This window comes from Amycolatopsis tolypomycina, assembly GCF_900105945.1.
GTDB classification, from domain to species: domain Bacteria; phylum Actinomycetota; class Actinomycetes; order Mycobacteriales; family Pseudonocardiaceae; genus Amycolatopsis; species Amycolatopsis tolypomycina.
Genome location: NZ_FNSO01000004.1, coordinates 2,043,773 through 2,100,734 on the forward strand (window position 1 = coordinate 2,043,773; position 56,962 = coordinate 2,100,734).

Genomic DNA, 56,962 nt, shown 5'->3' on the forward strand with positions numbered 1-56,962 from the left:
CCGCCCGGCCCAGCAGTTCGAGCACCTCGTCGAGCGGCCAGCCGGCGGCGGCACAGCCGTTGCCCATGGTCCGCGCCGCGGCGATCCGGCGCTCGTCCCACTCGGTGCGGGTGCCGGCTTCGATGTCCTCGCACAGCAAGGAGATGGCCATGGTGGCGAGGTCGTGCGCCTTCTTCCGCCGCGCGGGCGGTCCCTGCTCGATTTCGACGGCCAGCCGGCTCCAGATTTCGGCGCGGAGGCCGTTCACCTGACTGCTCTTTGAGCGGACATCGAGCGTGGAGTCCCTTTCCCGGCCGAGGATGCGCATCGGACGGCGACGATCGCCGCCGCGGTCAGTGTAAGCGTTGCACCGGCGTGGCCGGGCTTTCCTGCGCGGAATTCGGGAAGATGCGCGGAGAAGGCCCGGTGCCGTCCGAAATACGCGGACGGCCGCCGCGTTCACCTCGCCGCGGGTGCCGGTCCGGTGCTGCCCCGCCGGACCAGTTCCGTGCCGAGCACCACATCCGTGGCCGGTGGCCGGTCGTGCAGCTGGTCGAGCAGCAGCAGGGCCGCGCGTTCCCCCTGTGCGGTCACCGGTTGCGCGATCGTCGTGAGGTCGAGCGCGCCCGCGAGTTCGTGGTCGTCGAAGCCGATCACCGACACCTCCGCCGGGATTCCGACCCGGGCGCGGCGGAGGGTCTTCAACGCGCCGAAGGCCATTTCGTCGGACATCGCGAACACCGCGGTCGGCGGGGACGGCAGGGCGAGCAGGCGCGCCATGGCCGTTTCGCCGGCGGCGGCGGTGAAGCCGCCGGCCGCCTCCAGGGCGGGCTCCGGCTCGATCCCGGCTTCCGCCAGCGCGCGCAGGTAGCCGTTCCGGCGCCGGCCGGGGGTGGTGAACCCGTGGGGCGGGGGATCGGTCTCCCCGAGCAGGCCGATCCGGCGGTGCCCGAGCCCGGTCAGGTGCCGCACCGCCTGTGCCGCCGCGGCGAGATCGTCGATGCGGACCGAGGGGATGCCGTCGGCGGTGCTGCCGACCAGGACCACCGGGACCCGCAACGCCCGCAGCGCCTCGGCTTCCGCGGCCGTCAGCGGCAGGGACAGGACCAGCACCGCGTCGACCCGGCGGCGCACCGGCAGCCGGTCGAAGAAGCGGGCTCGGGCCGCCGCGTCGGGCACGCCGTAGACGACCAGGTCCAGGCCGGCTTCGCGCAGCACCGCCTCGGCACCGGCGATCACCGTGCCGAAGAACCACCGTGACACGTACGGCACCACGATCCCGACCGAGTTGGTCCGCCCCGACGCCAGGCTGGAGGCGTTGAACGGGATCACGTAGTCGAGTTCGGCCGCCGCCCGCTCGACCCGCGCCCGGGTCTGGGCGGTGACCGAAGGCAGCCCGCGCAGCGCACGCGACGCGGTGGCCGTGGACACCTGCGCCTGCCGGGCGACGTCACGGATCGAGGGCATGCTCACCTCCTCCGGGCGCACGGTACCCGGTGGCCGCGCGCGTTACGCGGGGACGCGGGAATTCCGCGAGACGCGGACGGGTCTGCGAAGGAAACGCAACCCGCACCGCAGTTCCGTGCTTCTCGGACGCCGGGCCGGCCGCGGCCGGCGCGCTCGCCGTGGCGGCCTCGGCGGCGGCGCGCAGGTCGAGCACAACTGCACGATGTCGGCCGCGGGTGCGTTCGGTGGCACGTACGAGTTCGGGTGCCCACCAACGCCGCCACCACGCGCTTCACCGCCGCCGCGAGCTGGAACGGCCGGATTCAGGGCACGGTCACCCGTGCCGCCCGTGATCCCCGGGGCAGCTGCCCGGTGAACCGGCACCGCTCGGTTTTCGGCCACGCGCGAAAGCCGGGCCGGCCGCGGCCGGCCCGGCTTGGGGCGCGGGTGTCAGGAAACGCGCTGGGTGCGGGTCTCGAGCAGGTCCTCCAGGGAGAACTTCGCGGCCCCGGCTTCGCCGAAGTCGACGGGGTCGGGGTGCTGGTGGATCACGCCGTCCTGGCCGCCGGTGATGTTGACCCAGGCGTCGACGGCCTTGTGCGCGAAGGCGTGGAACCAGGCCTTGTCGGTCTGCGGGAGCCCCATTTCGAGCGGGGCGATCTCCTCGAGCGCGGGAACGCGGGATTCGATGGTGGCTGACGTGCTCACAGTACCTCCAGGGAGTCGACGGGATGTCGCCGTGTGCCGGAAACGGTAGAGCGCATTCGGCGTCCGGCACATCCACCGATTGACGGGGAAGGGCTATTTCCCGATCCGCGAAGTGCGGTGACCGACCGCACACGGCAATCACGGTGAACACTTCTTGAACTCGCTTGGCCGCGTCGCGCGGTCCGTGTCATCGTGGCGAAAGCGGCCGGTGAATCGAATTCCCGCTGCCGCACGAAAGAGAAACCGAATGTTTCCAGGAAAGGGAATCATGTCCGTGGCCACACCGTCCCGGGTCGTCACCGTCGCCGATGCCACCGAGTTCGACGCGAGCGCCAACTACCTCACCCCCGCGGTCGCGCCGACGCTGTGCGAAACGGCCGTGCTGGTCGCCGCCGTCGGCGCCGGTGCCGCGGTCGCGGCCTGCGCGGGGTACGTCGCCAACGCCTGGGCCAACAACTTCGGCCACCACCGCGGGCACCACGGGCACCACGGTGACGCCGACGCGCCGCGCGGCCTCGAGGTCGCCGGTGGCTCGGTGGCCGACCTGATCGACGCGCGCGGCGGGCAGTTCGGATTCGCCGCCGAACAGCCCGTCCAGCCCGTTTCCTGCTATGCCGTGGCGGCGACGGTGGCGGCGGGTGTCGCGACGGCTTTCGCGACCGGTGCGGTGCTCGTCACGGCCGCGCACCATTTCGGCGGCCACGGTCATTTCGGCGACGACCCGGAATGCACCGTCCCCGAAATCGGCTCCGGTTCCGTGCGCGGCCTGATCGACGCCCGGCTGGCGGCGATCCCGGCGTGAGCCCGCGGGCGGAACCCGCGTTTTCCGGATTCCCCGCTGCGCGATCGCGGTTCGCTCGATCCGAGGAAGTTTTTCCCGCCTTCGCGCAGTGAACGCCGCTCGGCGGTGGCCCTAGCGTGATGGCGCTCTCTTCGCCGCTTCGAGAACAGGGGAATCCTGATGGCACCACCGAAGGAGGACGGGCCCGGCCTGTCCCGGACGCTGAGCTCCCGGCACCTGTCGATGATCGCCGTCGGCGGGGTGATCGGCGCCGGCCTGTTCGTCGGTTCCGGCCAGGCCATCGCGGACGCCGGCCCCGCCGTGCTGATCACCTACGCGCTCGCCGGGGTGCTCGTGATCCTCGTCATGCGCATGCTGGGGGAGATGGCGACCGCCGACCCGCGGACGGGCTCCTTCTCGGCCTACGCCGAGGAGGGCATCGGCCGCTGGGCGGGCTTTTCGGTGGGGTGGCTCTACTGGTGGTTCTGGGTGACCACCATCGGGGTCGAGGCCACCGCGGGCGCCGCCATCGTGCACCGCTGGATCCCCCTGCTGCCGCAGTGGGCGTGGGTCCTGGTGCTGATGGCGGTGCTCACGGTGACCAACCTGTTCTCGGTGAAGTCCTACGGCGAGTTCGAGTTCTGGTTCGCCTCGATCAAGGTCGCCGCGATCGTCGTGTTCGTCCTGCTCGGCCTCGCGGCGGTGGCGGGCCTGCTGCCCGGGGTCGAGGCGCCGGGGCTGCGCAACCTCACCGGCCACGGCGGGTTCGCCCCGCACGGCGCCGGACCGGTGTTCGCGGCGATCTTCGTGGTCGTCTTCTCCTTCTTCGGCGCGGAAATCGCCACGATCGCGGCGTCGGAGTCGCCGGACCCGGTCGGCGCCGCCCGCCGCGCCGTGCGCTCGATCATGTGGCGCATCCTGGTGTTCTACTTGGGTTCCATCGCGGTCGTGGTGACGCTGCTGCCCTACGACGACGCCAGTGTCGGCAAGAGCCCGTACGTCGCCGTGCTCGACCTGATCGGGCTGCCGGCCGCGGGGACGGTGATGGACGTGATCGTGCTGACGGCCGTCCTGTCGTGCCTGAACTCCGGGCTGTACACCGCGTCCCGGATGGCCTTCTCGCTGTCGGGCCGCGGCGACGCGCCCCGCTCGTGGGGGCGGATCTCCGCCGGCGGCGTCCCGCGGGTCGCGGTGCTGGTCTCGACGGTCGTCGGGTTCGCCACGGTGGTGCTCAACTACTTCGTGCCCGAGGAGGTGTTCAGCTTCCTGCTCAACACCTCCGGCGCGCTGGCGGTGTTCATCTGGCTCGCCATCTCCGTGACACAGCTGCGGATGCGGCGACGGCTGGAGGCCGCGCACCCGGCAGGCCTGCCGCTGCGGATGTGGGGCTACCCGTACCTGACGTGGCTGTCGATCGCGGCGATGGCGGCCCTGCTCGTGGCGATGCTCTTCTCGCCGTCCGGCCGGCCGCAGCTGCTGGCCAGCCTCGCCTTGACCGTGATCGTGGTGACCGTCGGCATCACCCGGCAGATCCGGGCGAACCGGGACGTTCCGGCCGAAGTCGGTGCCGAATGACCGCCGATGCGGGAAAAAACCTTCGGCGATCGCCATTCCCGTTTCGTTGTTTCGGTGGATGTCACGGGGGATCCGGCAATTTAATCTCGGTGCCATGAGCGAAATCAACTCTTCCGACACCGCCGTTGCCCGTTACCTGACCGCCGCGCCGTCGCAGCTCGGCCCGCTCGAGTTCACCACCGCGGAGGACCCCACCAGCTGCTGCATCAACCTCCTGCGGGCCTTGCACGCCGCCGAGGAGGCGACCCAGACGGCGCGGGCCGCCAACCTGGCGGACCAGGCGTACCGCCGGGCCTTCGGCCACGGCTACCACGCCGACGTGCCGGCCGTCGAGATCACCTCGCCGGGTGACATGTCCGCCCGGCAGCTGATCGACGCGATCGTCAACCGCTGACCACCGGGAATTTTCCCGCAATCGAAATGGATGAAGTGAACGTGACCCGCATCGAAGAATTCGCGAACGGCCAGGGCTCGATCGCCGCGCTGGAGGTGCCGTCGGTCGTTCAGCCGATCGGCTGCACCCTCGACGCCGCATTCCACGCGGCCATGGCCGCATTCAACGCGACGAAGGCCGTCGACTACCAGGTCGCGGCCAAGTTCGCGCGGGTGGCCGTCCACCACGGCGGCTTCGCGAACGCCGACCGGAACCTGTCCGCGGCGATCGGCGAAGACCTGTCGAGCGAGCAGCTGCTCGCGGTCCGGGGCGACCTGGGCTGAGTACGCACGGAGAAGCCGCACCGGGGACTGTCCTCGGTGCGGCTTCTTCGCGCGGGGGATCAGCTGCCGGCGGGCAGGCCGGTCAGCGCCTCGGTCAGGCTCAGCGGGCGCAGCGACAGCGTGTACTCGTACGTGGCGTCGGCCGCCACCTGGCTCTTCTCCCGCACCGGGTTCGGGGTGTCGCCCACGCCGGTGGCCGCGTGGTCGGCGTGCAGCGTGAACCAGCCCTTGTTCCGCTGGAGCTGGAACGGGTAGGCCGCCCGGTCGAGGTCGTCGTACGGCGTGACGCTGACGTCCTTCATCCCGCTGACCAGCAGCCCGGACAGCCGTCCGTCGGTGAGCAGCGCCCAGCGGGTGTCGGTGTGGTTGCCGTGGTCCTGCGGGCGGTGGTAGTCGACGTACTGCTCGTCCACTGTGGACTTGTTGACCGCGATGGGCGTGCCGTCCGTGCGGTCGACGTAGCTCTCGGCGGTCCGGCCGTACCAGGAGAACCGCGTGAAGCTGTCCGGGACGCCCAGCGACACCCCGATGCGCGGCAGGTAGTTCAGGGTGCGCACCGCGCCCTGCGGCGTCACCTTGTGGCCCAGGCGCAGCACACCCGTCGAGTCCACTGTGTACGTCATGGTCTGGTCGAACCACGCGTTCGCCACGTCCGGCGCGGCCACCCGGCTGTCCACCACGACGCTGACGCTGCCGCTCGCGCGGTCGACGCGGACTCCGGTGACGGTGGTCCGCAGCCGGTCGAGGCCGAGCTTGCGCCAGTCCTCGCCCTCGGCCCGGCCCCAGGCGAACGTCTCGTTGCTGATCGGCGCGCGCCAGGCGTCGAGCTTCGGTCCGCCGGCGAGGAGCTCCTTGCCCCAGGACTGCATCGACGTCAGCGTGCCGGTGCGCTTGTCCACCCGGTAGGCGACCGGGCCGGCCTGTGCGGTGACGGTGTCCGCCGTCTCCCGGGCCGTCACCAGGCCCCAGTCGAGCGGGGCCCGGTCGAGGCCCGGCACCCGGGTGCCGCCGAGCGAGAACTGGTCGTGCGCCAGGACGTGCCCCGCGGGCAGGGTCGGCCCGGCGTGCTTGACGACCGCCTCGACCGTGAGGAAGCGCTCGCGGTCGCCCGCCTTGACCGGCAGCGGGATCCGCCCGGTCGTGGCCGCCGCGACACGCAGGGGCTGCTCGCCGCTCTTGACCGTCTTCGCGCCTTCGGTGACACGCCACCTGAGGCCGACGTCGCCGGTGTCGCTGAACTGGCGTTCGTTGGTCACCGACAGCACGCCGTCGGCGTAGGCGAACCGGAGGGGCTGGTGGGCCCACGCCATCTGCGTGGTTTCCGGCTGGGGCTTGCGGTCGGCGCCGATCAGTCCGTCCACTCCGGACAGGCTGGAGCCGTAGGACAGGTACGTGCCCCGCTCGGTCACGCTGTCGAAGTCCAGCGCCAGCAGCGCCCCCTGCGCCGGCTCCGGCCCGGCGAGCTCGGCCGCGGTGAGGGCGCGGTCGTGGATGCGGACGTCGTCCACCAGGCCCCGCCCCAGCCAGCCGATGGTCGAGGGGTCGTTCCAGGACGTTTCGAAGTCGCGCCCGATGTTCACCTCGGCCGACGAGGAGTCGATCGGACCGGTGAACGCCTTCTGCGCGACCTCGCGGCCGTCGATGTACAGCCGCAGCATCGCACCGTCGTAGGTGCCGGTGACGCGGTGCCAGTTGCCGTAGAAGTCGGCGGGCACCGGCGCCTGCACCGGGATCCACGTACCACTGTGGACGAAGAACTCCAGTGTCTGCTCGTTCTTCATCTTCAGCGAGTACTGGTGGTCGCCCTTGGTGATGATCCCGAACTCGCCGGTCCACTTGCCCGGCTTGATCCAGGCGTCCAGGGTCAGCGCGGTGCCGGTGAGGTCGAGCCTGCGGTCGCGGTAGACCTCGGCGAAGTCGTCCAGACCGGACAGTTCCAGTGCCTTCCCGCGGTGGCCGTCGACGAGCCTCGACAATCCCGAGAGGTGGGTGGCGATGCCGTTGCCCGACACGTCCGGGACGGTGCGGACCCGCTGCCGGATGTTCTGCTCGGCCCAGTCCCAGATGAACCCGCCCTGGGTCTGCGGGTTCGCGCAGATGGTGTCCCAGAACTCGCGGAAGTTGCCGAGGCTGTTGCCCATGGCGTGCGCGTACTCGCCGAAGATCAGCGGCTTCGTCGTGTTCTTCGCCTGCTCGGCGAACTTCTCCGGCGACGGGTACCGCGGGCCCCAGACGTCCGCGAAGGGCGCGTCCCCGTCGGGATTGTTGGACTGGTGGTAGATCGGGCGCGTCGGGTCGTTGGCCCGCAGCCAGTCGGCCATCGCGTAGTGGTGGGCGCCGAGGCCGGCTTCGTTGCCGGTGTCCCAGAGGAAGACGCTGGGGTGGTTCTTGTCGCGTTCCACCATGCCGATCAGCCGGTCGAGGAAGGCGTCCCGCCACTCGGGCTGGTTCGCCTGGCACCACCGGGCGCAGTTCTCGTGGTTGTGCGTCTCGATGTCGACCTCGTCGTCGATCCACAGGCCGTGCTGGTCCGCGAGCCGGTAGAAGTACGGGTCCGAGGGGTAGTGCGAGGTGCGGACGGCGTTGACGTTGAGCTGTTCCAGCAGCGCGACATCGCGTTCCTGCGCCGTGCGCGGCACGTGGCGGCCGTGCTCGGGGTCGGTTTCGGCGCGGTTGACGCCCTTGAACAGCACGCGCTTGCCGTTGACCAGCAGCTGCCGGTCCCGGATCTCGATCTCGCGGAAACCGGTGGTTTCGCGGGTGACGTGGGTGGTCCGGCCGTCCGGGCCGGTGAGCGTCAGGACGGCGGTGTACAGGTTCGGGGTCTCGTCGGTCCACTTGGCCGGGTTCCGCACGGGCACGGTCAGGGTCACCGCGGCACCGGCGTCGGTGACCTCGACGTCCTGGGCGACGGCGGCGACCTCCTTGCCTGCCTTGTCGCGCAGGCTGAGCGCGGCGGTGTGCTTGCCGGTCGCGCCGCCGGGCTTGCGCGCGACCTCGACGGCGGCGGTCAGCACGGCGTCGGTGTAGGTCGCGTCGAGGTCGGTCCGCAGCGTGACGTCCCGGATGTGGGTGGCGGGCGTGGACGTCAGCGTGACCGAGCGGAAGATGCCCGCGTACCGCCACTGGTCGAAGTCCTCGAGGTAGGCGCCGGCACTCCAGCGGTGCACCTGGACGGCCAGCCGGTTGGGGCCGGGCTTCAGCGCGGCGGAGATGTCGAACTCCGCCGGGGTGTAGCCGCCCTGGTCGTAGCCGATGTACTGGCCGTTGACCCAGACGAAGTACGCCGACGTGACGCCGTCGAAGCGCAGCGTCGTGCGCCGCTGGTCCCAGCCGGCGGGCAGGTCGAAGTCCCGGGTGTAGGCCCCGGTGGGGTTGACGTCCCGGGGCACCTTCGGCGGCGCGTCCGGCTGGATTTCGGTGGCGATGTTGCGGAAGACGGGGTGGTCGAGGCCGTCGGTCTGCCAGGTGTGCGGCACGGAGACCTCGCGCCAGGCGGACGTGTCGTACCCGGCGGCGTGGAAGCCGGCGGGCACCTGGGCGGGGTTGTCCGCCATGGCGATCCGCCACTTCCCGTCCAGCGTCCGGGTGAACGGCGTCTGTTCCCGCCCCCGCACGGCGGACTCGACATCGGTGTAGGGAGCGAGGAACGCATGCGGCGGCTCCTGGCCTTCGCCGACCTTCCGCGGGTCTTCGAGGTAGGAGTAGACGTCGTCGGTTGCCGCGTCGCCGGACCCGGCGGGCACGAGGGTTCCCGCGAGAGCCAACAGAACCACACTCAGAACGCGCAGCCGCACGGGAGGAACCTCCATGTTCCGACAAGATGCGGACAGAACCCAACAAAATGGAACAGGATGGGCGTGGGGAGGTCAATAGGACATTCGTAGGGGAAAGCGGCATCACGCGTGTCTGGAGGGACGACACGCGTGTCTGGAGGGACGACACACGTGTCTGGAGGGACGACACGCGGTGGCGCCCGGCCCGCGCCGTGTCGACCCTTCAATCACGCGAGTTGACCCCCTGATCACGCGAGTTGACCTTCTGATCACGGGTGTTGCTCCGCGAAGGCGGGCAAGGCGACCTCGGCGGTGAGGCCGTCGGGCCAGGCCAGCGTGACAGTGCGGCCGTCTCCGGCGATCGTCAGCGACGGATCGGGATCGTCCGGGCCGCCGCGGTCCAGGACCACCACGGCGGCGTACACGGCTCCCGGCTCCGGCGGCCCGTCGGTGGCGACGAACGGGATCGCCGTCCACTCGCCCAGCGGGGACGTGCCGGACTCGACCGTCACCTCCGCCGTGGCGAAGCCGCGCAGGGGACGCACCGCCGACCGCAGGTCCGGTGTCCGCGCGGCGGCCACCCCCGGGCCGGTCGACGGCCGGGTCGCCGCCGACACCGGCCAGCCGCTCAGCCGCAGGGGACCGGCCGGAGCGGCGTCGAGGCGCGCGAGGCGTACCTCCACGCCGTTGCGGACCACCGAAACCACCGTCAGCACCGGCCCGGGCACCACCGGCCCGCTCCGGCCGGAGCCGTGGTCGGGCGAGTCGTCGGCGGACGTGTCGACCCAGCGGACCCGGCCCTGGGACGCCGCCGCCAGTACGCCGCCCGGCAGTTCCGTCGCGTAGCACGTCGAGAAGCCCGCCCGGTGGCTGGCGCGGCCGTCCGGATCCAGCACGTACACCGCGTTGTCGGGCAAGGAACCGAGTGTCGGGAACGTCGCCGTCGAATAGCCGAGGCGGGCGTAGAGCGGCGAATCGGACCGGGGGTCACCCGGGCGGGCGTGGTCCGTGCCGTGGTTGAGCACCAGCGCGATGCCGTCGCGACGCCGTCCCGAAACCAGCCAGCCGGGTGCGGTGACGACGCGGGCGACGTCGCCGGTCTCGATCGGCAGGGGCTCCTCGACGTCCGTCCACACGGGATGGTGCGCGGGCATCGCCAGGCCCAGCAGGCCTTTGGCCGCCCAGTACGGCGAACCCGGCCCGGAGTACGCCTGGCGCATGGCCGGCCAGGCGTGGTGCCAGCCGAGGGTGAGCACGTCGCCGTCCGCCGGGAAGTGCCGGACCATCCCGCCCGCCACCCGGCGGGTCAGGCCCGGGGACAGCCGGGACGTCCCGGTCAGCGCCCCCACCCAGAACGGCGCCGCCGCCGCGAACCGGTAGACCAGGCTGCGGCCCTGCAGCAGCGGCGAGCCGTCGCTGCCGACCAGCCGCACGGCGTCGTCGAGGTAGTCGCGCAGGTCCGCCGCCCACCGGTGCCGCAGGGAGCCGGGGCACAGGGTGCCGGTGACGTCGAAGAAGTGCGTCCACAGCAGCGGGTACAGGTGCAGGGCCCAGCCCGTGTAGTGGTCGTAGGCGCGTTCGTCGCCGTCGCTGAGCCAGCCGCCGGGCCGCCGCAGCGACGCGTGCACGGCGAGGTCCTCCTCGACGTCCGCCGCCGACCACGGCCCGCCGGCCTCGCGCAGGAACGACTCCACGACGATCCGGAACCACACCCAGTTGATCGGCGGGTAGGGCTGCCCGATCACCGTCGCGAGCCAGGCGACGACCCGGTCGCGGACGGCGTCGTCCAGGCGGTCCCACAGCCACGGCCGGGTCAGCTGGAGCACCAGCGCGATCGACGCGGCCTCCACTTTGGACTGACCGAGCTCGGCGGGCCGCGGCCACGCCTCGGGCGACGCCGGATCGGTGCCGGCGGCCAGCCCGCGCGCGTAGTGCTCGAGGAACCCGCCCGGATCCGCGCCGCCCTCGCCGGCGACGCGGAAGCCGGCGATGAGGAATGTCCGGGCGAACCCTTCGAGACCGTCCGAGACGCGGCCGTTGCGGCTGGCCGGGCCGGGCAGGTCGATCCGGGCGCCGGCGGGCGAGCGGTACCGGCCGGCCGCGGTGAGCAGCCGATCCGCCAGCGCCGCGTAGTGCGCCCGGGTCCAGCCGGTGTACGGCGACAGCCGCCGGTCCTCGACGGCGCTCATGTGCGGGCGGCCGGGGGTGTGGGGGCCGCGGCCGGTGTCATGAAAGAGTCGTTCATGGCGTCAGACGTCATGAACGACTCTTTCATGACGTGCTGGTCGGCCGCCGTCATGCCTGCACCGCCAGCGAATGCCGGGTCACCGGCGCCCGGGCCGGCAGGCCCGCGGCGTACCGCTCCAGCTCGCCGAGCGCCTCCGCGCTCATCCGGCGGGTCTCCGACCCCAGCGAACCCGCCACGTGCGGGGTCAGCACCACGTTCGGCAGGTCGTAGAGCGGCGAGCCGGCCGGGAGCGGCTCCGGCTCGGTGACGTCGAGGACGGCGTGCAGGCCGTCGATGCAGGCCTGCTCGAGGGCCGTGGTGTCGACGAGCGCTCCGCGCGCGGTGTTGACCAGCACCGCGCCGGGCGGCAGGGCGGCCAGCTCGGCCGCGCCGATCATGTGCCGGGTCTCCGGCAGCGAGGGCGCGTGCAGGCTCAGCACGTCCGCCTGGGGCAGGGCTTCCGCCAGGGAGACCGGTTCGGCGCCGGCCGCCCGGATCTCGGCCGGGTCGGCCACCGGGTCGACGACGACCACCCGGGCCAGGTCCAGCAGTCGCAGCAGGGCCGCGACCCGGCGGCCGACGCGGGAGAAGCCCACCAGGACCACCGTGCGGTCGCGGCCGGACAGCTCGCCCCGCCGGTCGCGGTAGCCCCAGTCCTCGCGGGCCGTCCGGGCGTCGGCGGCCAGGAACGGCACCTTCTTGAACGCCCACAGGATCGCGCCCAGGGTGTACTGGGCGACCGGCTCGGCGTTGGCGTCGGCGGCCGTGGTGACCAGCAGGCCGCGGTCGAAGACCGCCGCGCCGACGTGGTCGCGGACGCTGCCCGCCGCGTGCAGCACCGCCCGCAGGTTCGGGGCGGCGCGCAGGACCTCCTCGTCGAGCGGGGGACATCCCCACGACGTGATCAGCACCTCGACCTCCGCGAGCCGCGCGCGCACCGCCGCCGACGTGAGCTCGTCGGTGCACAGCGGCTCGCCCAGCCGGGCCGTGGCGCGCAGCCGGGCCAGCTCCGCGGCGCCGAACTGCACCTCCATCGTGTCCCGTGCCATCACCAGCAGGGTCTCGGGGCGCCGCGTCACTTGACGCTGCCCGCCGCCAGCCCGGACCGCCATTGCCGGTGCAGCAGCACGAACGCCACCACCAGCGGCAGCACGGCCAGCAGCGAGCCGGTGATGACGAGCGGGTTGTACTGCGGGAACTGGGTCACGCGCGTGCTCCACTGGTAGAGGCCGAGGCTCATCGGGAACAGCTTCGGGTCGGTCAGCATCACCAGCGGCAGGAAGAAGTTGTTCCAGATCCCGACGAACTGGAACAGGAAGATCGTTACCAGGCCGGGCCGCATCATCGGCAGCCCGATGGTGAAGAACGTCCGCAGCTCGCCGGCGCCGTCGGTGCGGGCCGCCTCCAGGACCTCGCCGGGCACCGCGGCTTCGGCGTAGACGCGGGCGAGGTAGACGCCGAAGGGGTTGGTGAGCAACGGGATGAACACCGCCCAGAACGTCCCGACCACGTGCAGCTGCGAAGCCAGCAGGTACAGCGGCAGGGCCAGCGCGGTCGTCGGCACGAGGACCCCGGCGAGCGTCACGGCGAACAGCGCGCGGCGGCCCGGGAAGTCGAGCTTCGCGATCGCGTACCCGCACGCCGCGCAGATGAACGAGCCGAGCACCGCGCCGAGGCCGGCGTAGAGCAATGAATTGCCGATCCAGTTCAGGAAGATGCCGTTCTCCTGGGTGAACAGCGCCTGGATGTTGGTGCCCAGGTTGAACTGCCCGAGTTCGAACGCGCCGGTCGTGGAGAAGTCGCCGACGGACTTGGTCGCCGAGGTGACCAGCCAGACCAGCGGGAGGACCGCGTAGAGCGAGGCCAGCACCAGCACGACGTGCACGACTGTGCGTGACGTCCACCGCGAAGCGGCGGGGGAGACGGTCACCGGGACCTCCGGTTGGACAGGCGCATGACCAGCGCCGAGAGCAGGGCGGAAACGAGGGCCAGCAACACGGACGCGGCGGCCGCGCGGCCGTAGTCGTTGGCGATGAACGCGGCTTCGTACACATACAGGCTCGGGGACCAGGTGCTCGTCACCGATCCGGTGAACCCGCGCAGCACTAGCGGTTCGGTGAACAGCTGCAGGGAGCCGATCACGGTGAACACGAGGGCGACGAACATCGTCGGCCGGATCATCGGGACCTTGATCGACACCGCCGTCCGGAAGCCCCCGGCGCCGTCGGCGCGCGCGGCCTCGAGGACGTCTCGCGGGACCGCCTGCAGCGCCGTGTAGAAGATGATCATGTTGTAGCCGACCCACTGCCAGGTCGCGATGTTCACGATCGAGGGCAGGATGCCGGTCTTGCCCAGCGGGTCGAACGGCAGCAGCGCGGTCAGCCCGGAGTTCGGGCTGTATAGGTAGGCCCAGATGAGCCCGGTGATCACGGTCGGGACCGCGTAGGGCAGGAAGACGGCCAGCGACCACAGCCGCCGCAGCCGCACGACGGCGGAGTCGACCAGCAGGGCCAGCACGAGCGCGAGGCCGAGCATGATCGGGATGTGCACCAGCACGAACAGCGCCACGTTGCCGAGGCTGGCGTGGAACGCGCTGTCGGTGACCACGTCGGCGTAGTTGCCGAGCGCGATGAACGCCTGCGCCGGGCCGGAGAACCCCAGGCCGGACAGCCGGTCGGTGAACAGGCTGAGGTAGAGCGCGTAGCCGATCGGGACGAGCACCGTGGCGGTCAGCAGGACCGCGAACGGCGCCGCCAGCACCAGGCCGGCGCGGCCACGGCGGCGTGGCGCCGGCGTGCCGGTCCTCGCCGGGGCCGGCACGCTCGCGGCGCGTTCGGGGGTGAGGACGGTCATCACGCTTTCCCTTCCAGCACGGTCAGCCCGCGCTCGCGCAGCGCGGCGACGGCGTCGGCCTGCGTCTGCCGGACGGCGGTGGCCAGTGTCGACCCGCCCGTCTTCACCCCGCTCATCCGGTCGACGACGGTGGAGAAGATCCGCAGCGCGTTGGGGCCCCACGTCCAGTCCGGGACCCGCAGGGCGGCTTCGTCGAGCACGTCGTACACCGGGGCGCCGAGGAAGTAGCCGCCCTTGTACGCCTGCCGGGCGACGTCGCGGCTCGGCAGGTAGCCGGGGAACGGCGTGGTGAACGTGGTGCCGATCTTCGCGACGGCCGGGTCGGTGCTCAGCCAGCGCAGGAACTGCACGGCGGCGTCCGGCACCTTGCTCTCGGCGGAGACGGCGAACGCGCTGCCGCCCTGGACGCCGTTGGCCGGGACGCCGTCCCAGGTCGGCATGGTGGTGACCGCCCACCGGCCCTTGTCCTGCGGGATGGACTTCACCAGCGAACCGACGCTCCACGACGCGCCCAGCAGGCCCCAGAGCCGGCCGGTGTGCATGGCGCCGATCCAGTCCTGGTCGCCGGTCGGGGCCGTGGCGACCAGGCCGTCGCGGATCATCCCCTGCCAGTAGTCGGCGGTGCGGAGCGTGCCTTCGCCGCTGATGTTCACCCGCCACGAGCCGCCGTCGACCCGCCACCACGGATCGCCCGCCTGCCAGCACATCCCGGCGAAGAAGGAGCCGTCGTTGAGCGGGAACGTCGTCACGCGCGCCGCCGCGTCGGCCTGCTTCACGGCCTGAGCGGCGGCGCGGAACTCGGCCCACGTGCGCGGCACCGCGATGCCGTGCTTGTCGAACAGGTCCTTGCGGTAGTAGAGCACCATCGGGGCGAGGTCCATCGGCACGGCCCAGGTGCGCCCACCCGGCCGGACGCCCTGCCAGGCGGCGGGGGAGTAGCCGCGCTCGAGGTCCGCCAGGTCGTCGGTCAGGTCGCGCAGGCCGCCGGTGGTGAGCAGCTGCGGCAGGCCCTGGTACTCGGCGTGCAGGATGTCCGGGGCGTTGTGGGCGCGCAGCGCGTTCGTCTGCTGGGCGTACCCGCCCTTGAGGCCGGACGCGATCACGTTGAGCTCCACGGCGATGTCCGGGTGGGCGGCGTTGAACGCGGCGACGTACTTGTCCATGCCGGTGAGCCAGGACCAGATCCGCACCCGGGTGGCACCCGATGCGGTGGTCGTCGACGACGCGCAGCCGCCGAGCAGCCCGCCGGCCGCGAGCCCGGCCGTGGCCGTGGCCGTGGCCGTGGCCGTGAGGAATGTCCGGCGGGTGAGGCCCGCCGATCGCGGAAGCATCATTGCTCCTCCGTCGGAAGTGATGGCTGTCACTGTCGGGCTGTGTCATAGTTCGAGTCAACATTTGAGGTCAAAAGCGATCACAAACGATCAGGATCGAAGGATGGTGGTTCCGTGGCCCTGCGGCCACCGGTCCCGGACGTGCGCGACCGCACGGTCTGGGACGCCGTGGACGGCGCGGCGATCCTCGCCGAAGCCGAGGCCGTGCTCGCCCGTCCGGCGCCGGTCCTGACGGCGACGGCGTGGGCCAGGACCTTCCGCGACGGCGTCCGGACGGACTACGAAGACGCGGCCCGAGCCCTGCGCGAACGCGTGACGCTGCTGGTGCTGGCCGCGGTGCTGACCGGCGAGGTGCCGCCGAAGCCGGTGCGGTTCCTGGACGGCGCGATCGACGGGCTGGTCGCGCTCGCCGAGGCGACCACGTGGTGCTGGGCACCCCACGACCGGCACGCGGCCGGGCGCGGGGAAGTGCTGGCCGATCCCGGCGACCCGTTCCTCGACCTGGGCGCGGCCGAGGTCGCCTCGCTGTTCGCCTGGGCCGATCACGTGCTGGGCCCGCACCTCGAACTCCGGGCGCCGGGACTGCGCAGACGCTTGCGGCGGGAGGTGGACGTCCGCGTCCTGACGCCGTTCGAACGCGTCCGCGACTGGCACTGGCTCGGTCTCGACGGCGACGCGCACAACTGGAACCCGTGGATCCACAGTGGCGTTCTCGCGGCTGCCGTGCTGCTCGTCGACGACGAAGAGCGGCGCGAGCGGCTGGTGCGGCTGGTGGCCGAAGGGCTCGAGCACTACGTCGCGGTCCTGCCCGACGACGGCGGCGTCGACGAAGGCGTCGCCTACTGGTGGCACGGCGCCTGCCGCCTGCTGGAGTGCCTCGATCTGCTCGGCGAGACGGGGGATCTCCCCCTGCCGGCCGAGCTGATCCGCTTCCCACACCGGATGCACCTGGGTGGCGACGCGTACGTCAACGCCGGAGACGCCCCGGCCCGCCTGCCCCTGGCCCAGCCGTGGCACGTCCTGTACCGGTGGGGCCGGCGCCTGTCCGACGACGAGGTCTGCGCGCACGCGGTGAGCCGGGCGCGGGAAGGTGGCCGGCTCGTGTGGCCGGAGGCCGGTCTCGGCCGTGCCCTGACCGGGCTGACCGACCCGGACTGGCGGACGGCGGAACCGGGTGGCACCTGGCTGGCCCGCGAGGAATGGCTGCCGCGGGTGCAGGTGCTCGTCGCCCGGGAGACGGCGGGCACGGCGCGCGGGCTGACGCTCGCGGTCAAGGCCGGGCACAACGGGGAGCGGCACAACCACCTCGACGTGGGGTCCTACTGGGTGGCGGTCGACGGCGTGCCGCTGGTGGCCGACGTCGGGCAGCCGACCTACACCGCGGCCAGCTTCGGCCCGGACCGCTACCGAGCCTGGCCGCTGCGCAGCGAGTGGCACAACGTCCCCGAACCGGGTGTCACGCAGGAGCCGGGGGAGGCGTCCGGAGCGCGGGACGTCCGGGTGGAGCTCACCGCCTCCGCGGCCACGCTCACCGCGGACCTCGCCGGCGCCTACCCCGGCGTGCCGCGCTGGATCCGCTCGGTGCGGCTGGTCCGCGCCCCGCACCCGCACGTCCTGGTGACCGACGACGACAGCGTCCGGCCGGTCCGGCTCCGGCACGTGCTCGCCGGCGACGTCGAGCTGGGCGACGGCGAGGCGGTCGTGGCGGGGAAGCTGCGGCTGAGCTGGGACCCGCGGCACACCACCGCGGAGCTCGAACGCCGCCCGCTGGCCGACCCGCTGCTGCGGGCCTCCTGGGGCGAGCACCTCGACCGGCTCACCCTGGTGGTGCACGACGGCCCGGCGCGGGTCCGGCTGGAGCGGGTCCGGTGATGCTCGCCTCGGAACGGCACCAGCTGATCCTTTCCCTGGTGCGCGAACACGGCGCGGTCCGGCTCACCGAACTGGTCGAGCGGCTGGGCGTCACCGCGGTCACCGTCCGCCGGGACGTCACCGAGCTGGCCGACCGCGGGCTGCTGACGCGCGTGCACGGCGGGGTCACGCTGACCCGGCCCCGCGGCAGCCACCCCGAGCCCGGGCGCGTCGCGTCGGTGTTCGGGCCGACCGCGCCCGGCGCGCTGGTCGGCATGGTCGCGCCGTCGGTGGAGTACTACTGGCCGACGGTGGTCCAGGGCGCGCAGTCCACCGTGGCCGCGGCGGGCGGGCGGCTCGTGCTGCGCGCGTCCAGCTACGACGCGGCGGAGGACCGCCGCCAGATCACCAAGCTCCTCGAACGCGGCGTCCAGACGCTGCTGGTCGCGCCGGCCACCAGCGGGCGCGGCGCGCTGGACCTGCTGCGCTGGCTGGGGTCGCTGAACGTCCCGGCGGTCCTCGTCGAGCGCGTCCCGCCGCCGGAGCTGCCCACCCTGGCCCTGGACGCGGCCACGACCGCGCACGCGCTCGGTGCCGGGCTGGCCGTCCGGCACCTGGTTTCGCTGGGCCACCGCGGGGTCGGGCTCGTGACATCGCGGTCCAGCCCGACCAGCCGCGCGCTGCGCACCGGCTGGCGCGAGACGATCGATTCCCTGGGCCTGGACACGGCGCTCGACCTCGACGTCCCGGTCTACGGTTCCGCGGGCTGGGCGGGGGAGTACGACGCGTTGCTGGCGCGCTGCCGCCGGGCGGGGGTGCGCGCCCTGCTGGTGCACGCCGACCGCGAGGCCATCGGCCTGATCGAACGGGCCCGCGACGGCGGCATCGCGGTGCCGGGCGAGCTGGCGGTGGTCTCCTACGACGACGAGGTCGCGGCGGCGTCCGACCCGCCGCTGACCGCGGTGTGCCCGCAGAAGCACCGGCTCGGCGCGGTGGCCGCCGAACTCGCGCTGGCCCGCCTCGCCGACCCGACCGGCCGGCCCGTGCACCGGCTGCAGCTGTGGCCGACGCTCGTGGTGCGCGAATCCTGCGGCGGGGTGGCGGAATCCGCCTCGCCGTGAAATCGTCGAATTCACCGGCGTGTCTTCCGTGCTACGGCCGGAATGCGAATCCGGTTGTTTCGAAGCGATAACGAGCGCATCGCAATCGTGGGATTTACAAGAAGTGGATCACCTCCTAGTCTCCGCGACGGGACATGCGAGAGTTCGCATGTGGGGATGTGGAGGTGGTTCGGTTGACGCGCCCGACGGCGCCTGCGGCCAGGCGGCAGATTTCGGTCCAGGAATTGATTCAGCGGTGCCAGGCGGAGAATTCCCCGGCGCCGGACTCCCGCGCTCGGGAGGCGGTGGTAACCGGTGCCCCGCGTCCCGACCGCCTCCCGCGGTGGCTGATCGCGGGCGCGGCGGGAGTGGCCGCGCTGAGCGCGTTCGCGCTGGTCTCGTTCGTGGTCCAGGGCGATCCGGAGCCGCCGTCGGTCCGGGTTCCGGCGGCCCCGGGCGCGATCACGTTCGCCGGAACCCGGACGGTGACGGAAACGGCGGCCCCGCCACCACCGACCGTATTCTCCCCGGCCTACGGCTCACCTTACGGCGGCTATTACACGCCGCCGAAGTAAGTCGCGGGCCGGCCGGTCGCGGGGCCGGAAGCGCCCCAATGAGGTTTTCTCAGTAGCGGTGTGGTGTGTGGATGAGGGGTGGGGCCCCTGGTAGGACTGGATTTGCGAAGATCAAGTCCGAGGTTCCAGAGGCCCCACATGATCCATTATGGTGCCACCCTCGATGTGGCGCGTGAACTGGTCTGGTTCGTTGCCCGTGTCCTGCACACCGAGCGCCGGCGGCGTGGCACCCGCCGGGGCCGGCGCGCGTTGACCCCGTACTGGCAGGCGGTGCTGGTGCTGCGCTGGTTCCGCGACGCCACCCCCCTGCACCGGCTGGCGGCCGACCATCGCATCAGCATCGCCACCGCCTACCGCTACCTACACGAAGCCATCACCGCCCTCGCCGCCCAGGCCCCGGACCTGCATCAGGTCCTGCGCGAGCGCCACACCGCCGGTGACACACACGTGATCCTGGACGGTTCGCTGATCCCGTGTGACCGGGTCGCGGCGACCACGATCAAAACCAAAGGTAAGAACCGTGGCCGGATCGTGCACCTGTGGTACTCGGGCAAGCACCGCGCCTTCGGCGGGAACATCCAGTTCCTGGCCAGCCCGGACGGGTTCCCGCTGTGGGTCTCGGCGGTGCTGCCCGGCTCCCGCAACGACCTCTCCGCCGCCCGCGACCACGGAATCGTCGGTGCACTGACCGCCGCCGCCGGCCAGGGCCTGAGAACTCTGGCCGACAAGGCCTACCACCCCGCCGGGATCGGCATCCTCACCCCGTTCAAGAAAACCGCAGGTCAACCACCCCTCAACGCCCGGCAACGGGTCCACAACCTGCTGCACGCCCGAGCCCGGGCCCTGGGTGAACGCGCCATGGCACTCCTCAAAACCCGCTGGCGAGCGTTGACCCACATCAGCCTCTGCCCCCACCGCATCGGCCACATCGTCCAAGCAGCCCTCGTCCTCACCCACCACGAACACCACGGCCGCTACTGAGAAAACCTCAATGTGGCGTTGGGTGCGTTGGGCGCACCCAATGTGGCGTTCGGTGCGTTGGGCGCACCCAATGTGGCGTTCGGTGCTCCATCCATGCCCCCACCACCACCCTCAACGGAGGCGCTCCGCGCCGCAGTGTTGATTCAGCGCAACCAACGCCACATTGGGGCGCTCGAGGTCAGGAGGTGCTGAGGCGGCGGAAGGCCGCGCGGGTGGTCACCGCCGTGCCGAGGGCCACGACCAGCACCGTGCCCGTCACCAGGACCCGCGCGCGGTTCCGGCCGCTCCGGGGCTCCGCGACCGACGGGGGACGGGGCACCGCCAGGCCGGTCAGCGTCCGCTCGGCTTCGGCCATCGACGGGCGCGTGGCCGGCTCGGGGCGGACCAGGGGTAGCAGGGCGTCGAGGACCGGGCCGCTCGCCCGCGGCGGGACGGCCGTGCCGGGCACCCGCCCCTCCAGCGCGAAATACAACGTGGCGCCCAGGGAATAGACGTCGGCGGCGAAGCCAGGGCTCGCGCCGCCGGCCACCTCCGGGGCGGGGAAGCCGCCGGTGCTCAGTCCGAAGCCGGCGATCTTGGCCGTGCCGTCCGCGGTGAGGAGCACCTTGTCCGGGCCGAGGCCGCGGTGGCGGATGCCCGCCGCGTGCGCGGCCGCCAGCGCCGAAGCCAGCTGGGCGCCGAGCGCCGCCACGCGGTCCGGCGGGAAGCTTCCCTGCCGCTCGACCAGCTCGGCCAGCGTGCGGGTCGCCAGGTCCTCGGTCACCACGTACGGGGTGAGGTCCTGTTCGAAGACGTCGTGCACGACGACCACGTGCGGGTGGTGCAGCCGGACCGCCGCCCTGGCGTCGCGGATCGCCTTGGCCCGGACGCGGTCGGAATGGGCCGCGTCGAACGGGCACCCCGGCGGCAGCCGCGCGACGACGACGAACCGGTCGAGCAATTCGTCCTTGGCCCGCCACGCCTCGGCGCCGGGGTGGTGACCGGCCGGTTCGAGCAGCCGGTACCGCCCGGCCAATGCGCCCTTTTTCGCTGCCACCGTAATCCCCTGTCGACGTCGACGGACCCTCGAAAGGAAATACGGCCGCCGGGCACGGCGGGTTCGATTTTCCGCGCATTCTCACCCGCGCGGGAGCGGTACCTCTTCCCGGACGACGGCCGCCGTGCTTTCGCCTTCGACGAGCCGGGGGAACACGACGTCGGGCTCGGCGACGGGCCCGTTGTCGAGCTGGTGCACCGCCCGCCGGACCGCCAGCGCGCCGAGCTCGGCCGCCGGGACCACCACCGCGGTGGGCCGGATCCGCTGCTGTCCCGCCACGGTGTCCGAGCAGACGGCGACGACCGAGACGTCGCCGGGGACCTGCCGCCCGCGCTGCCCGAGCGCGGTCATGACGAGGGGGAGGACCGCTTCGTCGTGGACGACCAGTGCGGTCGGGCCGTCTTCGGCGAACAGTTCGTCGAGGCAGCGGGCGACGTCGTCGGCCGACGGCGCGCACGGCCGGGAAACCACGGCCACGCCACGCTCTTCGGCGGCGGCCCGGACGTTCTCCGCGAAGCCCGTGAGGTACCGGAGCCGGTGGCCCGGCCGGGTCACCGGCGGCCCGAGGTGGGCGATCGACCGGTGGCCGAGGTCGGCGAGCCGGTGGAGGCAGGCCAGCCCGGCGGGGGCGAAGTCGAGCGCCACCGACGCCAGCCCGCGCTGCCGCCCCGGCGCGCCGACCAGCACGGCCGGGCGTCCGGAGGCGAGCAGGACGGGCACGCGCGGGTCGTCCTCACCGGCGTCCAGCACGATCACCGCGTCGGCCAGCCCGGCCGACGTCACCCGGTGCAGGCCGCTGGTGCCTTCGTCGTCGGTCACCAGGAGCAGGTCGAACCCGAGTTCACGGGCCGCGCCCGCGGCCGCGGAGAAGAACTCCATCTCCAGGCCCAGCTGGCGGTCGCCGAGCAGCGGCACCGCTACCGCGAGGACGCCGGCGCGCGGGGCGGGCGAGCCGCTGCGCCGCCGGTAGCCGAGGGTCCGGATGGTTTCTTCGACCCGCCGCCGGGTGGCGGGGGAGATCGTCCGCTTCCCGGTGATCACGTAGGACACGGTGCTCGCCGAGACACCGGCGGCGTTCGCCACGTCGGTGATCGTGACCGCGCCGCGGCTGCCGCCGGGCGGTTCGTCCGCCACGTCGCGGAATTTCGTCATCTTGGTGAGGACTTTCTCGAGACCCATTGTCCGATCCGTTGTCCGGTCGGAAGTTAGCGCTAACAAGAAGGAGTGGACGTTGACCTTAATGCCGGGCAACGGCGCTGGTCAAGCCACCTTCGTCGGGTGGGGCGAAACGGCCGGACGCCGATTCATTCCCCCGGTCTGCACTCGGTCACCGGCATCCCCCGGTTGCCCCCGCGAGCCAGGGCGATGAAGCCGAAGGTGGTCGATTCGCCCTGCTTCAGCTCCGCATTCCACTCGGCGTTCACGATCACCGACGTCGCCCCGGTCCGCACCAGCCTGCCGTTCCACAGGTCGTCGATGCTCGTCCCGGCCGGCGTCGCCCAGCTGACCGTCCACCCGCGGACCCCGGCCCGCCCGCTGTTGCGGACGGTCACCAGCCCCTGGAAGCCGCCGTTCCACGACTTCACCACCTGGTAGCGCGCGGCGCAGCGGGTGGGCTCGGCCGTGGCCGGACCCGCCGAACCCGTGGCCGGCCCCGCCGACCCGGTGGGCGGGGTGCCGGACGGTGCCGAAGCGAGCTGGGCCGCGGCATTCGCGGGTTCGCGGCCGGGCGGGATGGCGGTCGCCGCCACGACCGCGGCCGCCGTCAGCACCACCGCCGTCGCGGCGAAGGCCACGCGGAAACGGCGGCGCCGCTGGGTGGGAACCGGCTCGGCGGCGGCCGGCGGCGGGACCGCCGGGGTCACCCCGGGCGCGGTGGCGCGGGTCAGCAACCGGGCCGCCCCGGCCATCGCGGGGCGGTCGGCCGGATCCCGCCGGAGCAGCCGGAGGACGGCGTCGGTGACCGGGCCGCTGGTGGCCGGCGGGGTGATCTCGCCGCTGCCGACGCGTTTGAGCAGGGCGAGCTGGTTTTCGTCGGTGCCGAACGGCGGCCGCCCTTCGAGCGCGGTGTAGAGCGTCGCGCCGAGGGAGTAGACGTCGGAGGGGAAGCCGGGTTCCTCGCCGTCGGCGACCTCCGGGGCGAGGTAGGCCGGCGTGCCGACGACCAGCCCGCGGCCGGTGGCCGTGCCCTCCCCGCGCGCGTGGGCGACGCCGAAGTCGGTGATCTTCGCCGTGCCGTCGGTGGTGACGAGGACGTTGTTCGGGCTGATGTCGCGGTGCACCACGCCTTCCGCGTGCGCCGCGGCCAGCGCCGAGGCGAGCTGGGCGCCCAGTTCCGCCGCGTACTCCGGCACCAGCGGGCCGTGCTCCTCCAGCAGGTCGGTGAGCGTGCGGGCCGCCAGGTACTCCATCGTGATGTAGGCCGCGGCCCCCTGCTCGACGACGTCGTAGACGACGACCGCGTGCGGGTGGCGCAGCCGGGCGGTGACCCTGGCCTCCCGGATCGTCCGCTCGCGCGTGCGTTCCGCGGCCGCCGGGTCGGCGGGGGAGTCGGGGAAGAGCTGCTTGATCGCGACCAGGCGGTCGAGCCGTTCGTCCTTGGCCCGCCACACGGTCCCCATCGCGCCGTGACCCGCCCGGCCCAGCACGCGGTACCGGCCGGCGATCACTGCCCCTTCGTGCACGGGCACGCTCCCCTCTGTCGCTTCCGTCATGAGGGGACACGGCCGCCGCGGGCACGCAGTTCGGCCCCTTGGCCCAATTCACTCACCTGGGTGGGTGCAGGAATTGCGTTCGACGTATTCGTTCCGGATGCCGGAATCGAAACCGGCCGCTACGGAAGAAATGCGGATCCGGTTGTGACGGAACGATAACGAAAATCAGCTGGTCCGGCAGCTGAGGACCGGGACGGCAGGCGCGCCCGCCGTGAGCTCCTGGTTCAGCCCGAACGTCGCCGAGCCCGCCGGTTCGACGAGGGCGTTCCAGCCCGCGTCGGTGACCGTGACGGCGGAGCCGCGCTGGGTCAGGGTGCCGTTCCACAGGTCGCGGATGCCGGCCCCGCCGGGCAGCACCCAGGTCACCGTCCAGCCGGTGAGCCGCGTCGGGCGGTCGTTGTGCACGGTCACCTGCGCCTGGGCGCCGCCCGGCCAGGAGTTCGTGACCTCGTAGCGCGCGGTGCAGCCCCCGGCCACCAAGGGCTCGGCCGGTTCGGACGGCTCGGCCGCCGTCGGGTGCCGCGCCGGCCCGTCGGAGGGGTGGGCCGGTACCGGGACGGCGGCCGTGGTGGTGCTGCGGACGGTGCGGTCCGCGGTGACGGTCGTCGGCGGGTGCTCGACGGGAGCCGCGGCGGTGGTCGCCGGCCGGTCGGCGAGGGTGAGGCCGGCCGCCACGCTGATCGACGTCAGGCACGCGGCGGCCCCGGTCACGGCGGCGCGGCGGAGCCGGGACCGGCGGGGTGGGCCGGGCGGGGCCGGGCGGCCGACGGCGGCCAGGAGGTCGACCGCCTCCTGCATCGTCGGGCGCGCGGCCGGGTCGCGTTCGAGCATCCGCATCAGCACGGCGGTCAGCGGGCCGTCGTGGACCGGCGGGGTGAGCTGGTTCTCGGTGATCCGCCGGAGCAGCGTGATCGGGTCGTCGCTGGTGCCGAACGGCGGCGTGCCCTCCAGCGCGGTGTAGAGCGTGGCGCCGAGGGAGTAGACGTCCGACGGCAGCCCGGCCTCGCCGCCTCGGGCGACCTCCGGGGCCAGGTAGGGGAGGGTGCCGACGACGACGCCTTCGTCGGCGGCCGGGTGCTCGCCGAGCGCGCGCGACACCCCGAAGTCGGTGATCCGGGCGGTGCCGTCGTCGCTGACGAGCACGTTGTTGGGCGTGACGTCCCGGTGCAGGAGCCAGTCGCCGTGCGCGGCCGCGAGGGCGGCGCCGAGCTGCCGCCCGAGCCGCACCACGTCGCACCGGGGCAGCGGCCCCCGCTCGACGAGCAGCTCGGTCAGCGACCGGGCCGGCACGTACTCCATGACCAGGTACATCGAGCCGGCGTCTTCGAAGACGTCGTACACGGCGACGGCGTGCGGGTGCCGCAGCCGGGACGCCAGCCGCGCCTCCCGGATCGCCCGCTCGCAGACTTCGGCGCCCGCGCCCGGCTCGTGCAGGAACTGCTTGACGGCCACCACGCGGTCCAGCCGCTCGTCCCTGGCTCGCCACACCAGGCTCATCGCGCCGCGGCCGAGGTGCCCCAGTAGCCGGTACCGCCCGTTGACGAGCTGTTCCTCGAAAGCCACCCATACCCCTGCGTCGGTCGACGAAACGATGCACTTTTTAGCAGAAGACGGGCCGGTGGTGGGCGTTCGATACCCAGTGGATCTCCGAACCGTTATCCGGATCACGGCGGCGCATTCCCGGAATTCGGCGAACCCGAGTCCGAATTCGACGAATTCGGCGGCGGGGCTGAACCGGCGGCCGCGGCGGCGTACGGTGTGGGCATCGCGGTTCAGCCGGCAGCCGCCCGCCCGTTCCCCGCGTCCCTCGCTCCGAGGAGGTCTGTGTGCTCGACCAGATCGCCGCTCCGCAGTTCCGCGTCGACGTCCCGGCCGCGATGACGGTGCGGGTGACCGCCACCGCTGAGGCGACGACCGTCGCGGTCCGCGGCGAGATCGACCTGCCGGTACTGGGCAGGCTCCGTACCCGGCTGGGCGAGGAGATCGACCTGGCGCCGCGGGCGCTGGTGCTGGACCTGTCCCCGGTGTCGTTCTGCGGCGCGGGCGGGATCACCGAGCTGCTGGTGGCGGCTTCGGAGGCGCACGTGAGCGGGGTGCCGTTCGCGATCGCGGCGGCGGGGCGGGCGGTGCTGCGGCCGATCCGGGTGCTCGGGCTGGAGCGGGTGCTGCCGATCCACCGGAGTGCCGAGGCGGCGCTGGCGTGGCTCGCGGTGCTGCCGCGGCTGCGCGGCGGCGCCGGCCTTGACCTCGACCAAAGGTGAGGTCCTACCGTCGCCGGCATGACACTCGCCGACGTCGGGCGGCCACCGAAAGCCGTGCTCGCCACGCTGCTCGGGGTCAGCACCATGACCATCATGGCCAGCGCCACCATCACCCCGGCCCTGCCCGGCATGGAGCGCCACTTCGCCGCCGAGCCGCACGCGCAGCTGCTGGTCCGGCTGGTGCTCACCCTGCCGGGGCTCGCGATCATGGTCGCCGCCCCGCTGCTGGCCCGGCTCGGCGACCGGACCGGCCGCGTCCCGGTGCTCGCCTGCTGCCTGCTGCTCTACACCGTCGGCGGCGGGTCCGGGCTGGTGCTCGACTCCCTGCCCTGGCTGCTCGCCGGACGCGCCCTGCTCGGCGTCGGGATCGCCGGCGTCATGACCACCTCGACCGCTCTGCTCGCCGATCACCACCCCGCCGCCGACCACGGCCGGGTGCTGGGCCTGCAGGGCGCGGCGATGGGCTTCGGCGGCGTCGTCGCGCTGCTGCTGGGCGGCCTGCTGGCCGCCGCGAGCTGGCGCGGCCCGTTCGCCGTCTACCTGCTCGCCCTGCCGCTGCTGCTCCTCGTGCTCCGGTTCGTGCCCGAAGCAGCCACGCAGCCGGACACCGGGGCCGCCCCGGCCGCGTCGCCGTGGCAGCCGCGGCTGCTCGGGCTGTACGTCGTCATGTTCCTCGGGGTGGTGGTCTTCTACACCGTGCCGACGCAGGCGCCGTTCTGGCTCGCCAAGGTCGGCGGCGCGGGCCCGGCCGTGACCGGCGCGCTCATCGCCGCGGTCAACCTGGTGATGACCCTGGTGGGCCTGAACTTCCGGCGGCTGCGGGCCCGCTGGGACTTCCCGGCGCTGGCGATCGTCCTGTTCACGGCGTTCGCCGCCGGGCTGGTCCTGGTCGGGTCGGCGAGCTCACTGGGCGTGGCCGCGCTCGGGATGGTCGTGGTCGGGGCCGGGATCGGCCTGCTGAACCCGACCGTCAACGGCTGGGTGGTGGCCTCGGTCGCCCCGGGCGCGCGCACCCGGGCCCTCGGCCTGCTCACGTCGGCGTTGTTCCTCGGCCAGTTCGCTTCGCCGCTGCTCGCCCAGCCCGTCGCCGACGGCGTCGGGCTGGGCTGGACCTTCGGCTGCGCGGGCATCGCCGCCGCCGTGATCGCGGCCGTGCTGGCGATCTCCCGCGCCGCCGCGGCCCGGCGCCGTCCTTGAGGTCCTTTGTGGACTTCACGCCTGGCTATCCTCAGGTGGAGAACGGCGAGGAAGCCCCCTCCGCCCGCGTCCGGCCCCGCCTGCCCGCCGCGGCCAGCGGCTGGGCGATGTCCTCCAGGGACTTGCCCTCCGCGTCCACCGCCAGGAACCGGGCCACCAGGCCGCCCGCGATCATCACCGCCGCGCCCAGCAGGTAGCCGACGAACAGACGGACCGGGTGCTCGCCGGTGCCGATCAGGGCGCCGTAGATCACCGGGCCCAGCGCGCCGAAGCACTGGGCGATGGCGAAGAACACCGCGATCGCCTTGGCCCGCACTTCCAGGGGGAAGATCTCGCTCACCGTCAGGTACCCCGCGCTGGCTCCCGCGGACGCGAAGAAGAAGATCACGCACCACGCGATGGTCTGCGTGAGCGCGTTGAGCGCGCCCGCGTGGAACAGCACCGCCGTCACCGCGAGCAGGACCCCCGACACCACGTACGTCCCGGAGATCATCTTGCGGCGGCCGAGGGTGTCGAACAGGTGCCCGAGCGCGAACGGGCCGACCAGGTTGCCCACCGCGAACGCGATCAGGTAGATCGGCGTCGCCTCGGACGACACCCCGTAGAACTTGCCCAGCACCAGCGTGTAGGTGAAGAAGATCGCGTTGTACAGGAACGACTGGCTGATCATCAGCGACGCGCCCAGCACGGCCCGCGACGGGTACTCGCGGAACAGCACCCGCGCCAGCGCCACGTAGCCGATCCGCTCGGCCGGCGTCACCTCGATGGCCTTCTTCTCGTCGACCGGCGGCAGGCTGCGGCCGCCGTGCTCGACCTCCTGCTCGATCTGGGCGATCGACTTCTCCGCGGCGTCGGACCTGCCGTGCATGATCTGCCAGCGCGGGCTCTCCGGCAGGTGCCGCCGCACCAGCAGGATCACCAGCCCCAGCACCGGCCCGATGAGGAAGCCCAGCCGCCAGCCCAGCGCCAGGTCCATCTTGTTGAGCAGGATGTACGTGCCGATCGTCCCCAGCACGGCCCCGGCCCAGTAGGTGCCGTTGACGGCGATGTCCACCCGGCCGCGGTAGCGCGCCGGGATCAGCTCGTCGATCGCCGAGTTGATCGCGGCGTACTCGCCGCCAATGCCCATGCCGGCGATGAACCGGGTGGCGTAGAGGAAGACGACCCAGCCCGCGCCGTTGCCGAGGGTGAGCGCGGTCAGGCCGCTGCCCAGGAGGTAGACGGCCAGGGTGAGCATGAACAGGTTCCGGCGGCCCAGCTTGTCGGACAGGCTGCCGAAGAACAGTGCCCCGACCACCTCGCCGGCGAGGTAGACCGTCGCCAGCAGGCCCACGGCCGCCGACGACATGTTCAGCGTCTCGGGCTTGGTGAGCGTGTCGGCGACCGCGCTGGCCACCGTGATCTCCAGGCCGTCGAGGATCCAGGCCACGCCGAGCGCGACGACCATCCGGGTGTGGAACGGGGACCAGGGCAACCGGTCGATGCGTGCCGGGATGAGCGTGCGCACCCCGGTGGACGCCGGATCGGGTGTTGCCGCCATGACAACCTCCTTGAGAGCAGATCGCCCCGCGTGGCTTCCCCCGGCATTCCCCGGCGAAACACGATCGGGTCGACTCCTGTGGTCACGGCTTGTGATCAGCCGGACGGCGTCACTAACCCTGGCGCGCGGGCGGGTCGTGCAGGAGCCGCAGTTCCTGTCGGTGCCGGCTTTGTACGAAGATGAGGTGTTTTCGCGTGGCGTCCTTCGGTTACCCGACGGGGCGATTGCGGGTCTCGTGCTCGCACGGCGATCCGGTGCTCCTGGCCTTCTCCGGCGAACTCGACGCCGGCACGGTCCTCGTCGTCGTGGGCGCCGTGGCGGCGGCGCTGGCGGGCAGCCCGGAACCGCGGTCGATCGTGCTGGACCTCGCCGGCCTGCACTTCCTCGGTGCGGCGGGGGTCCGCGTGCTGAGCGCGGTCACCGACCACGCGGCCGCCCAGAACGCCCGCCTCCGCGTCGTCACCGGCGGCAACGCGGTGGTGTGCAGGGCCCTGTGGCTGACCGGCGCCGACCGGGTACTGGACGTCTACCCCGACCGAGCCGCGGCACTGGCCGCCGCCGACAGCGGGGAGTTCCTCCGCCTCACGGCCCGGATGTGGAACAGCTGAGGGTCACTGTCCACAGTGGATGCAGTGGGGCCGGTCAGACCTGGCTCTTGGCCGCGGCGAAGTAGGCGTTGGACGGACCGGTGAACGACAGCGCCACGCCGACCACCGCCGCGAGCACCGCGACGTAACCGCCGATCGTGCTCTGCCCGATCAGCACCGAAAGCAGCTGCAGGCCGGTGAGCACCGTCAGCACGATCCGCGCCTCGGTGAGGGTGCCGCCGCGCTGTCTGTTCGTCTCGCGCATGGTCGCGGCGATCCCGTCCCGGTTGCCGAAGATCAGCAGGCCGCCGAGCAGTCCGATCACCGTGGCGGCGAGGAACGCCCACTCACAAGGGATCGAATAGCACTTGCCGGCGCGGCCCGCAGAGCGACGCCTTGGCCGAACCTTTCCCCGTTCCTGTCCGCACGCTGGAAATCCCCTTCCGGTCGCCGTTCCACAGTGGATTCGTAAGCGATTCCCGGTCCAGGAGGCGAAAATGCGCAAGACACGGTGGGGTGCGGTCGTGGTGGCGACCGCGGCGGTCACGGCGGTGACGGCCGGGTGCGGTACCGGTACCGCCGCGACGCCGACCGGTGCGGCGGCCGCTCCGGCGCGGCCCACCGAGCAGCAGATCGCGGCGTTGTTCCCGCAGTGGAACGCCGCGCTGGCCACCGGCGACCCGCAGCGGGTGGCCGATCTCTACGCGCCGGACGCCGTCCTGCTGCCGACGGTGTCGAACGAGGTCCGCCGCAGCCGCGCGGAGATCGTGGACTACTTCACCAAGTTCCTGCAGAGCAAGCCGCAGGGGGTGATCGAGAACGAGATCGTCGACGTCCTCGACGCCGACACCGCGGTCAACACCGGTGTCTACGAGTTCATGCTGACCAAGGACGGCAAGACCGAGCGGGTGCGGGCGCGCTACACCTACGTCTACGAGCTGCGCGAGGGCAAGTGGCTGATCGTCAACCACCACTCGTCAGTGATGCCCGAGGGGTAGCGCGATCCGGACGGCCAGCCCGCCGCCCTCGGCGTCGCCGAGGGACACGGTGCCGCCGTCGTCGGTGACCAGCTGCTTCACGATGGCCAGGCCGAGACCGGATCCCGAGGGGCCGGTCCGGCCCTGGCCGCGCCAGAACCGGTCGAACGCGCGGCTCCGCTCGGCCTCGGGCATCCCCGGGCCCTGGTCGGCGATCTCCAGCACGGCGTAGCCCTCCCGGCGGCGGCTGGACACGGTGACCGCGCCGCCGTCGGGGGAGACCTCCAGCGCGTTGGACAGCACGTTGTCCAGCACCTGCTCGAGGTGCCCGGGGCTGACCATGGCGAGCAGGTCCGCGTCCGCGTCGGCCTGGCGCAGCTCGACGCCGCGGTCGGCGGCCACCGCGCGCCAGACGGCGAGCCGCCCGGCGACCACGTCGGCGATCCGCACCGGTTCGGGGGCCGCGATCGCCGCTTCGGCCTTGGCGAGGGTGAGCAGGCCGTTGACCAGGGTGCTCATCCGGACCACTTCGGCCGTCGCCTGGTCGAGGTCTTCGTGGACGTCGGTGCCGGCCACGCCGTCGGCGATGTTGTCCAGCGACAGCCGCAACGCCGTGAGCGGCGTGCGCAGCTGGTGCGACGCGTCGGCGATGAACGCCCGCTGGGCCCGCACCAGCGTGTCGATCGTTTCGGCCGCGTTGTTGAGCGTGCGCGCCAGGGTGCGGGTTTCGACCGGGCCGGTCTCCTCGGCGCGTGCGGTCAGCTCGCCGTCGCGCAGCCGGCCCGCCATCTGGTTGAGCTCGCGGAACGGCCGGGTCAGGTGCCGGGCGAAGAACGCGCCGAGGAACGCCGCGACGACGAGCACCGCGACCGCGAGCACCGCCCGGAAGCCCCAGATCTGCAGCTGGCGCGCGTCCAGGGGCGCCGACGGGTAGCTGACCCGGATGGCGCCGACGACCCGGCCGGCCGCGTCCCGGGCGGGCACGGCCAGCACGAGACCGTCGGCGTCCAGCGCGGCCGCGTGGGTCCACCGGGTGGTGACCTGCCCGGCCAGCGCGTCGCGGAAGGCCGGGTCGTCCGCCGCGGGCGGCACCGGCAGCGGGCCCGGCGCGGTGCCGTCGGCGAGGACGGCGTCGAGCCGGCCCGGTGTCTCCTTGCCGTAGGCCTCGGCCAGCCGCGCCAGCGCCTGGCGCGACGGCAGGTCGCCGGCCGAGAGCAGGAGCGCGGCGGTGTCGGCTTCGCGCCGCACCGACGTCTCGACGTCGCCGCGCAGCTGGCCGGTGAGGACGAACGCGACCGGCACGGTGAACGCGCCGATCGCGATCGCCACCAGCAGCACGTAGCTGACGACGAGCCGGCGGTTCAGCGAGCTCGGGCCGCTCACCCGGCGACCACCAGCCGGAACCCGACCCCGCGCACCGTCTCGACCACGGCCGCGTCGCCGAGCTTCCGGCGCAACGCTCCGATGTGGACGTCCAGGGTCTTCGTCGGGCCGAACCAGTGCGCGTCCCAGACGGCTTCCATGATCTGCTCGCGGGTCAGCGCCGCGCCGGGGGCGTCGGCGAGGAAGGCCAGCAGGTCGTACTCCTTGGGCGAGAGTGCGAGCTCGGCGCCGTCGACGTGCACCCGCCGCGCCCGCCGGTCGATGACCAGCCGCCCGCCGGCGTGGGATTCGGGTGCCACGGGCTCGGCGGCGGCCGGCCGCGCCCGGCGGGCCACCGCCCGCATCCGCGCGATGACCTCGCGCACGCCGAAGGGCTTCGACACGTAGTCGTCCGCGCCGATCTCCAGCCCGACCACCCGGTCGACCTCGTCGGCCCGCGCGCTGATCACGATGATCGGCACGTCACCCCGCGCCCGCAGCTCGCGGCAGACGTCGAGACCGTCCACATCGGGCAGTCCGAGGTCGAGCAGCACCATGTCCGCGGGTTCGGCGGCCAGGGCCTCGGCGCCCGTCCGCACCCACGTCACCTCGTAGCCGTACCGCACCAGACCGCGCCGCAGCGAGTCGGCGATCGGCTGGTCGTCTTCCACCAGCAGTACCCGCACGGAGTCCGATCATGCCAGGTCAACGGCCGGTGCTGCCGTCGGCCAGCTCCCGGAGGATGTCGGCGTGCCCGGCGTGGCGGCCGGTCTCCTCGATCATGTGGACCAGGGCCCAGCGCATCGACGGCCCACCGCGGCCAGGACGGGCGACCGGCTGCGTCAGGTCGGCGCAGGCGTCGATGACGGCATCGGCCCGCACGCAGGCGGCGCGGTAGTCGGCCACGACGGAGGCGACGGTCTCGTCCGCCCCCGGCCGGAAGGTGCCGGCCCAGTCGGCGACGTCCTCGCCGAGGAAAGTGAAGCGCTCGACGTGCGCGAGGTGCCGGACCAGGCCCAGCAGCGACGTGCCGGACGGGACACCGGGCGTCCGCACCTGCGGTTCGGGGAGGCCAAGGGCCTTGGCGACGACGGCGGCCCGCAGGTGGTCGAGGAAGCCGCACAGCACGTCCTTTTCGGACGGCCCGGTGCGCGGTGGCGGGGTGTCCCGCCGTCGGGGTCGGGGCATGGGGGTTCCTCTCGGTGGGGCGGCGGGTGCCGCGGGGGTCGGCGGTGCGGCGGGTGCGGTGGGGTGCCGGGTGGCTGGGCACAGCCTGGCCCGCCGCCGGCCGATCCGGCACCCTTTCTTGCGGTTCCGGCAAGATGGCCGGGGTGAGCGACGACTTCGAGGACGTCCTGCACGCCGTCGGCCCTCGGCTGCGGGCGCTGCGCCGGCAGCGGGGGATGACCCTCGCCGACGTCGCCGCTGCCACCGGGGTGTCGGAGAGCACCCTGTCGCGGCTGGAAAGCGGGCAGCGGCGGGCCAGCCTGGAACTGCTGCTGCCGCTGGCCCGCACCTACGGCGTCCCGCTCGACGATCTCGTCGGCGCGCCCCGCACCGGCGATCCGCGGATCCACCTGACGCCGATCCGCCGCCACGGCATGACGTTCGTGCCGCTGTCGCGGCGGCCGGGTGGTATGCAGGCCTACAAGATGATCATCCCCGGCACCGGCCGGCCGCCGGTTCCGGACCACCGGACGCACGAAGGGCACGAATGGCTTTACGTGCTGCACGGGAACCTGCGGCTGGTCCTCGGCGAGCACGACCTCGTGCTGCCGCCCGGCGAGGCGGCGGAGTTCGACACCACCGTCCCGCACTGGCTCGGCAGCGCCGACGGAAAGGCCGTCGAACTGCTCATCCTGTTCGGCCGCCAAGGCGAACGGGCACACCTGCGGGCCCGGGCGCGGTGAACAATCGTCCGATTGTGGATGCGTAATTCAAGAACGGGAAGACGTGGGAACTCGGTCCGCTACGACTGCGACGGCGTGTGGGTGATCGTGAACCGCGACATGCCGTGGCGAAGCACCGCGTACTATCCGGGGCGGTGAGTGTGAACGAGGAGCCGGCTCTGCAGGTCGACGATACCTTCAGCGAAGCTGAGCGCGTCGAACTCAGCGCCTTCCGGTACGCCGTCGACGACGAGAAGTCCCTCGGCGTTCTCGACCTGCTGGTGGCCTGGGCCCTGCACGTCCGGAAGATCGGCGCGGACCGGGCAAAACCGGCGTCGGACCGGGATGTGTGGGGTGCCCATGACCTGGTCGCGGCGATGTTCTTGCGGAGTTTCCTGGCCGTGTGTCTCGAGGAGTTGCCACAGCCACTCCATGGCAAGGTCGCCGAGCAGGTCGCCCGCCACGACGAGCGGTTCAAGTCGATGACCAGACCCGACGACGAACGCCTGCTCGAACAGGTCGCGGGCGAAGATCTGTCGGCGAAGCCCTGGTGGTGGCATCGGGTCCCGGATTCGGGTCCGATCGCGGAGGAGCTCAGGGGATGACCTCGGTGGCCGAGGCGGTGCAGGCGCTGCGCGGGCTGCGCCTGGTCGAAGTCAGGCGGGTCGCGAACATCGTGATCATCGGGTTCGGGCCCGGTGACAGGGCCGACCGGACGATCCATGTGCAGTGCCCGTTCCGCGTCGTGCACGGTGACGTGATCCTGCTCGGTTCACGGGACATGAACTGGTCCCGGGATCGTGGCACTGATCGCGACGAAGCCTTCGAGAACGTCACCACGAAGTACGACGCGCAGGCGGAGTTCCTGACGGCACGGTTCGCCGAGGGCGACTTCCGGGTGACCGACGCCAAGCTGGGGCCTGGCGGCCAGGTGGTCGTCGAGGCCACGAACGACGGCGATCCGATCGCGCTCGAGATCTTCCCGGACTGTTCGGGGCCGTGGATCGAGAGCTGGCGGTTGTTCGCCCTCGAAGAGGGTTCCGAGCACTTCGTGTACCCGGAACACCGGCCGCGAGTGAGCTGGTTCGCCGTGCGGTGTGTTTTCCGGTGGGCCGGAGCCGAGGGGCAGCCGTACGAGGAGCGGCTCACCCTGTGGCGCGCGACCGACCTCGACGCGGCCATCGCCCGTGCCGAGGAGGAAGCGCGGGTGTATGCGGAGAACACCGGCGTCACCTACCTCGGGCTGGCCCAGGGGTACGAGACCGGGGAGCAGGGGCCGACGGACGGCAGCGAGGTGTTTTCGCTGCTGCGCGAGAGCGCGTTGCCGCCGGAGGAGTACCTGGACCGGCACTTCGACACCGGCGGGGAGCACCAGGGCGCTTGACGCGGACCGATCGGACGGGCGGATGACGGAGTACGGCCGGGACCGGGAACGACGGCGGCGCACCCGGGCCCTGCTGGGCGCCGGCCACCTGGTGGCGTTGACGGCGGTGCTGGGCCTCGAAACCGGCTGGGTCCCGGTGGTGGTCACCCTGTCCGGTCTGCTCGTGCTGGTGGTCGCGGGGTGGTCGGTGATCATGGGGCGCGACGCGCGTGCGGAGCGCCGTCGGCGTGCGGCGGGCCGGGCGCCGTCGTGGCCGGCCCAGCTGCCGGTCCGGGCGGCGCTGCTGCTCGGCGCCAAGGCACCCGGCCGCCACGCCCGCCGCGCCGACGAGGTGGGCGAGCTGCCCGGCCGTCTGTCCCTTGTGGACGGTGAACTGCGGTGGGAGCCGGGGAAAGCGGGTCGCGGGGTCGGCCCGGTGACGTTCGACCGGTCGTGGACGGCGGAGGTCGTTCCGCTGTGGGGCCCGGGAGCCCAGGGCTGCCTGACGCTCACGGCCCCCGGCGGGGCGGCGGTGGACATCTGGATCCGCCACCCGGCCGATCTGCGCCGGGAACTGGCCGGCCGGCGGTGACGGGGCCGGGAGGCTGACCGCGGTCAGGTGCCCGCACGGGGCCGGACGAGCCCCGGCAGGCGGGCGACGAGCCAGACCAGGCCCAGCACGGCGAAGAGGGCGGCCAGGCGGAAGCCGAGGGTGAGCACGCCGACCGGCCAGCCGGTGAACACGTGCCGTCGGGTCCAGTGCGTCGTCTGGGTGATGTCGAGGCCCGGCACGGCGTTCGCGAACCCCCACAGCTGGTCGCCGACCCCCACGGTGACCGGGGCATCGGCGGGCAGGGGCGGGACCGCCGCGGCGATGCCGGACCGGACGGACAGCAGGACCGCCGACGCCGTCAGCACCAGCGCGAGGTGCGCCCAGAGCAGCACCCCGGCGACGGCGACCAAGGCCCACCACGCCGAGTTGTGCCGGAAGAACGCCGCGGTGATCACCCACAGCCCGAAGAACCCGCACACCACCAGCAGCACGGCCAGCACCAGCCACTGCGCCGCCGGCAGCACCCAGCCCAGCGGGACGCGCACCCGGGCGACGTCGACCGACTGCGGGACATGGTCGCGCAGCCACCGCGCGAGCGGCGACTCCGGCGGCCAGAGGAACCACGCGCCGGCGTAGGCGGGCAGGGCGAGCAGCAGCGTCCACACGGCGGGCAACGCGGCCACGTCGTCGCCGAAGTCCTCGCCGGTCAAGGTGCTTTCCCGGTTGCGCACCCACCAGTAGGCGGAGACCAGCAGCCGCGCCATCGGCAGCAGCAGGACCACCTTCAGCGCGACCACGATCGTGCCCGCCGCGGTGCCGGACAGCTCGGCCGGCTCCGGCCAGGCGAACGTGTCCTCGATCTCCAGGAACGGGACGGCGTCGAGCGCGTGCCAGACGAAGTACCGTTCGCTCGCCCACAGGCCGGGGCCGCTGCCCGGCCGCGCGGCGAGTGCGCCGTGGCGCCAGAGGACGGTGACGACCCCCGCGGTCGCCTCGATCGTCAGCAGCGGGGTGAGCACCGAGGCGAGCAGGCCGACACCGTAGGCGCGCGTGGCGGCCTGTTTGACGTTCCCGAACGCCCACAACACCGCGCCCAGCCCGGCCACCGACAGCAGGGCGCCGGGCAGCACGCCGAGGACGGCCGTCACCGGGTCCGGGCTGGTGACGGTGAACGTCTGCAGCAGGCGCACCAGCCCGGTGACCGGGACGGCGACCACGGCGGAGACGAGCACGAGCGCGGGCAGGACATCGGTGTGGCGCTCGCCGACGGAGGTGAGCTGCCGCCAGGACCGCGAGTACCCGGCGGCGATCGCCCGGGGCAGCCGCGTCCACCTGGCCATCGTTTCCCTCCGGGCGGACGGTACGTCGCCCGGGGAGCCGCCGCCAGACCCGACCCCCGGCCGGGTGATCTGCCTCGATCTGGTTCCCGTTGCCGGCCGAGGTGTACAACGCGGCCGCTGTGCCGGAGACTGCGTAGCCGACGAAGGAGGTGTGATGGCCGGCGAGGAAATCGTGCTCGGCCCGCTGCCGAAGGGGATCACCCCGGCCGGCGCGGGGACGAAGGTGTGGAACGTGCTGGGGCACACCTACTTCATGAAGGCCGCCGGCGAAACGAGCTTCGCGTTCGAAACGTATGACCCGCCCGGCACCGGGGTGCCCCCGCACGTGCACCCGACCCAGGACGAGCACATCTACGTCCTGGAGGGCGTCTTCACCCTGTACCTCGACGGCGAGTGGACGACGGCCGGCCCGGGCGACACCGTCCGGATGCCGAAGGGCCTGCCGCACGCGTACTACAACCGCAGCGAGGACATCACCCGTGGCCTGTTCTGGGTGAGCCCGGCGGGCCGGCTGGCCCAGCTGTTCGACCGGCTGCACGACTTGGCCGATTCGGCGGAGGTGGTCCGGTTGTCGGCCCTGCACGACGTCGAGTTCCTGCCGCCCGGTTCGGTGGACGGCGCCTGACCTACCCGGCGGCCGGCCCGGTGCTGCCGCGCGGCACGTACTGCGCGGCCGGCGACCAGCGCTCGGCCACCGCGTCCCCGTCGAGCAGCTCCAGCACCGACTCGGCCACCAGCACACCGAACCGGTGCACGTCGACGCTCATCGCCGTCAGCGCCGGTGAAGACAGGCGGCACAGCGCCGAGTCGTCCCAGGCCACCACGCTCAGCTCGGCCGGAACCGCCACGCCCAGCTCGCGGGCCGCCGCCAGGCCCGCCAGTGCCATCACGTCGTTGTCGTACAGGATTGCTGTCGGACGCTCGTCGCCCGACAGCAGCCGGGTGGTCAGCTTGGCGCCCGCCTCCTCGGAATAGTCGCCCTCCACCAGCTGGGCGCTCGCCCCCGCCGCCTCGCACGCCGCCACGAACGCCGCCGAGCGCTCGGCCGTGTGCAGGAGCGTGCCCGGGCCGGTGATGCGGGCGATCCGGCGGTGGCCGAGGCGCAGCAGCTCGGCCACCGCCGCGCGGACCGGGCCCGCGTTGTCCGTCCGGACCGCCGGGAAGCCCCGGGCCGGCTCGCCCACCAGCAGCGCGGGCAGGCCCAGCGCGGCCAGCGCGGCCGGGCGCTCGTCGTGCACCAGCCGGTTGACCACCACCGCCGCCTCGACCAGGCCGTGCTCGGCCCACCGCCGGTACGCCGCCAGCTCGGCGTCCTGGGTGGACACCACGTGCAGCAGCAGCGACAGCTCCCAGTCGGCGAGGTGCTGCTCGATGCCCGCGATGAACTCCATGAAGAACGGTTCGGTCCCGAGCAGCCGCGGCGGGCGGGCCAGCACCAGGCCGATCGCGCCGGACGTGCTCATTCCCGCCGGACCAGCGCGTTGGCGGACCGCAGGACGAGCGGGTCGGCGAACGCGCCCGCGGCCACCGTGGCTCCGGTGCGGACCTCGAACGTCCGCGTTTCGCCCGGCAGCAGCGTCACGAGCATGTCGTCGACGACCGCGTCCGGCGCGACCCGGTCCACCAGCAGGGCGACGTCGACGGCCAGCGCGCTCGCGGTGACGGCCACCCGGTAGCCACCCGGCACCGGCTCGGCGCGGGCGGTCAGCGCCGCGGGCTCGTACGGGTGCTCGACGTCTTCGCCGAAGACGTGGACCAGGCGCACGTCACCGCTCTCGGCCACCAGCACTTCGCGTCTCCCGCCTGCTTTCCCGGCCACGGCGGCCGACCGCGCCGGGACCGAGAACGGCAGTGTATCGCCGTCGAGGAGGCTCCCGTCGAAGCCGCGCCACGCCAGCCGCAGGTCGCCGGTCCAGTCCTCGTCCGTGTCGTTGACGGCGATGACGACCTCGGCGCCGTCGCGGGGCTGCACGGTGAACAACCGCGGCGCGAACGCGTGCTTGAGGGCGTACCACAGCGGTTTCGGGCGTTCGCCGTAGTCGATCGCGGCCCAGGAGGTGACCGGCCAGCAGTCGTTGAGCTGCCAGACGACGGCGCCGGCCGTGCGCGGCCACCAGGACCGGAAGTGCTCGACGCCGAAGGCGACCGCCCTGGCCTGGTTGAGCTGGGTCGCCCAGTGCCAGTCTTCGAACGTCGACGGCGGCGGCAGGTGCGGGGCCAGGCCACGCTCGAGCTTGCCGGCGCCGTCCTCGGCCTTCTGGTGCGCCTGGAACGCCGGAGACGAGGTACTCAGCGGCCGGTCGTGGAGCCAGCGCGTCAGCGTGGCCCACGTGGGCGGGCCCTCGAACCCGAACTCCGCGCAGAACCGCGGGACGTGGTCGCGGTAGCGGGTGTAGCCGACGCGGTTCCAGACGTCCCATTCGTGGCGGGTGCCGTGGTCGGGGTCGTTGGGGTGGACCGTGCCGGGGCTGTAGGGGCTGCCGGGCGCGTAGGCGCGGGTGGGGTCGAGCTCCGCGACGATCGCGGGCAGCAGGTCGCGGTAGTACCGCAGGCCCCAGCTGCGGCCGCCGAGCTGTTCACGCCACCGCCAGTCGGCGTGGCCCCAGAGGTTCTCGTTGTTGCCGCACCACAGCGCCAGCGACGGATGCGGGGTCAGCCGGGCGACCTGCTCGCGCGCCTCGGCGTCCACTTCCGTCCACAGTGGATCCTCCTCCGGGTAGGCGGCGCAGGCGAACGGGAAGTCCTGCCACACCAGGATGCCGCGCTCGTCGCAGACGTCGTAGAAGTCCTCGCTCTCGTAGATCCCGCCGCCCCACACGCGCAGCAGGTTGAGGTGCGCGCCGAGCGCCTGGTCGACGCGCCGGGCGAGCCGCTCGCGGGTGATCCGGGTGAGGAAGTGGTCGTCGGGGATCCAGTTGGCGCCCTTGGCGAACACCGGCTTCCCGTTGACGACGAAGGTGAACGGCGTGCCGATCGCGTCCGGTTCGGTGTCGACGGTGATCGTGCGGAAGCCGACGCGGCGGTCGTGGCGGTCCAGCACCGCGCCGCCCGCGGACAGCTCGACCGACAGCGGGTAACGCGGCTGGTCGCCGTACCCGGCGGGCCACCACAGGTCGGCGTCCGGCACGGTGACGACGACCGTCGCCGTCGTGTCGCCGGGCGCGATCTCGCCGCGCGCGCTCCGCCCGGCGATCGAGACGGCCACGTCCAGCGGCGCGTGGCAGGCGCGTTCGACGTCGGCGTGCACGGTGACCCGGCCGGTGCCGTCGGCGTCGACGGTGACCAGCGGCCGGACGCGGGCGAGCCGGGCGCTGTGCCAGCGTTCGAGCCGGACCGGGCGCCAGATGCCTGCCGTCTGCAGGTCCGGACCCCAGTCCCAGCCGAAGGAGCAAGCCATCTTGCGGACGGTGTTGAACGGGTGGCGGTAGGCGCGCGGCCGCTTGCCGAGCGCGCGCTCCACCGCCTCCGCGTGCTCCAGCGCCGGGCGCAGGTCGACGGTCAGCTCGTTGCCGCTCGCCCGCAGCAGCCCGCGGACGTCGAAGCGGTGACTGCGGTGCATGTTGGCGGTCCGGCCGAGGACCGTGCCGTTGAGCCGGATCGTCGCGACCGTGTCCAGGCCGTCGAAGACGAGGTCGGCGCGGTCGGCGGCGGGCTCGGCGGCGAAGTCCAGCGTGTAGCGCCAGGAGGTGCGGTGCAGCCAGGTCAGCCCGGCTTCGACGCGGTCGGCGTAGGGGTCCTCGATGAGGCCCGCGTCGAGCAGGTCGAGGTGGACCGAGCCCGGGACGGCGGCGGGGACGGTCCGGCCGGCCACCGCGTCCGGGACCGGGCCGCCCACCGCCGTCAGCCGCCAGCCGTCGTGCAGTTCCTCGCGGTTCATGCGCTCTCTTTCCGTGCGGTGACCCGCTTGGCCGGGTCCGGGGCCGACGCGGCCAGCAGCTGCGTGTAGGGGTGCCGCGGGCGCAGGAGCACGTCGTCGGCCGGCCCCCGCTCGACGACCCGGCCGCCGTAGAGCACCAGCACGTCGTCGGCGAAGTGCCGCGCGGTGGCCAGGTCGTGCGTGATGTACAGGACGGCCAGGTGGTCTTCGGCCTGCAGCCGGGCCAGCAGCTCCAGCACGCCGCGCCGGAGGGAGACGTCCAGCATGGACACCGGCTCGTCGGCGACGACGACCTGCGCGCCCGGTGCCAGCGCGCGGGCGATCGCGACCCGCTGGCGCTGCCCGCCGGACAGCTCGTGCGGGCGCCGCCGGGCGATGTCCTCGGCCGGCCGCAGCCGCACCCGGTCCAGCAGGTGCAGCACCGCCTGATGGGTCTCGGCGGCGCCGCGGGTCCGGCCGTGCAGCAGCAGCGGCCGCGCGAGGTGGTGCTCGACCGTGTGGAACGGGTTCAGCGACGCGAACGGGTCCTGGAACACCAGCTGCACGTGGTCGCGGTGGGCGCGGTCCGGCACCGGGCGGCCGTCGGCCCCGCGCAGCGTGATCGCCCCGCCGGTGGGCCGGTCGAGCCGGGTCAGCAGCCGCGCGATCGTCGACTTGCCCGACCCCGACTCGCCGACGAGGGCGACCGTGCGGCCCGGGGCGAGCGTGAACGAGACGTCGTCGACCGCGCGGAACACCTCCCGGCGGAAGCCGGACCGGAGCCGGAACTCCTTGACCAGGTGCGTGGCTTCGAGGGTGGTCATCGGCTGCCCTCCGGCACTTCGGTGAGGCCGGGGAACGACGAGAGCAGCTCCCGGGTGTAGGGGTGGGCCGGCGCGCGGTACATCTGTCCGGCGTCGCCGAGCTCGACGACTTCGCCGTCCTTCATCACGGCGATGCGGTCGGCGATCTCCAGCAGCAGCGGCAGGTCGTGGGTGATCAGCAGGACGGCGATGCCGAGCTCGTCGCGCAGCCGCAGGATCTCGCCGACGATGCCGCGCTGGACGACGACGTCGAGCGCCGTCGTCGGCTCGTCCATGACGATCACCTGCGGGTCGAGCAGCAGGGCCATCGCGATCATCACGCGCTGCCGCATGCCGCCGGACAGCTCGTGCGCGTACGCCGAGAGCCGGGCCGGGTCCACGCTGACCAGCCGCAGCACCTCTTCGCACCGCGCCCGCCGCTCGGCCGCGGTCAGCTCGGGCCGGTGGGTCTTGAGGACGTCGTCGAGCTGGGCCCGCACGGTGGTCACCGGGTTGAGCGCGTTCATCGCGCCCTGGAAGACCATGGACAGCTTGTCCCAGCGGAACGCGCGCAGGGCGTCCGGGCCGAGCCCCAGGATGTCCACAGCGTTGTCCCCATCGGACCCTTCGCGGTCGTGGAAGGCGATCGACCCCGCGGTGACCTCGGCCGGCGGCCGGTGCAGCCGGGCGATCGCGTAGGCCAGCGTGGTCTTGCCGCAGCCGGATTCGCCGGCCAGCCCGAGGATTTCGCCGCGGCGCAGGGTGAGGGAGACGTCCCGCACCGCGGCGACCGGCTCGGCTGTCCGGTAGACGACGTCCAGCGAGTCCACTTTGAGCACCCCGGGTTCGGGGCTCGCGGCGGGCTTCGCCGGGGGTGGCGGCTGGGGCCGCCGCCGGAACACCGCGCGCAGCCGGGGATCGATCACCTCGTCGAGGCTGAAGTTGATCAGCGACAGGCCGCAGCCGAACAACGCGATCACACACCCCGGCGGCACGAACCACCACCACGCCTGCCGCTGCAGCGCGAAGCCGTTCTGCGCGAAGTACAGCATCGTGCCGAGCGTGGGGGAGTTCGACGCGCCGAGCCCGAGGAACGACAGCGCGGCCTCGGACAGGATCGCCCAGATCACCGCGAACACGAACTGCGAAGCCAGCAACGGCAGCAGGTTCGGCACGATCTCCACGGCGATGATCCGCCACGGCTTCTCACCCGCGACCCGCGCGGCGGCCACGTAGTCGCGGTGGCGCAGCGACAGCGTCTGCGCGCGCAGCACCCGGGCGGAGGCGGCCCAGCCGGTGATCGCCAGCACCAGCCCGATCGTCCAGGCCCCGCGCGACTCCGGCGGCACGAACCCGGCGATCACGATCACCAGCGGCAGGCCGGGGATGACGAGCATGACGTTGGAGAACAGCGAAAAGCCCTCGTCGACGACCCCGCCCACGTAGGCGCCGAGCACGCCGAAGACCGCCGAAAGGAGCGTGGCGAGCACGCCGACCAGCAGCCCGATCTCCAGCGAGCCCCGGGTCGAGTGCGCCAGCTGCGCGAGGACGTCCTGCCCGGTCTGGGTGAGCCCGAGCGGGTGCCCGCCACCGGGCGGGGCGAGCCCGGTGTCGCGGACGGCCGCCGGATCGCCGGTGACCAGCGGCCCGAGGACGCCGAACAGGGCGATCGCGCCGACCAGGCCGAGCCCGGTCGCCAGCCGCGGCGACCAGCGCGGCAGCATCGCGCGGAAGCCCGTGGCCCGGGTGGTGGCGGGCCCGAGGTTCGTCATGCTTCCTCCGCTAGGTCCGGGCCCGGGTACGCGCGTCGAGGACGCCGTACAGCAGGTCGACGGCCAGGTTCGCGCCGAGCACGGCCACCGTGATGACCAGGAAGATGCCCTGCATCAGCGCGTAGTCGCTGTTCTGCACCGCCTGCAGCAGTTTCGAGCCGATCCCGGGGTAGGAGAACACCTGCTCGGTGACGATGGAACCGGAGACCACGAAGCCGAGCGAGATGGCGAACCCGGCCACCGACGGCAGCACGGCGTTGCGCGCGGCGTACCGGACCATCACCCGGGTGCTGCGCAGGCCCTTCGCCCGCGCCGCGAGCACGTAGTCCTCGGAAGCCACCGAGACCATCATGTTCCGCATCCCGAGCAGCCAGCCGCCGGCCGAGGAGACGACGATGGTCAGCGCGGGCAGCGCGGCGTGGTAGGCGGCCGAGCCGAGGAACTCCGCGGTCCAGCCGGGGTCGAGCACGACGTCGTACCCGCCGTTCAGCGGGAACCAGCCCAGTGCCGAGGCGAACACCGCGGCGAAGATCAGCGCGAGCCAGAAGTACGGCACCGCGGCCAGCACCGTCGTCGCCGGGACCAGGGAATCCAGCCACGTGCCGCGCTTCCAGCCGGCCAGCATGCCGAGCGCCGTGCCGAGCAGGAACGACACCAGCGTCGCCACGCCGACCAGGACCAGCGTCCACGGCAGCGCGTCCCCGATGACATCGGAGACCTTCGCCGGGAACACGCTCACCGAGATCCCGAGGTCGCCGTCGGCGAGCTTGCCGAGGTAGGCCAGGTACTGCGACCACAGCGACTCGCCGGAGTGCGAGCCGAGCAGGAGCTCGTAGGCGCGCCGCACCGCCGGGTCCGGCGCGCCGCCGCGCTGGGCGATCTTCGCGAGCAGGACGTCCACCGGGTTGCCCGGCATCAGCCGCGGGATGAAGAAGTTCAGCGTCAGCGCGGCCCACAGCGCCACCAGGTAGAAGCCGAACTTGCGCAGGTGGTAGCGCATCACGGCCCGGCCGGCTTGAGCGCCTTGTAGATCTGGGCCTGGTCCGGCCGGTTCCACACCGCGGGGAAGGCGTAGAGGTTGTCCTTCGTCGGCCAGCCGGTGAACTTGGCGTCGTGGTACACCGAGATGGTGCCGGAGGTGAGCACCGGGATGTAGGGCATCGCCTGCTCGGCCTTCGTCTGGACGACGTCGTAGAGCGGCTGTCGCTTCGCCGCGTCGTCCGGCGCGATCTGCTTCAGGGCGTTGAGGGCGGCGTCGACTTCCGGGTCGGAGAAGCGGCTGTAGTTCGGGTAGGCGGACTCGCCGACCTTCGCCGTCGTCTCCGTGGCGAAGTAGTAGTTGAAGGTGTAGTACGGATCGGCCGACGGTCCCTGCAGCAGCTGGTCGATCAGCAGCTGGAACCGGCCGCGGGTGCGGGCGTCGGCCCACTCGTTGTAGGACACCTGCTGGGAGATCAGCTTGATCCCGGCCTGCTTGAGCTGCTGGGCCATGGTGTCGACCGCGGTGATGTAGTCGGTCCAGCCCGAGGGCACCTGCACGGTCAGTTCGAGGGGCTTGCCGTCCTTGGCGAAGACGCCGTCGCCGCCGCGGGTGTAGCCGGCGCCCTGCAGCAGGGTGGCCGCCTGGGCCGGGTCGGGGGCGTCCGGGGCCGCTTTTTCCTTCAGTTTCGGCGAAATCCACTTCGCGTCCCGCTCCAGCAGCGCGAAGCCGGGGGAGATGTCGGACGCGGTGCCTTCGAACGCGAGCGCGTTCAGCTGGGTGCGGTTGATCGCGCGGTAGATCGCCTGCCGCACCGCCGGGTCGGTCTGCGGGCCGGTGCACCCGAGTGCCGCGTTGGCGCAGGCGAACAGGGCCACCTGGAACATCGGCGTGATCACGGCCTGGTAGCCGGCGTAGGTCTTGGCGACGTTCTTGATGTCCGGCACCGGCCCGGTCTGCCAGTCGATCTGCTTGGCGGCCAGCGCGTCGGCGCCGGCCTGGTTGCCGGACAGCCCGAGGAAGCGGATGTGCTTGACCGCGGGCTCGCCGCCCCAGTACGCCGGGTTCGCGGTGTAGGTGAAGGCCTGTGGCTTGAACGAATCCAGCTTGTACGGGCCGGTGCCGACCGGCTGCGCGATGACGTCGTTGGCCGGGTCCGCGATCTTCGACCACAGGTGCTGCGGGACCATGAAGGTGCGGCCGAGCACCTGCGGGCCCTGGGTGAACGCCGGGGCCGGGAAGGTGATCTCGACGTGCGTGTCGTCGGGGGCGACGGCCTTGCCGTTGTAGCCGGTCGTGTTGATGGACTTGTGCTTCGCGACCATGTCGAGGGTGAACACGACGTCGCGGGCGGTGAACGGCGTGCCGTCGGAGAACTGCACGCCCGGGCGCAACGTGATCGACAGCTTCGTGCCGTCGGCGTTCCAGGAGTACGCCGTGCCCAGCAGTGGTTGCGGGGCGACGTCCTTGGTGATGTTGAAGAAGAACAGCGGCTCGAAGATCGTGCCCGGGCCTTCGATCACGCTGGAGGAGAACGGGTTGAAGTTGACCTGCATGTCCCCGGCCTGACCCAGGTAGGCGACGAGGGTGGCGTCGCGGGAAGCGCTTTCTCCGCCGCCGGAACAGCCGGCGGCGAGCAGGGCGGCCGCGATGGCCGTGATCAGGCTGGAGCGCACGCGACGGAAGGGGGTGCCCGACATGACGAGTCCTCTCGTGGCTTCGATGCCGAATGAGGCGCGCCGGAACATTGTTAAGTCGATTAAGAAACGAAGTCAACCTTCGCGTGGCAGAATGATGCGTCCGGCCCAGCCGAGTCCTCTGGAGGCGCGATGAGCAGCGGGCCGCCGCGGACGACGCCGCACGCGAGCACGCGGGCGGTCATCCTGGACGTCATCCGCGCCGCGGGCACGATCAGCCGGGTCGGCATCGCCACCGCCACCGGGATGACCGGCGCGACCGTCTCGACCGTGGTGCGCGGGCTGATCGACGACGGCCTGGTCGTCGAAACCGGGCGCGCGGAGTCGACCGGCGGCAAGCGCCGGGTGCTGCTGCAGCTCGACCCGGCCGCGCGGTTCGCCGTCGGCATCCACCTCGACCAGGCCGGCGTCACCTACGCGCTGACCGATCTCTCCGGGGCCGTGGTCGCCCGCACCAGCCGGCCGGGGCCGGGCTCGGCGACGGCGGCCGAGGTCGTCGCCGAGATGGCGGCGGAGGCGGCGACCCTCGTCACCGGCGCGGGCATCGACCGGACGCGGCTGCTCGGGTTCGGGCTCGTGTTCCCCGGCCCGCTCGCCCCGGCCGGGGTGACACCGCCGTCGATGCGCCAGTGGCTCGAGTACCCGCTGGGCGAGGAACTGCGCCGCGTGACGGGCCTGCCGGTGCTGGTGGAGAACGACGCCGCGGCGGCCGCGCTCGGCGAGCTGTGGTCCGGGGGAGCGGGCACGTCGGCGACGTTCGCCGCGGTCTACATGGGCACCGGGATCGGGGCCGGGCTGCTGGTCAACGGCCTGACGTTCCGCGGCACGAGCGGCAACACCGGCGAGGTCGGCCACGTCTGCCTCGACCTCGACGGCCCGGAGTGCTGGTGCGGCGCCCGCGGCTGCCTGGAGGCCCTCGCCGGCCCGGCGGCGGTGGTGGCGCGCGCCCGCGCGGACGGCCGCCTGGCCCGCGCGGCCGGGTTGCGCCACACGTCGGTGGCGGCGGACTTCGGCGCGGTGAGCCGCGCGGCCCGGCGCGGGGACGCCGCGGCGGTGGCGCTGCTCGAGCGGTCGGCGCGGTACGTGGCGGTGGGGGTCCGCACCCTGGCCAACGTGATGGACCTGGAGGCGGTGGTCCTGACGGGCCCGAGTTTCGCGATCGCGGGCGCGTCGTACGTCCCGGCGATCCGCGAGGAGCTGGCGCGGGCGTTCTTCGCCAGGGCGGTCCACGTCCCGGACGTCCGCCTCTCCCGCGCCGCGGCCACGGCCCCGGCCATCGGCGGCGCGGCGATGGTGCTGCAGTCGGAACTGGTCCCCCTCCACGACGGCCTGCGCCTGCCCGGCCCCCTCGACGTCCCCGAGCCCCCGCTGATCGCCCCGGCCTGAACCCGGATCTCGCGTGACTGGGCCCGGATCTCGCGTGATTGAGGCCGGAACTCGCGTGATTGAAGCCGGAACTCGCGTGATTGAGGCCGGAACCGGCGAGTTCCGGCTCTGATCACGCGAGATCCGGCCCGAATCACGCGAGTTACGGCTCTGATCACGCGAGTTACGGCTTGCGGAGGAGGGGGAGCTGCGAGGTCAGGGCTCCGGTGGCCACGCCGGCGCCGACGCCGGCCCAGGCCAGGGGGCCGAGCGGGGTGCAGCCGAAGAACTGGCTCACCCCCGGCGTCTGGACGATCGCGGCCAGTGCGAGCGCCGAACCCACCGCCGTCCCCACGACCAGGGGGCTGCGGCTGCGGCCGCGCAGGGTCTGGGCCAGCTGGGTGCCGACCAGGCCGCACAGCGCCATCGTGCTCGTGCGGCGGACCGTGCCCGGGGTGAACCTCCCGATCAGCCACGCCGTCGTCGCGCCGACGCCCGTCGTCACGCCGCGGCTGGTGATCTCGCGGTTCAGGCCCCTGCCGAGCCCGCCCGGGGCGCTGCCGTCGTCGTCGGGGCGGGTGACCGCCACCGCCATCGCCGGGAACAGGTCGGTCAGCAGGTTGACCAGCAGCAGCTGGCGGGTGCCCAGCGGCGAGTCGCCCGAGAGCAGCGTGCCCAGCACCGAGAAGCCGATCTCGCCCGCGTTGCCGCCGACCAGGATCACCACCGCGTCCGACACGCTGCGCCACAACGCCCGGCCCTCCGCCACCGCCTCCAGCAGCACGGTCAGGTCCTCGTCGGTCAGGGCGACGTCGGCCGCGGTGCGGGCGGCCGTCGATGCCCGGGCCCGCACGCCGATGCCGACGTCCGCGGCGCGGATGGCCGCCGCGTCGTTCGCGCCGTCGCCGACCATCGCCGTCACCCCGCCCGCCTCGCGCAGCGCCTCGACGACCTGCAGCTTCTGCTCCGGGGCGACGCGGGCGATCACCCCGGCGCCGGCGAGCAGCTTCGCCCGGCCGGCCCGGTCGAGCGCGGCCAGCTCGTCCCCGGTGACGACCGGCGCGTCCGACGGCCAGCCGAGCGACGTCGCGATGGCCCGCGCGGTGTTCGGGTGGTCGCCGGTGAGCATCACGGGGGCCACGCCGGCTTCGCGCAGCCCGGTGACCAGCGGCTCGGCCGTCGGCCGCAGCGTGTCGGCGAGCCCGAGGAAGCCGAGGAACTCCAGGTCCGCGAGCACTTCTTCGTCGTCGAGCGAGGGCGACGTCGTCCGGGACGCCACGGCCAGCACCCGCAACCCCTTGTCCGCCAACGCTTCCGCGGCGTGGGCCAGGTCCGCCGCGCCGGCACAGGCAGGCAGGACGACTTCCGGGGCGCCCTTGACGACGAGCGCCGGGTCGCCGCCGGACTCCCGGCCGATCGTGGCCGAGTAGCCGCGGTTCGCCTCGAACGGCTGCCCGGCCAGCTCGGTCCAGCCCTCGTCCGGACCCGCGGCGTCGAGCACGGCGTGGTCGGTGGCGTGGGCGCGCACGTGGGGATCGTCGAGCGTGCCGGGGCACGCCCGCGCCGCGGCCCGCAGCACGACGTCGCCGGGTCCCGGCTCGCGCGCCTCGCCGTCGGGCCCGGTCGTCGTCACCACGCGCAGGCGGTTCTCGGTCAGCGTGCCGGTCTTGTCGAAGCACACGACGTCGAGGCGCCCCAACGCCTCCAGTGCCCGCGGGGCGCGAACCAGGATGCCCCGCGCGGACAGCCGCCGGGCCGCCGCCCGCTGGGCCACCGTCGCCACGAGCGGCAGCCCCTCGGGCACCGCGGCGACGGCGATCGCGACACCGCCGGCCAGTGCCCGGCGCAGCGGACGGCCGCGGATCGCCGAGAGGCCGGTGACGAGCGCGCCGCCGAGCATGGTCAGCGGCAGCGCGCGCCGGGTGAGGTCCTGCAGCCGCGCCTGGATGCCGACCGCGGCGGCGGTCCGGGTGGCCAGCTCGACGGCCCGGCCGGCCACGGTCTCCGGGCCCACCGCCACGACCACCGCGGTGGCTTCGCCGCTGACGACCGTGGTGCCGGCGAAGACCAGGCAGCTGCGTTCGGCCATCGGCGCGCCCGGCACCGGGTCGAGCTGCTTGGCGACCGGCAGCGACTCGCCGGTCAGCGCGGATTCGTCGGCTTCGAGGTCGCCCGCGGTCAGCAGCCGCGCGTCGGCCGGGACGACATCGCCCACCCGCAGTTCGATCCGGTCGCCGGGCCGCAAGGTCCGCGCGTCGACGACCCGGCCGCCTGCCCGCCGCGCCCGCTGCCGTTCGCCGTCCCGCAGTTTCGCCAGCGCACGGCGGCCGCGGAACTGCTGGGCCCCGCCGACGGCGGCGTTCAGGCCCATCGCCGCGGCCACCAGCAGCGCGTCCACCGGCGAGCCGACCACCGCGGACGCGACCGCGCCGAGGGCCAGCACCGGGGTCAGCGGGTCGTTCAGCTCGGCGACGACGTCGGCGGCGAGGCCCGTGGCGAACCGGACCGGCGCCGCGGCCGGGTGCCGGGCCACCGCGCCCGTCGCCGCCCGCACCCGCCGGGACGCCAGGTCCCAGTGCGTCGGCTCGGCTTCCGCGGCGGCCAGCCGGTCGACGACCTCCTCGCCGGTCAGCTCGTGCCAGGCGATCCGGGTCCGGCCGGCCGGCGGCCGGGCCGCGGCCACCCGCACCGCGGCGAACGTGCCCATCGTGAGCCCGGTCAGCCCGCCGAGCAGCACCGGGTCCAGCCGCGGAAGGGCCGGGACCAGGGTGCGCCGACGGCGGGACGCCAGCAGCAGCCCGCCGATCAGGCCGCCCGCGGTCGCCACCCGGGTGGCCCGCCTGCTGTTGGTGCGCGCGGCGCCGGCCGCCCGCAGCACCCGCCACACGCCGACCAGGCCCGGCCGGACGATCAGGTCGGCGCCCCACAGCACCGGGGCGTTGCGGTCGGCGAGGGCGACGCAGAGGTCACCGGCGAACAGGCCGGCCACCTCGTCGCAGTTCGGCGCGCACCGGTCGGGCGGCCGGCCGACGGTGAGCACGACCCGGCCCTCGTCCTGCAGGCGCGTCACCAGCCCGGGGAACGGTTCCTCGGCGACGTCGTCGGCGAGCGTGGCGAACTCGCCGAGCCGGTCGCGGGTGCGGTCGCCGGCGATGAGCACCTGCGCTTCGGCCCGGCGGGCCGCGTCGAGCACGGCTTCGGCGTGCGGGTCGAGGCCGTCCTTGCCGTGCAGGGCGTCGACGTGGAGCACGACGGTGTCCACAGTGTCCAGTGCCTTGAGCCGGTCCGGGTCGCGGACGAGCACGCCTTCGCGGGCGAAGGCGGTGCCCATCGCGGTGTGGAAGGCGGTGTCGGCGTACCGCGCGGGCATCGGCGACGCCGCGAGGAACGCTTCGGCGGCTTCGCGGAGGTTGCGGCGCACGAGCAGGTCGGCGACCGCGGCGAGCAGGCCGCCGCCGACGGCGGTGCGGGCGTAGTCCTCGTGGGGGATCCGGACCCGGCGCTCCGCCGGCGTGACGCCGAGGCTGGGCCGGTCCGGCGAGCAGAGGTCGTCGTGGTGGGCGTCGAAGGCGGTGAGGCGGGCGATCGCCTCGGTGAGCTGCCCGGTGCGCAGGAGGGCGTCCAGCAGCAGTTCGAGCGGGTCCTGGCTCAGCCCGCGCACCGCGGCGGAGACGCCCGAGCGCGCCAGTTCGGCCGTGTACCAGCCGAACTGCTCGTCGAGCGCGGCACGGACGGCCGGGTGTTCCCGTGCCGCGGACACGGCCGCGCGCACGGCTTCGTGCAGCCGCCCCGAGCGCACCGTCCGGGTGCCGACCGAGACGGCCAGCCCGGCGACGTCCATCGCCAGCGCGAGCGCGGCGGTCCGCACGCCGTAGGTGTCGCCGGGGTGGGCCGGGGCGGAGTCACCGGGCTCGGCGGGGGTGAGGCCGTGCCGTTCGCAGCGGTCGCCGAGCCAGTCGAGGACCCGGTCGGCGGCGGCCTCCTCGGTCAGGTAGAGCACGGCGCTGCCGAGCCCGCCGTCCCAGTAGGCGCCGGCCACGTCGGGGTGTCCGGCCAGCTCGGCGGCGAAGGCGGAGCCGTCCGGGTGGTCGCCGGCGGGCCGCAGGGGGACGTGCAGCCGCCGCCCGGCGCGCCAGACGGCGGTGCGCGGACCGGCGGCGTTGCGCACGACCCGCGCGGCCCGCACGGCGGTGCGGCTGCCGGTCCGGGTGGCTTCCGCCGCGGTGCCGGTGGCGCCCGCGAGCAGCTCCCCGGCGAGCGGGCCGAGCACTTGTTTCGCTTGCCGGGTGAGGAGAACCGGGCCGGCCAAGGCCAGCGTCATCCCCGCCTTCGTGACCGCGAACAACCCACCGAGCACACCGACCTCCGCCTGCCGAGCCTGTCCGCTCCGCGTTCCCCGGTGGACGGAGGCCGAAACCCGCCCGATCGCGCGACGCACCCGAGCCGGGACGTAACCTCGTGCGGGTGACGGGCTCGTTCTGGTGGGACCTGCTGCTCGGCGTCGCGGCCGCGCTGCTGCTCGCGTGGGCCGCCCTGATCGTCGCGCTCGTGATCGTCCGGCCGCGCGGGGGACTGCTCCGGGAAGCGCTGCGGCTGCTGCCGGACGTGCTGCGGCTCGTCCGCCGGCTGGCCGCGGACAAGACGTTGCCACGCGGGGTTCGGATCCGGCTCGGTCTCCTGCTCGCCTACCTCGCGCTGCCGATCGACCTGGTGCCCGACTTCATCCCGGTGCTCGGGTACGCCGACGACGCCATCATCGTCAGCGCCGTCCTGCGCTCGGTCGTGCGCCGCGCCGGGCTCGATGCCGTGCGGGCGCACTGGCCCGGCACCGAGGACGGGTTCGCCGCCCTTGCCCGCCTGACGAGGTTGCCTTGACGTCGGCGTGAACGTTTAGCTTCACGGGCGTGAAGTTCGGGATCAGTTACAGCACCCCGTTTTTCGGCGCCGACCCGGAGACGCTCGCCGGGTTCGCCCGGGACGCGGAGGAGTGCGGCTTCGAGTCGATCTACCTGCCGGAGCACGTCGCCCTGTACCCGGGCGCGAAAGTCGGGGCGATGGCGCTGCCGCCGTCCCTGCCCTATGCCGACCCTCTGGAGTGCCTGAGTTTCGTCGCCGCCGTGACCAGCCGGATCCTGCTCGGCACCGGGGTCCTGCTGCTGCCGTACCACCACCCGGTGGTGCTGGCCAAGCGCCTGGCGACGATCGACGTGCTGTCCGGCGGCCGCATGCGGCTGCTGACCGTCGGCGTCGGCGCCCTGCCCGGCGAGGCACGGGCGGCCGGCGTCGACTTCGCCACCCGCGGCCGCCGGGCCGACGAGGCGATTGACGTCCTGCGCCTGCTGTGGGCGGGCGGCGAAGAAGGCGTCTCGTTCGCCGGCGAGTTCTTCGCCTTCGAAGGAGCTTGCATCTACCCGAAACCGGTCGGCGGCCACCCACTGCCGATCCACATCGGCGGCTCGAGCACGGCCGCGGCCCGCAGGGCAGGCCGCTGCGGCGACGGCTACTTCCCGGGCGGCGCGCTCGCCGTGGACGAGCGCCGCCGCCAGTTCGAGCTCGCCCGCGCCACCGCGCGTGACCCGGAAAGCCTGCAGTACACCCGGTGGGGTTCGCTGGATATGTCCACAGAGGACACCGAGGAGCTGGTCCGGCAAGGGGTGACGCGGATCGTCGTGACGCCGGGGACAGCGGAGCCCGGCCGACGGCGCGACGAGATGGCGGCATTCGCGGCCCGGTTCGGCCTCGGCTGACGGGCGCGGCTGGGCGGCCTCGGCCGGGCGACCGCTGACCGGCCTCGACCGAGTGACCTCGGCCGGGCGACCGCTGACCGGCCTGGGCCGGGCGATCTCGGCTGACCGGCCGCGGCTCAGTTGTCGGCGCTGTCGTCCACCAGGGACTCGATGCCCGGCGGCAGGCTCGCCCGCCGGGCCGCGTCGGCGACGAATCCCGCGATCGCCGTGCGCAGGGCGCGCACCGCCCGGGTCGGCTCCACGTCCGCGCGGTGGGCGAGCTGCACCACCCGCGTCATCCCCGCGTCGGGCGTGAAGCGCGTCATGCGGAACCGGTCGCCGGCCACCGTGCTCGGGACCACCGCCGCGCCCACGCCCGCGCGGACCAGCTCCAGCACCGCGTCCATCTCGCCGCCCTCGATCGCGAACGACGGCTCGAACCCGGCGGCGCGGCAGGCGTTGACCGTCGCCTCGCGGACGTCGTAGCCGCGGCGGAACATCACCAGCGGGACGTCGGCCAGCGCCCCGATGCCGAGGCGGTCACCCCGGACCGGCGCGTCCGGCGCGGCGATCACCACCAGCTCCTCCAGCAGCAGCGGGGTCGCCGTCAGGCCGGCGTCGGCGGTGATCCGCGCGCCCGCCAGCAGCGCCAGGTCGAGTGCGCCCTCGGCCAGCCGCTGCCGCAGGTCGCCCGAGCCGCTTTCGTGCAGCTCCAGCTGGATGCCCGGGTACCGGCGGCGGAACGCCGCGAGCATCGCGGGCAGCAGGCCCGTGCACAGGCTCGGCGGGGCACCCAGCCGGACGCGGCCGCGGTCCAGCTCGTCCAGCTCCCGGATGGCGAGCCGCGCGGTGTCGACGTCGGCGAGGATCCGCCGCGCGATCGGCAGCAGCGTCTCGCCGGCCTCGGTGAGCGTGACGTTGCCGCGGATCCGGTGGAACAGCGGCGCACCCAGGTCGTGTTCGAGCGCGCGGATCTGCTGCGACAGCGACGGCTGGGCCACCCGCACCTGCTCGGCGGCGCGGGTGAAGTGCCGGTGCTCGGCGACGGCGACGAAGTACGCCAGCTGGTGGAACTGCATAGGCAGAGACTATCGACTACAGAGCTATCATGTCTTTGACCTCTGGTCGACGCGCTCCTACCGTCGGTCAGGTGGTGAACACCCTCGCCCCGCACCGGCGCTCGGCCGTCCGGCGCTTCTGGGCCTCGACGATCGGCAAGAAGGCCGTCATGGCGGTGAGCGGCCTGCTGCTGCTCGCCTTCGTGTTCGCGCACATGGTCGGCAACCTCAAGACGTTCCTCGGCGCCGACGACCTCAACCACTACGCCGGCTGGCTGCGCACGATCGGCGAACCGGTGCTGGGCCGCGAGTGGTTCCTCTGGCTGCAGCGGACGGTCCTGCTCGCCGCGCTGGTCCTGCACGTCACCGCGGCCGTGCAGCTCGCCCGGCGCGACCGCCGCGCACGACCCGTCCGGTACGTCCACCGGCCGCCGGCCCGCGCGAACTTCGCGGTGCGGACGATGCGCTGGGGCGGCGCGACGCTCGCGCTGTTCGTCGTCTGGCACATCCTCGACTTCACCGTCGGCACGGTGAACCGGGACTTCGTCCCCGGCGACCCGTACCACAACCTCGTCGCGGACTTCCAGGTCTGGTGGGTCAACCTGATCTACCTGGTCGCCCTGGCCATGCTGGGCCTGCACATCCACCACGGCTTCGCGAGCGCCGCGCGCACGCTGGGCGTCACCCGCCCGCGGCGGGAGCGGGCGATCAGGATCTTCGGCAGCACGACGGCGGTCGTGGTCGCGGGCGGGTACGCCCTCGTCCCGGTCGCGATCATGACGGGACTGGTGCACTGATGTCCGACTACCACGTGGGCGACCCGATCGCCGACACCAAAGCCCCCGCCGTTCCGCTGGAAAACCGCTGGGACGAACGGAAGTTCGCCGCCAAGCTGGTGAACCCGGCGAACCGGCGACGGCACCGGGTGATCGTCGTGGGCACCGGCCTGGCCGGCGGCTCGGCCGGCGCGACGCTCGCCGAACAGGGCTACCACGTCGTGCAGTTCTGCTTCCAGGACTCGCCGCGGCGCGCGCACTCCGTCGCGGCCCAGGGCGGCATCAACGCGGCGAAGAACTACCGCAACGACGGCGATTCGGTGTACCGGCTCTTCCACGACACGGTCAAGGGCGGCGACTTCCGCGCCCGCGAGTCCAATGTGTACCGGCTGGCCCAGGTTTCGGCGCAGATCATCGACCAGGCCGTGGCCCAGGGCGTCCCGTTCGCCCGCGAGTACGGCGGCCTGCTCGACACCCGCTCGTTCGGCGGCGTGCAGGTGCAGCGCACGTTCTACGCCCGCGGCCAGACCGGCCAGCAGCTGCTGATCGGCGCGTACCAGGCGCTGTCCCGGCAGATCGACGCCGGCAACGTCGAGCTGCACGCCCGCACGGAGATGCTCGACCTCGTCGTCACCGACGGCCGGGCCCGCGGCATCGTCGCGCGCGACCTGGTCACCGGCGAGATCACGACGCACCTCGCGGACGCCGTCGTGCTCGCGACCGGCGGCTACGGCAACGTCTTCTACCTCTCGACGAACGCGAAGGGCTCGAACGCCACCGCGATCTGGCGCGCGCACAAGCGCGGTGCCTACTTCGCGAACCCGTGCTTCACCCAGATCCACCCGACGTGCATCCCGCGCTCGGGCGAGCACCAGTCGAAGCTGACGCTGATGAGCGAGTCGCTGCGCAACGACGGCCGCATCTGGGTCCCGAAGCGCCAAGGCGACACCAGGTCACCAGGGGAGATCCCCGAGGACGAGCGCGACTACTACCTCGAGCGCCTGTACCCGAGCTTCGGCAACCTCGTGCCGCGGGACATCGCGTCGCGGGCGGCGAAGAACGTGTGCGACGCCGGGTTCGGCGTCGGTCCCGGCGGCCTGGGCGTCTACCTCGACTTCGCCGACGCGATCGCGCGGCTGGGCCGTCCGGCGATCGAAGCCCGCTACGGCAACCTCTTCGACATGTACCAGCGCATCACCGCGGAAGACCCGTACGCGGTGCCGATGCGGATCTACCCGGCCATCCACTACACGATGGGCGGGCTCTGGGTGGACTACGACCTGCAGAGCACGATCCCCGGGCTGTTCGTGATCGGCGAGGCGAACTTCTCCGACCACGGCGCCAACCGGCTCGGCGCGTCGGCGCTGATGCAGGGCCTCGCCGACGGCTACTTCGTGCTGCCGGCGACGGTCAACGACTACCTCGGCAGCACGCGCCTCGACGACGTCCCCGCGTCCGCGGTCCGGCTCGTGGAAACCGAAGTGCGCGAACGGATTTCCCGGCTACTGGCGGTGCGGGGGACGCGGTCGGTCGACTCGTTCCACCGCGAGCTGGGCTTGCTGATGTGGGACCACTGCGGGATGTCCCGCACCCGCGAAGGCCTGCGCAAGGCCCTGGACCGGGTGCCCGAGCTGCGGGCGGAGTTCTGGCGGGACGTCCGGATTCCCGGCGGCGAGCAGTTCAACCAGGAGCTGGAGAAGGCGCATCGCGTGGCCGACTTCCTGGAGCTGGCCGAGCTCATGCTCGTCGACGCGCTGGTCCGCGAGGAGTCGTGCGGCGGGCACTTCCGCGAGGAGCACCAGACGGCGTCGGGGGAGGCGTTGCGGGACGACGAGCACTTCGCGCACGTCGCCGCGTGGGAGTACGGCGCCGAGCCGGTGCTCCACCGCGAGGAACTGGTTTTCGAGCACGTCCACCCGACTCAGCGGAGCTACACATGAAACTCACCGTCCGCGTCTGGCGGCAGGCCGGACCGGCCGCGGAAGGCAGGCTGGTCGCCTACCCGGTCGACAGCATCAGCCCCGACATGTCGTTCCTCGAGATGCTGGACGTGCTGAACCAGCGCCTGATCTCCGAAGGCGACGAGCCGGTGGCGTTCGACCACGACTGCCGCGAGGGCATCTGCGGCTCGTGCGGCGTGGTGATCAACGGGCAGGCCCACGGTCCCGAGCGCACGACGTCGTGCCAGCTGCACATGCGCTCCTTCACCGA

General features: G+C 73.1%; 50 protein-coding genes (2 of these 50 cut by a window edge). 23 read left to right on the plus strand and 27 right to left on the minus strand.

Going from position 1 to position 56,962, the window contains the following annotated elements:
- The 3 genes from BLW76_RS19890 to BLW76_RS19900 all read right to left on the minus strand — a co-directional run.
- On the minus strand, nt 1–247 hold the beginning of the coding sequence (locus tag BLW76_RS19890) for a PucR family transcriptional regulator (protein WP_091309572.1). It extends 842 nt beyond the left edge of the window; only the first 247 of its 1,089 coding nucleotides appear in the window; it begins with the start codon at nt 245–247; its stop codon lies beyond the left edge, outside the window.
- Between the two features lie 191 nt (nt 248–438).
- Nucleotides 439–1,446, minus strand: a complete 1,008-nt coding sequence (locus tag BLW76_RS19895) for a LacI family DNA-binding transcriptional regulator (protein ID WP_091309575.1) — start codon at nt 1,444–1,446, stop codon at nt 439–441.
- Nucleotides 1,447–1,875: 429 nt separating this feature from the next.
- Nucleotides 1,876–2,133, minus strand: coding sequence for a hypothetical protein (locus tag BLW76_RS19900; RefSeq protein ID WP_091309577.1), 258 nt, complete (start codon nt 2,131–2,133; stop codon nt 1,876–1,878).
- Between the two features lie 268 nt (nt 2,134–2,401).
- Here BLW76_RS19900 and BLW76_RS19905 point away from each other — a divergent pair, with 268 nt between their 5' ends.
- The 4 genes from BLW76_RS19905 to BLW76_RS19920 all read left to right on the plus strand — a co-directional run bounded on the left by BLW76_RS19905 (nt 2,402) and on the right by BLW76_RS19920 (nt 5,206).
- Nucleotides 2,402–2,935, plus strand: coding sequence for a hypothetical protein (locus BLW76_RS19905; RefSeq protein ID WP_091309579.1), 534 nt, complete (start codon nt 2,402–2,404; stop codon nt 2,933–2,935).
- 159 nt (nt 2,936–3,094) lie between these two features.
- A complete protein-coding gene (locus tag BLW76_RS19910; protein WP_091309581.1) occupies nt 3,095–4,489 on the plus strand; it encodes an amino acid permease in 1,395 nt (464 codons plus the stop codon).
- A 94-nt stretch (nt 4,490–4,583) separates the two neighbouring features.
- Nucleotides 4,584–4,883: a hypothetical protein gene (locus tag BLW76_RS19915; RefSeq protein WP_091309583.1), complete on the plus strand. Its 300-nt coding sequence runs from the start codon at nt 4,584–4,586 to the stop codon at nt 4,881–4,883.
- A 41-nt stretch (nt 4,884–4,924) separates the two neighbouring features.
- Nucleotides 4,925–5,206: a hypothetical protein gene (locus BLW76_RS19920; protein ID WP_143060652.1), complete on the plus strand. Its 282-nt coding sequence runs from the start codon at nt 4,925–4,927 to the stop codon at nt 5,204–5,206.
- Between the two features lie 59 nt (nt 5,207–5,265).
- Here the strand turns inward: BLW76_RS19920 and BLW76_RS19925 are convergent, their stop codons facing one another.
- From BLW76_RS19925 to BLW76_RS19950, 6 genes are all read right to left on the minus strand, one after another.
- Entirely contained in the window at nt 5,266–8,982 is a 3,717-nt protein-coding gene (locus tag BLW76_RS19925) for a glycoside hydrolase family 2 TIM barrel-domain containing protein (RefSeq protein ID WP_244170219.1), read from the minus strand.
- A gap of 269 nt (nt 8,983–9,251) precedes the next feature.
- Nucleotides 9,252–11,171 carry a DUF2264 domain-containing protein gene (locus BLW76_RS19930; protein WP_091309590.1) on the minus strand — a complete coding sequence of 640 codons (1,920 nt, stop codon included), beginning with the start codon at nt 11,169–11,171 and terminating at the stop codon, nt 9,252–9,254.
- Nucleotides 11,172–11,277: 106 nt separating this feature from the next.
- A complete protein-coding gene (locus BLW76_RS19935; protein WP_091309593.1) occupies nt 11,278–12,288 on the minus strand; it encodes a hydroxyacid dehydrogenase in 1,011 nt (336 codons plus the stop codon).
- Nucleotides 12,285–13,094 (minus strand): carbohydrate ABC transporter permease, encoded by an 810-nt coding sequence (locus BLW76_RS19940; protein ID WP_091319595.1) that lies wholly within the window; start codon nt 13,092–13,094, stop codon nt 12,285–12,287. Before BLW76_RS19940 ends, BLW76_RS19935 begins: the two co-directional genes overlap by 4 nt.
- A 41-nt stretch (nt 13,095–13,135) precedes the next feature.
- A complete protein-coding gene (locus BLW76_RS19945) occupies nt 13,136–14,062 on the minus strand; it encodes a carbohydrate ABC transporter permease (protein WP_091309596.1) in 927 nt (308 codons plus the stop codon).
- Nucleotides 14,062–15,393 carry an ABC transporter substrate-binding protein gene (locus tag BLW76_RS19950; protein WP_244170220.1) on the minus strand — a complete coding sequence of 444 codons (1,332 nt, stop codon included), beginning with the start codon at nt 15,391–15,393 and terminating at the stop codon, nt 14,062–14,064. Before BLW76_RS19950 ends, BLW76_RS19945 begins: the two co-directional genes overlap by 1 nt.
- A 114-nt stretch (nt 15,394–15,507) precedes the next feature.
- Here BLW76_RS19950 and BLW76_RS19955 point away from each other — a divergent pair, with 114 nt between their 5' ends.
- From BLW76_RS19955 to BLW76_RS19970, 4 genes are all read left to right on the plus strand, one after another.
- Nucleotides 15,508–17,265: a heparinase II/III family protein gene (locus BLW76_RS19955; RefSeq protein WP_091309600.1), complete on the plus strand. Its 1,758-nt coding sequence runs from the start codon at nt 15,508–15,510 to the stop codon at nt 17,263–17,265.
- Entirely contained in the window at nt 17,265–18,365 is a 1,101-nt protein-coding gene (locus BLW76_RS19960; protein ID WP_244170221.1) for a substrate-binding domain-containing protein, read from the plus strand. The genes BLW76_RS19955 and BLW76_RS19960 overlap by 1 nt, the downstream gene beginning before the upstream one ends.
- Before the next feature lie 284 nt (nt 18,366–18,649).
- Complete coding sequence (locus BLW76_RS19965; protein WP_091309605.1) at nt 18,650–18,919, plus strand: hypothetical protein; 270 nt, start codon at nt 18,650–18,652, stop codon at nt 18,917–18,919.
- A gap of 138 nt (nt 18,920–19,057) precedes the next feature.
- Nucleotides 19,058–19,900 carry an HARBI1 family protein gene (locus tag BLW76_RS19970; RefSeq protein WP_091309608.1) on the plus strand — a complete coding sequence of 281 codons (843 nt, stop codon included), beginning with the start codon at nt 19,058–19,060 and terminating at the stop codon, nt 19,898–19,900.
- Nucleotides 19,901–20,078: 178 nt separating this feature from the next.
- Here BLW76_RS19970 and BLW76_RS19975 read toward each other — a convergent pair whose 3' ends face one another.
- The 4 genes from BLW76_RS19975 to BLW76_RS50450 form a co-directional block, all read right to left on the minus strand.
- Nucleotides 20,079–20,936, minus strand: a complete 858-nt coding sequence (locus BLW76_RS19975; protein WP_244170222.1) for a protein kinase domain-containing protein — start codon at nt 20,934–20,936, stop codon at nt 20,079–20,081.
- A gap of 81 nt (nt 20,937–21,017) precedes the next feature.
- Nucleotides 21,018–22,115, minus strand: coding sequence for a LacI family DNA-binding transcriptional regulator (locus tag BLW76_RS19980; RefSeq protein WP_091309612.1), 1,098 nt, complete (start codon nt 22,113–22,115; stop codon nt 21,018–21,020).
- Nucleotides 22,116–22,240: 125 nt separating this feature from the next.
- Nucleotides 22,241–23,650: a serine/threonine-protein kinase gene (locus BLW76_RS19985; RefSeq protein WP_091309615.1), complete on the minus strand. Its 1,410-nt coding sequence runs from the start codon at nt 23,648–23,650 to the stop codon at nt 22,241–22,243.
- 165 nt (nt 23,651–23,815) lie between these two features.
- Complete coding sequence (locus BLW76_RS50450; protein WP_091309617.1) at nt 23,816–25,213, minus strand: protein kinase domain-containing protein; 1,398 nt, start codon at nt 25,211–25,213, stop codon at nt 23,816–23,818.
- Nucleotides 25,214–25,476: 263 nt separating this feature from the next.
- Between BLW76_RS50450 and BLW76_RS19995 the strand changes: the two genes are divergently transcribed.
- Nucleotides 25,477–25,911 carry an STAS domain-containing protein gene (locus BLW76_RS19995; protein ID WP_091309619.1) on the plus strand — a complete coding sequence of 145 codons (435 nt, stop codon included), beginning with the start codon at nt 25,477–25,479 and terminating at the stop codon, nt 25,909–25,911.
- Between the two features lie 18 nt (nt 25,912–25,929).
- Entirely contained in the window at nt 25,930–27,108 is a 1,179-nt protein-coding gene (locus BLW76_RS20000) for an MFS transporter (RefSeq protein WP_091309622.1), read from the plus strand.
- Nucleotides 27,109–27,139: 31 nt separating this feature from the next.
- Here BLW76_RS20000 and BLW76_RS20005 read toward each other — a convergent pair whose 3' ends face one another.
- Nucleotides 27,140–28,648 (minus strand): MFS transporter, encoded by a 1,509-nt coding sequence (locus BLW76_RS20005; protein WP_091309624.1) that lies wholly within the window; start codon nt 28,646–28,648, stop codon nt 27,140–27,142.
- Nucleotides 28,649–28,842: 194 nt separating this feature from the next.
- Between BLW76_RS20005 and BLW76_RS20010 the strand changes: the two genes are divergently transcribed.
- A complete protein-coding gene (locus BLW76_RS20010; RefSeq protein WP_244170224.1) occupies nt 28,843–29,256 on the plus strand; it encodes an STAS domain-containing protein in 414 nt (137 codons plus the stop codon).
- A gap of 34 nt (nt 29,257–29,290) precedes the next feature.
- Here the strand turns inward: BLW76_RS20010 and BLW76_RS20015 are convergent, their stop codons facing one another.
- Nucleotides 29,291–29,560: a hypothetical protein gene (locus BLW76_RS20015; RefSeq protein WP_244170225.1), complete on the minus strand. Its 270-nt coding sequence runs from the start codon at nt 29,558–29,560 to the stop codon at nt 29,291–29,293.
- Nucleotides 29,561–29,732: 172 nt separating this feature from the next.
- Between BLW76_RS20015 and BLW76_RS20020 the strand changes: the two genes are divergently transcribed.
- Nucleotides 29,733–30,233 carry an SgcJ/EcaC family oxidoreductase gene (locus tag BLW76_RS20020; protein WP_091309626.1) on the plus strand — a complete coding sequence of 167 codons (501 nt, stop codon included), beginning with the start codon at nt 29,733–29,735 and terminating at the stop codon, nt 30,231–30,233.
- Here BLW76_RS20020 and BLW76_RS20025 read toward each other — a convergent pair.
- The 3 genes from BLW76_RS20025 to BLW76_RS20035 are packed head-to-tail and all read right to left on the minus strand — an operon-like array spanning nt 30,213 to nt 32,762.
- Nucleotides 30,213–31,595 carry a HAMP domain-containing sensor histidine kinase gene (locus BLW76_RS20025; RefSeq protein ID WP_091309628.1) on the minus strand — a complete coding sequence of 461 codons (1,383 nt, stop codon included), beginning with the start codon at nt 31,593–31,595 and terminating at the stop codon, nt 30,213–30,215. The genes BLW76_RS20020 and BLW76_RS20025 overlap by 21 nt on opposite strands.
- Nucleotides 31,592–32,260 carry a response regulator transcription factor gene (locus BLW76_RS20030; protein ID WP_091309631.1) on the minus strand — a complete coding sequence of 223 codons (669 nt, stop codon included), beginning with the start codon at nt 32,258–32,260 and terminating at the stop codon, nt 31,592–31,594. Before BLW76_RS20030 ends, BLW76_RS20025 begins: the two co-directional genes overlap by 4 nt.
- A gap of 19 nt (nt 32,261–32,279) precedes the next feature.
- Nucleotides 32,280–32,762 (minus strand): DinB family protein, encoded by a 483-nt coding sequence (locus tag BLW76_RS20035; protein WP_091309633.1) that lies wholly within the window; start codon nt 32,760–32,762, stop codon nt 32,280–32,282.
- 143 nt (nt 32,763–32,905) lie between these two features.
- Between BLW76_RS20035 and BLW76_RS20040 the strand changes: the two genes are divergently transcribed.
- The 4 genes from BLW76_RS20040 (at nt 32,906) to BLW76_RS20055 (ending at nt 35,418) form a co-directional block, all read left to right on the plus strand.
- The gene (locus tag BLW76_RS20040; protein ID WP_091319599.1) at nt 32,906–33,484 is read left to right on the plus strand and encodes a helix-turn-helix domain-containing protein; all 579 of its coding nucleotides are present in this window, start codon (nt 32,906–32,908) and stop codon (nt 33,482–33,484) included.
- Between the two features lie 134 nt (nt 33,485–33,618).
- A complete protein-coding gene (locus BLW76_RS20045; protein WP_143060654.1) occupies nt 33,619–34,068 on the plus strand; it encodes a hypothetical protein in 450 nt (149 codons plus the stop codon).
- A complete protein-coding gene (locus BLW76_RS49210; RefSeq protein ID WP_208613339.1) occupies nt 34,065–34,847 on the plus strand; it encodes a hypothetical protein in 783 nt (260 codons plus the stop codon). The genes BLW76_RS20045 and BLW76_RS49210 overlap by 4 nt, the downstream gene beginning before the upstream one ends.
- A 22-nt stretch (nt 34,848–34,869) precedes the next feature.
- Nucleotides 34,870–35,418, plus strand: coding sequence for a hypothetical protein (locus BLW76_RS20055; protein ID WP_091309638.1), 549 nt, complete (start codon nt 34,870–34,872; stop codon nt 35,416–35,418).
- A gap of 23 nt (nt 35,419–35,441) precedes the next feature.
- On the opposite strand, the gene BLW76_RS20060 is transcribed toward BLW76_RS20055, so the two are convergent.
- Nucleotides 35,442–36,719, minus strand: a complete 1,278-nt coding sequence (locus tag BLW76_RS20060; protein ID WP_091309640.1) for a hypothetical protein — start codon at nt 36,717–36,719, stop codon at nt 35,442–35,444.
- A gap of 154 nt (nt 36,720–36,873) precedes the next feature.
- Here BLW76_RS20060 and BLW76_RS20065 point away from each other — a divergent pair, with 154 nt between their 5' ends.
- Nucleotides 36,874–37,344, plus strand: a complete 471-nt coding sequence (locus BLW76_RS20065) for a cupin domain-containing protein (protein ID WP_091309643.1) — start codon at nt 36,874–36,876, stop codon at nt 37,342–37,344.
- Between the two features lies 1 nt (nt 37,345).
- Here the strand turns inward: BLW76_RS20065 and BLW76_RS20070 are convergent, their stop codons facing one another.
- The 6 genes from BLW76_RS20070 to BLW76_RS20095 are packed head-to-tail and all read right to left on the minus strand — an operon-like array spanning nt 37,346 to nt 45,829.
- A complete protein-coding gene (locus BLW76_RS20070) occupies nt 37,346–38,182 on the minus strand; it encodes a LacI family DNA-binding transcriptional regulator (protein ID WP_091309644.1) in 837 nt (278 codons plus the stop codon).
- Nucleotides 38,179–40,596 carry a glycoside hydrolase family 2 protein gene (locus BLW76_RS20075; protein WP_091309647.1) on the minus strand — a complete coding sequence of 806 codons (2,418 nt, stop codon included), beginning with the start codon at nt 40,594–40,596 and terminating at the stop codon, nt 38,179–38,181. Before BLW76_RS20075 ends, BLW76_RS20070 begins: the two co-directional genes overlap by 4 nt.
- Complete coding sequence (locus BLW76_RS20080; RefSeq protein ID WP_091309649.1) at nt 40,593–41,399, minus strand: ABC transporter ATP-binding protein; 807 nt, start codon at nt 41,397–41,399, stop codon at nt 40,593–40,595. The genes BLW76_RS20075 and BLW76_RS20080 overlap by 4 nt, the downstream gene beginning before the upstream one ends.
- On the minus strand, nt 41,396–43,150 hold the full coding sequence (locus tag BLW76_RS20085; RefSeq protein ID WP_091309652.1) for a dipeptide/oligopeptide/nickel ABC transporter permease/ATP-binding protein: 1,755 nt from the start codon (nt 43,148–43,150) through the stop codon (nt 41,396–41,398). Before BLW76_RS20085 ends, BLW76_RS20080 begins: the two co-directional genes overlap by 4 nt.
- A 10-nt stretch (nt 43,151–43,160) precedes the next feature.
- Nucleotides 43,161–44,150, minus strand: a complete 990-nt coding sequence (locus BLW76_RS20090; RefSeq protein WP_091309653.1) for an ABC transporter permease — start codon at nt 44,148–44,150, stop codon at nt 43,161–43,163.
- Complete coding sequence (locus BLW76_RS20095) at nt 44,150–45,829, minus strand: ABC transporter substrate-binding protein (RefSeq protein WP_091309656.1); 1,680 nt, start codon at nt 45,827–45,829, stop codon at nt 44,150–44,152. Before BLW76_RS20095 ends, BLW76_RS20090 begins: the two co-directional genes overlap by 1 nt.
- Before the next feature lie 129 nt (nt 45,830–45,958).
- Here BLW76_RS20095 and BLW76_RS20100 point away from each other — a divergent pair, with 129 nt between their 5' ends.
- On the plus strand, nt 45,959–47,212 hold the full coding sequence (locus BLW76_RS20100; protein ID WP_091309657.1) for an ROK family transcriptional regulator: 1,254 nt from the start codon (nt 45,959–45,961) through the stop codon (nt 47,210–47,212).
- A 163-nt stretch (nt 47,213–47,375) separates the two neighbouring features.
- Here BLW76_RS20100 and BLW76_RS20105 read toward each other — a convergent pair whose 3' ends face one another.
- On the minus strand, nt 47,376–51,548 hold the full coding sequence (locus BLW76_RS20105; protein ID WP_091309660.1) for a cation-translocating P-type ATPase: 4,173 nt from the start codon (nt 51,546–51,548) through the stop codon (nt 47,376–47,378).
- A 107-nt stretch (nt 51,549–51,655) separates the two neighbouring features.
- On the opposite strand from BLW76_RS20105, the gene BLW76_RS20110 reads away from it, so the two are divergent.
- Together BLW76_RS20110 and BLW76_RS20115 are read left to right on the plus strand one after the other, a co-directional pair.
- Nucleotides 51,656–52,066 (plus strand): YkvA family protein, encoded by a 411-nt coding sequence (locus BLW76_RS20110; RefSeq protein ID WP_091319604.1) that lies wholly within the window; start codon nt 51,656–51,658, stop codon nt 52,064–52,066.
- A gap of 29 nt (nt 52,067–52,095) precedes the next feature.
- Nucleotides 52,096–52,938 carry an LLM class F420-dependent oxidoreductase gene (locus BLW76_RS20115; protein WP_091309661.1) on the plus strand — a complete coding sequence of 281 codons (843 nt, stop codon included), beginning with the start codon at nt 52,096–52,098 and terminating at the stop codon, nt 52,936–52,938.
- Nucleotides 52,939–53,054: 116 nt separating this feature from the next.
- On the opposite strand, the gene BLW76_RS20120 is transcribed toward BLW76_RS20115, so the two are convergent.
- Nucleotides 53,055–53,996, minus strand: coding sequence for a LysR family transcriptional regulator (locus BLW76_RS20120; RefSeq protein ID WP_091309664.1), 942 nt, complete (start codon nt 53,994–53,996; stop codon nt 53,055–53,057).
- Between the two features lie 71 nt (nt 53,997–54,067).
- On the opposite strand from BLW76_RS20120, the gene BLW76_RS20125 reads away from it, so the two are divergent.
- The 3 genes in view from BLW76_RS20125 to BLW76_RS20135 are tightly spaced (each overlapping or abutting the next) and all read left to right on the plus strand, a layout consistent with a single transcriptional unit that may run on beyond the window.
- Nucleotides 54,068–54,772 carry a succinate dehydrogenase cytochrome b subunit gene (locus BLW76_RS20125; protein WP_091309667.1) on the plus strand — a complete coding sequence of 235 codons (705 nt, stop codon included), beginning with the start codon at nt 54,068–54,070 and terminating at the stop codon, nt 54,770–54,772.
- On the plus strand, nt 54,772–56,691 hold the full coding sequence (locus tag BLW76_RS20130) for a fumarate reductase/succinate dehydrogenase flavoprotein subunit (protein WP_091309668.1): 1,920 nt from the start codon (nt 54,772–54,774) through the stop codon (nt 56,689–56,691). The genes BLW76_RS20125 and BLW76_RS20130 overlap by 1 nt, the downstream gene beginning before the upstream one ends.
- Nucleotides 56,688–56,962, plus strand: the 5' end (the start) of a protein-coding gene (locus tag BLW76_RS20135; protein ID WP_091309671.1) for a succinate dehydrogenase/fumarate reductase iron-sulfur subunit. Its footprint extends 472 nt past the window's final position; 275 of the gene's 747 nt are visible here — the first part of the coding sequence; the start codon lies at nt 56,688–56,690; its stop codon lies beyond the right edge, outside the window. Before BLW76_RS20130 ends, BLW76_RS20135 begins: the two co-directional genes overlap by 4 nt.

Coding starts and splice junctions, on each gene's coding strand:
- BLW76_RS20120 (WP_091309664.1), bottom strand. CDS start 53,996: ATGCAGTTCCACCAGCTGGCGTACTTCGTCGCCGTCGCCGAGCACCGG.
- BLW76_RS19930 (WP_091309590.1), bottom strand. CDS start 11,171: ATGAGCGCCGTCGAGGACCGGCGGCTGTCGCCGTACACCGGCTGGACC.
- BLW76_RS20130 (WP_091309668.1), top strand. CDS start 54,772: ATGTCCGACTACCACGTGGGCGACCCGATCGCCGACACCAAAGCCCCC.
- BLW76_RS19950 (WP_244170220.1), bottom strand. CDS start 15,393: ATGCTTCCGCGATCGGCGGGCCTCACCCGCCGGACATTCCTCACGGCC.
- BLW76_RS19905 (WP_091309579.1), top strand. CDS start 2,402: ATGTCCGTGGCCACACCGTCCCGGGTCGTCACCGTCGCCGATGCCACC.
- BLW76_RS19895 (WP_091309575.1), bottom strand. CDS start 1,446: ATGCCCTCGATCCGTGACGTCGCCCGGCAGGCGCAGGTGTCCACGGCC.
- BLW76_RS20085 (WP_091309652.1), bottom strand. CDS start 43,150: ATGACGAACCTCGGGCCCGCCACCACCCGGGCCACGGGCTTCCGCGCG.
- BLW76_RS20035 (WP_091309633.1), bottom strand. CDS start 32,762: ATGCCCCGACCCCGACGGCGGGACACCCCGCCACCGCGCACCGGGCCG.
- BLW76_RS20000 (WP_091309622.1), top strand. CDS start 25,930: ATGACACTCGCCGACGTCGGGCGGCCACCGAAAGCCGTGCTCGCCACG.
- BLW76_RS20100 (WP_091309657.1), top strand. CDS start 45,959: ATGAGCAGCGGGCCGCCGCGGACGACGCCGCACGCGAGCACGCGGGCG.
- BLW76_RS20020 (WP_091309626.1), top strand. CDS start 29,733: ATGCGCAAGACACGGTGGGGTGCGGTCGTGGTGGCGACCGCGGCGGTC.
- BLW76_RS19985 (WP_091309615.1), bottom strand. CDS start 23,650: ATGACGGAAGCGACAGAGGGGAGCGTGCCCGTGCACGAAGGGGCAGTG.
- BLW76_RS20075 (WP_091309647.1), bottom strand. CDS start 40,596: ATGAACCGCGAGGAACTGCACGACGGCTGGCGGCTGACGGCGGTGGGC.
- BLW76_RS19915 (WP_091309583.1), top strand. CDS start 4,584: ATGAGCGAAATCAACTCTTCCGACACCGCCGTTGCCCGTTACCTGACC.
- BLW76_RS19970 (WP_091309608.1), top strand. CDS start 19,058: ATGATCCATTATGGTGCCACCCTCGATGTGGCGCGTGAACTGGTCTGG.
- BLW76_RS49210 (WP_208613339.1), top strand. CDS start 34,065: ATGACCTCGGTGGCCGAGGCGGTGCAGGCGCTGCGCGGGCTGCGCCTG.
- BLW76_RS20060 (WP_091309640.1), bottom strand. CDS start 36,719: ATGGCCAGGTGGACGCGGCTGCCCCGGGCGATCGCCGCCGGGTACTCG.
- BLW76_RS19910 (WP_091309581.1), top strand. CDS start 3,095: ATGGCACCACCGAAGGAGGACGGGCCCGGCCTGTCCCGGACGCTGAGC.
- BLW76_RS20005 (WP_091309624.1), bottom strand. CDS start 28,648: ATGGCGGCAACACCCGATCCGGCGTCCACCGGGGTGCGCACGCTCATC.
- BLW76_RS20065 (WP_091309643.1), top strand. CDS start 36,874: ATGGCCGGCGAGGAAATCGTGCTCGGCCCGCTGCCGAAGGGGATCACC.
- BLW76_RS20055 (WP_091309638.1), top strand. CDS start 34,870: ATGACGGAGTACGGCCGGGACCGGGAACGACGGCGGCGCACCCGGGCC.
- BLW76_RS19960 (WP_244170221.1), top strand. CDS start 17,265: ATGCTCGCCTCGGAACGGCACCAGCTGATCCTTTCCCTGGTGCGCGAA.
- BLW76_RS20090 (WP_091309653.1), bottom strand. CDS start 44,150: ATGCGCTACCACCTGCGCAAGTTCGGCTTCTACCTGGTGGCGCTGTGG.
- BLW76_RS19980 (WP_091309612.1), bottom strand. CDS start 22,115: ATGGGTCTCGAGAAAGTCCTCACCAAGATGACGAAATTCCGCGACGTG.
- BLW76_RS20080 (WP_091309649.1), bottom strand. CDS start 41,399: ATGACCACCCTCGAAGCCACGCACCTGGTCAAGGAGTTCCGGCTCCGG.
- BLW76_RS20095 (WP_091309656.1), bottom strand. CDS start 45,829: ATGTCGGGCACCCCCTTCCGTCGCGTGCGCTCCAGCCTGATCACGGCC.
- BLW76_RS19945 (WP_091309596.1), bottom strand. CDS start 14,062: ATGACCGTCCTCACCCCCGAACGCGCCGCGAGCGTGCCGGCCCCGGCG.
- BLW76_RS20070 (WP_091309644.1), bottom strand. CDS start 38,182: ATGAGCACGTCCGGCGCGATCGGCCTGGTGCTGGCCCGCCCGCCGCGG.